At 74.3% G+C, this 57,671-nt stretch carries 48 protein-coding genes (2 of these 48 only partly in view); 23 read left to right on the plus strand and 25 right to left on the minus strand.

What is annotated here, in order from left to right:
- The 5 genes from C9F11_RS42250 to C9F11_RS42270 form a co-directional block, all read right to left on the minus strand.
- Positions 1–732, minus strand: partial view of an AGE family epimerase/isomerase gene (locus C9F11_RS42250; RefSeq protein ID WP_138957353.1) — the 5' end (the start) only. The gene continues 1,101 nt to the left of window position 1, outside the view; the window shows 732 of its 1,833 coding nt (coding positions 1–732); it begins with the start codon at positions 730–732; the stop codon falls past the left edge of the window.
- Positions 729–1,340, minus strand: a complete 612-nt coding sequence (locus C9F11_RS42255) for a DJ-1/PfpI family protein (protein WP_138957352.1) — start codon at positions 1,338–1,340, stop codon at positions 729–731. Before C9F11_RS42255 ends, C9F11_RS42250 begins: the two co-directional genes overlap by 4 nt.
- 77 nt (positions 1,341–1,417) lie before the next feature.
- Positions 1,418–1,870, minus strand: coding sequence for a nuclear transport factor 2 family protein (locus C9F11_RS42260; protein ID WP_138957351.1), 453 nt, complete (start codon positions 1,868–1,870; stop codon positions 1,418–1,420).
- A 108-nt stretch (positions 1,871–1,978) separates the two neighbouring features.
- A complete protein-coding gene (locus C9F11_RS42265) occupies positions 1,979–3,628 on the minus strand; it encodes a thiamine pyrophosphate-binding protein (protein ID WP_138957350.1) in 1,650 nt (549 codons plus the stop codon).
- A gap of 34 nt (positions 3,629–3,662) precedes the next feature.
- Positions 3,663–4,490, minus strand: a complete 828-nt coding sequence (locus C9F11_RS42270) for a type 1 glutamine amidotransferase domain-containing protein (protein WP_138957349.1) — start codon at positions 4,488–4,490, stop codon at positions 3,663–3,665.
- Positions 4,491–4,944: 454 nt separating this feature from the next.
- On the opposite strand from C9F11_RS42270, the gene C9F11_RS42275 reads away from it, so the two are divergent.
- The 4 genes from C9F11_RS42275 (at position 4,945) to C9F11_RS42290 (ending at position 9,495) form a co-directional block, all read left to right on the plus strand.
- Complete coding sequence (locus C9F11_RS42275) at positions 4,945–6,219, plus strand: acyltransferase (protein ID WP_138957348.1); 1,275 nt, start codon at positions 4,945–4,947, stop codon at positions 6,217–6,219.
- A gap of 292 nt (positions 6,220–6,511) precedes the next feature.
- Complete coding sequence (gene treS, locus C9F11_RS42280; protein WP_138965838.1) at positions 6,512–8,215, plus strand: maltose alpha-D-glucosyltransferase; 1,704 nt, start codon at positions 6,512–6,514, stop codon at positions 8,213–8,215.
- On the plus strand, positions 8,212–8,673 hold the full coding sequence (locus C9F11_RS42285; protein WP_138957347.1) for a hypothetical protein: 462 nt from the start codon (positions 8,212–8,214) through the stop codon (positions 8,671–8,673). Before treS ends, C9F11_RS42285 begins: the two co-directional genes overlap by 4 nt.
- A gap of 213 nt (positions 8,674–8,886) precedes the next feature.
- Positions 8,887–9,495, plus strand: coding sequence for a DsbA family protein (locus tag C9F11_RS42290; protein WP_138957346.1), 609 nt, complete (start codon positions 8,887–8,889; stop codon positions 9,493–9,495).
- A gap of 27 nt (positions 9,496–9,522) precedes the next feature.
- On the opposite strand, the gene C9F11_RS42295 is transcribed toward C9F11_RS42290, so the two are convergent.
- Entirely contained in the window at positions 9,523–9,996 is a 474-nt protein-coding gene (locus C9F11_RS42295; RefSeq protein WP_249401525.1) for a MarR family transcriptional regulator, read from the minus strand.
- Between the two features lie 189 nt (positions 9,997–10,185).
- Here C9F11_RS42295 and galU point away from each other — a divergent pair, with 189 nt between their 5' ends.
- From galU to C9F11_RS42340, 9 genes are all read left to right on the plus strand, one after another.
- Positions 10,186–11,100, plus strand: coding sequence for a UTP--glucose-1-phosphate uridylyltransferase GalU (galU, locus tag C9F11_RS42300; RefSeq protein WP_138957345.1), 915 nt, complete (start codon positions 10,186–10,188; stop codon positions 11,098–11,100).
- A gap of 276 nt (positions 11,101–11,376) precedes the next feature.
- Positions 11,377–12,477: a ParB/RepB/Spo0J family partition protein gene (locus tag C9F11_RS42305; RefSeq protein WP_138957344.1), complete on the plus strand. Its 1,101-nt coding sequence runs from the start codon at positions 11,377–11,379 to the stop codon at positions 12,475–12,477.
- A 228-nt stretch (positions 12,478–12,705) separates the two neighbouring features.
- Positions 12,706–13,443, plus strand: a complete 738-nt coding sequence (locus tag C9F11_RS42310) for a sigma-70 family RNA polymerase sigma factor (RefSeq protein WP_138957343.1) — start codon at positions 12,706–12,708, stop codon at positions 13,441–13,443.
- Positions 13,444–13,446: 3 nt separating this feature from the next.
- The gene (locus C9F11_RS42315) at positions 13,447–14,679 is read left to right on the plus strand and encodes an MFS transporter (RefSeq protein WP_138957342.1); all 1,233 of its coding nucleotides are present in this window, start codon (positions 13,447–13,449) and stop codon (positions 14,677–14,679) included.
- Between the two features lie 157 nt (positions 14,680–14,836).
- A complete protein-coding gene (locus C9F11_RS42320; RefSeq protein WP_138957341.1) occupies positions 14,837–16,519 on the plus strand; it encodes an FAD-binding protein in 1,683 nt (560 codons plus the stop codon).
- Positions 16,520–16,897: 378 nt separating this feature from the next.
- Positions 16,898–18,250 (plus strand): phosphomannomutase/phosphoglucomutase, encoded by a 1,353-nt coding sequence (locus tag C9F11_RS42325; RefSeq protein WP_138965834.1) that lies wholly within the window; start codon positions 16,898–16,900, stop codon positions 18,248–18,250.
- 409 nt (positions 18,251–18,659) lie between these two features.
- Positions 18,660–19,856 carry a UDP-N-acetylglucosamine 2-epimerase (non-hydrolyzing) gene (gene wecB / locus C9F11_RS42330; RefSeq protein ID WP_138957340.1) on the plus strand — a complete coding sequence of 399 codons (1,197 nt, stop codon included), beginning with the start codon at positions 18,660–18,662 and terminating at the stop codon, positions 19,854–19,856.
- Between the two features lie 50 nt (positions 19,857–19,906).
- Positions 19,907–20,647: a hypothetical protein gene (locus C9F11_RS42335; protein ID WP_138957339.1), complete on the plus strand. Its 741-nt coding sequence runs from the start codon at positions 19,907–19,909 to the stop codon at positions 20,645–20,647.
- A 59-nt stretch (positions 20,648–20,706) separates the two neighbouring features.
- Positions 20,707–21,960 carry a VCBS repeat-containing protein gene (locus C9F11_RS42340; protein WP_138957338.1) on the plus strand — a complete coding sequence of 418 codons (1,254 nt, stop codon included), beginning with the start codon at positions 20,707–20,709 and terminating at the stop codon, positions 21,958–21,960.
- A gap of 433 nt (positions 21,961–22,393) precedes the next feature.
- Here the strand turns inward: C9F11_RS42340 and C9F11_RS42345 are convergent, their stop codons facing one another.
- From C9F11_RS42345 to C9F11_RS42405, 12 genes are all read right to left on the minus strand, one after another.
- Positions 22,394–23,371, minus strand: a complete 978-nt coding sequence (locus tag C9F11_RS42345; protein ID WP_138957337.1) for an MsnO8 family LLM class oxidoreductase — start codon at positions 23,369–23,371, stop codon at positions 22,394–22,396.
- Positions 23,371–23,913, minus strand: a complete 543-nt coding sequence (locus C9F11_RS42350) for a hypothetical protein (RefSeq protein ID WP_138957336.1) — start codon at positions 23,911–23,913, stop codon at positions 23,371–23,373. Before C9F11_RS42350 ends, C9F11_RS42345 begins: the two co-directional genes overlap by 1 nt.
- 391 nt (positions 23,914–24,304) lie before the next feature.
- Complete coding sequence (locus C9F11_RS42355; protein ID WP_138957335.1) at positions 24,305–24,847, minus strand: MarR family transcriptional regulator; 543 nt, start codon at positions 24,845–24,847, stop codon at positions 24,305–24,307.
- A gap of 97 nt (positions 24,848–24,944) precedes the next feature.
- The gene (locus C9F11_RS42360; protein WP_138957334.1) at positions 24,945–26,942 is read right to left on the minus strand and encodes an FAD/NAD(P)-binding protein; all 1,998 of its coding nucleotides are present in this window, start codon (positions 26,940–26,942) and stop codon (positions 24,945–24,947) included.
- A 76-nt stretch (positions 26,943–27,018) separates the two neighbouring features.
- Positions 27,019–27,828, minus strand: a complete 810-nt coding sequence (locus C9F11_RS42365) for an aminotransferase class IV (protein WP_212767778.1) — start codon at positions 27,826–27,828, stop codon at positions 27,019–27,021.
- Positions 27,829–27,834: 6 nt separating this feature from the next.
- Positions 27,835–29,064 (minus strand): FAD-dependent oxidoreductase, encoded by a 1,230-nt coding sequence (locus tag C9F11_RS42370; protein WP_138957333.1) that lies wholly within the window; start codon positions 29,062–29,064, stop codon positions 27,835–27,837.
- Between the two features lie 61 nt (positions 29,065–29,125).
- On the minus strand, positions 29,126–30,718 hold the full coding sequence (locus C9F11_RS42375) for an AMP-binding protein (protein ID WP_138957332.1): 1,593 nt from the start codon (positions 30,716–30,718) through the stop codon (positions 29,126–29,128).
- A gap of 64 nt (positions 30,719–30,782) precedes the next feature.
- Positions 30,783–32,255, minus strand: coding sequence for an AMP-binding protein (locus C9F11_RS42380; RefSeq protein ID WP_138957331.1), 1,473 nt, complete (start codon positions 32,253–32,255; stop codon positions 30,783–30,785).
- An 88-nt stretch (positions 32,256–32,343) separates the two neighbouring features.
- Positions 32,344–34,506, minus strand: a complete 2,163-nt coding sequence (pabB, locus tag C9F11_RS42385; RefSeq protein ID WP_138957330.1) for an aminodeoxychorismate synthase component I — start codon at positions 34,504–34,506, stop codon at positions 32,344–32,346.
- A 43-nt stretch (positions 34,507–34,549) separates the two neighbouring features.
- Positions 34,550–35,896: a 3-deoxy-7-phosphoheptulonate synthase gene (locus tag C9F11_RS42390; protein WP_138957329.1), complete on the minus strand. Its 1,347-nt coding sequence runs from the start codon at positions 35,894–35,896 to the stop codon at positions 34,550–34,552.
- Positions 35,897–36,060: 164 nt separating this feature from the next.
- Positions 36,061–37,452 (minus strand): aldehyde dehydrogenase family protein, encoded by a 1,392-nt coding sequence (locus C9F11_RS42400; protein ID WP_138957327.1) that lies wholly within the window; start codon positions 37,450–37,452, stop codon positions 36,061–36,063.
- Positions 37,452–38,534, minus strand: a complete 1,083-nt coding sequence (locus C9F11_RS42405; RefSeq protein ID WP_138957326.1) for an AMP-binding protein — start codon at positions 38,532–38,534, stop codon at positions 37,452–37,454. The genes C9F11_RS42400 and C9F11_RS42405 overlap by 1 nt, the downstream gene beginning before the upstream one ends.
- A 785-nt stretch (positions 38,535–39,319) precedes the next feature.
- Between C9F11_RS42405 and C9F11_RS42410 the strand changes: the two genes are divergently transcribed.
- From C9F11_RS42410 to C9F11_RS42440, 7 genes are all read left to right on the plus strand, one after another.
- On the plus strand, positions 39,320–39,802 hold the full coding sequence (locus tag C9F11_RS42410; protein WP_138957325.1) for a carboxymuconolactone decarboxylase family protein: 483 nt from the start codon (positions 39,320–39,322) through the stop codon (positions 39,800–39,802).
- Between the two features lie 92 nt (positions 39,803–39,894).
- Positions 39,895–40,473, plus strand: coding sequence for a hypothetical protein (locus C9F11_RS42415; RefSeq protein ID WP_138957324.1), 579 nt, complete (start codon positions 39,895–39,897; stop codon positions 40,471–40,473).
- Positions 40,470–41,624, plus strand: a complete 1,155-nt coding sequence (locus C9F11_RS42420; RefSeq protein WP_138957323.1) for an FAD-dependent monooxygenase — start codon at positions 40,470–40,472, stop codon at positions 41,622–41,624. Before C9F11_RS42415 ends, C9F11_RS42420 begins: the two co-directional genes overlap by 4 nt.
- A gap of 125 nt (positions 41,625–41,749) precedes the next feature.
- A complete protein-coding gene (locus C9F11_RS42425) occupies positions 41,750–42,748 on the plus strand; it encodes an aldo/keto reductase (protein WP_138957322.1) in 999 nt (332 codons plus the stop codon).
- Positions 42,749–42,867: 119 nt separating this feature from the next.
- The gene (locus tag C9F11_RS42430; RefSeq protein WP_138957321.1) at positions 42,868–44,403 is read left to right on the plus strand and encodes an FAD-binding oxidoreductase; all 1,536 of its coding nucleotides are present in this window, start codon (positions 42,868–42,870) and stop codon (positions 44,401–44,403) included.
- Positions 44,404–44,533: 130 nt separating this feature from the next.
- A complete protein-coding gene (locus C9F11_RS42435; RefSeq protein WP_138957320.1) occupies positions 44,534–46,003 on the plus strand; it encodes a lyase family protein in 1,470 nt (489 codons plus the stop codon).
- Positions 46,004–46,177: 174 nt separating this feature from the next.
- Positions 46,178–46,963 carry an SDR family oxidoreductase gene (locus C9F11_RS42440; RefSeq protein WP_138957319.1) on the plus strand — a complete coding sequence of 262 codons (786 nt, stop codon included), beginning with the start codon at positions 46,178–46,180 and terminating at the stop codon, positions 46,961–46,963.
- Positions 46,964–46,985: 22 nt separating this feature from the next.
- Here the strand turns inward: C9F11_RS42440 and C9F11_RS42445 are convergent, their stop codons facing one another.
- The 4 genes from C9F11_RS42445 to C9F11_RS42460 all read right to left on the minus strand — a co-directional run bounded on the left by C9F11_RS42445 (position 46,986) and on the right by C9F11_RS42460 (position 52,049).
- On the minus strand, positions 46,986–47,741 hold the full coding sequence (locus tag C9F11_RS42445) for a helix-turn-helix domain-containing protein (RefSeq protein WP_138957318.1): 756 nt from the start codon (positions 47,739–47,741) through the stop codon (positions 46,986–46,988).
- 462 nt (positions 47,742–48,203) lie between these two features.
- On the minus strand, positions 48,204–48,680 hold the full coding sequence (locus C9F11_RS42450; protein ID WP_138957317.1) for a (2Fe-2S)-binding protein: 477 nt from the start codon (positions 48,678–48,680) through the stop codon (positions 48,204–48,206).
- Between the two features lie 62 nt (positions 48,681–48,742).
- Positions 48,743–51,067: a molybdopterin cofactor-binding domain-containing protein gene (locus C9F11_RS42455; RefSeq protein WP_138957316.1), complete on the minus strand. Its 2,325-nt coding sequence runs from the start codon at positions 51,065–51,067 to the stop codon at positions 48,743–48,745.
- A gap of 337 nt (positions 51,068–51,404) precedes the next feature.
- Positions 51,405–52,049, minus strand: a complete 645-nt coding sequence (locus tag C9F11_RS42460; protein ID WP_138957315.1) for a hypothetical protein — start codon at positions 52,047–52,049, stop codon at positions 51,405–51,407.
- 506 nt (positions 52,050–52,555) lie between these two features.
- Here C9F11_RS42460 and C9F11_RS42465 point away from each other — a divergent pair.
- Positions 52,556–53,095: a GNAT family N-acetyltransferase gene (locus C9F11_RS42465; protein WP_138957314.1), complete on the plus strand. Its 540-nt coding sequence runs from the start codon at positions 52,556–52,558 to the stop codon at positions 53,093–53,095.
- Between the two features lie 79 nt (positions 53,096–53,174).
- On the opposite strand, the gene C9F11_RS42470 is transcribed toward C9F11_RS42465, so the two are convergent.
- On the minus strand, positions 53,175–53,591 hold the full coding sequence (locus C9F11_RS42470; RefSeq protein ID WP_138957313.1) for a hypothetical protein: 417 nt from the start codon (positions 53,589–53,591) through the stop codon (positions 53,175–53,177).
- A 213-nt stretch (positions 53,592–53,804) separates the two neighbouring features.
- Positions 53,805–55,160: a tetratricopeptide repeat protein gene (locus C9F11_RS42475; RefSeq protein ID WP_249401524.1), complete on the minus strand. Its 1,356-nt coding sequence runs from the start codon at positions 55,158–55,160 to the stop codon at positions 53,805–53,807.
- A 124-nt stretch (positions 55,161–55,284) separates the two neighbouring features.
- Between C9F11_RS42475 and C9F11_RS42480 the strand changes: the two genes are divergently transcribed.
- Positions 55,285–55,695, plus strand: coding sequence for a hypothetical protein (locus tag C9F11_RS42480; protein WP_138957312.1), 411 nt, complete (start codon positions 55,285–55,287; stop codon positions 55,693–55,695).
- A gap of 250 nt (positions 55,696–55,945) precedes the next feature.
- Entirely contained in the window at positions 55,946–57,469 is a 1,524-nt protein-coding gene (locus tag C9F11_RS42485) for a glycosyl hydrolase family 18 protein (RefSeq protein WP_138957311.1), read from the plus strand.
- 156 nt (positions 57,470–57,625) lie between these two features.
- On the opposite strand, the gene C9F11_RS48350 is transcribed toward C9F11_RS42485, so the two are convergent.
- Positions 57,626–57,671, minus strand: the 3' end of a protein-coding gene (locus C9F11_RS48350) for a cold-shock protein (RefSeq protein WP_212767888.1). Its footprint extends 158 nt past the window's final position; the window shows 46 of its 204 coding nt (coding positions 159–204); the start codon falls outside the window, past its right edge — the gene reads right to left on this strand; the stop codon is at positions 57,626–57,628.

Here is a 57,671-nt window from a genome sequence, read left to right on the forward strand (position 1 = left end):
GGCCAGCCCGACCAGCGCGTAGATCTGCTCGTAGGCGGGGATGGCGCGGTAGTCGTCGCCGAACTCCGAGGCGAACAGCTTGCGTTCCACCGGCCCGGCCACGTCCACGCCGTGGTACCAGTACACGATGCCCTCGTCCGGGTCATGGAAGCGCAGGTGCTCGTGCAGATAGCGCGAGCCGCGCTCGGCGACGTCCAGGAAGTCCTCGTTGCCGGTGAGCAGGTAGGCGCTGGCCATGCCGTAGACCAGGCGGGAGAGGGTGTCGGTCTCCTGGACGTGCTGGGTGGTCTTGTGGCCGCTGCCGTGGATCTCGGTGCGGTACTCGGCGAAGTCGACGGCGCCCGCGCCGAACTGCGAGCGCCGGTAGAAGCAGGCCAGCTCCGTGAGCTGGCGCGTCCACCAGCCGCGCTCCTGCCAGGGCGGCACCGCGCCCGCCCCGCCGGCGATGACCACCCGGTCGGCCTGGTAGACCAGGCCGCTGCCCGCGGGGTAGATGGGCCCGTAGACGAACACGTAGGTGCCCGGGGTGAGCAGGTCGGCCAGCTGCCCGGTGACGTCCTGGTAGGGCTCGCCGAGGTTGCGCAGGCGCTGGCCGGTGGTGGCGGCGCTCAGATGGATCAGCACCTCGCGGCCGTCGGGGGTGGTGAGGGTGAAGCGGCTGCCGAGCCGGCCGGTGACGTAGCCGGTGCTCAGGTCGGAGAAGGAGAACGGCAGCACGGCGGGCGCGCTCATGCGGCCGCCCTCGCCGGGATGTCCAGGCGCTCGATGACGGTGCGGGCCAGCAGATGGCAGTGCTCGACCGTGCGCGAGGTGATCAGGTCGCGGTCCACGACCAGGTCCTGGTTGAGGTAGACCGCGCCCATGTTGCGCACATCGCCGGCCACGTTGTTGTGGCAGGTCACCGGCCGGTCACGGAGCAGCTCGGGGGCGGCCGAGAGCAGCTGCAGGCCGTGGCAGGAGAACGCCTTGAGGACACTGGGCACCCGAAAGGCGCGGCGCAGCAGCTCCAGGGCGGGCGAGATCTGCTCCACGTCCTCGCTGTAGCGCAGCCGCTCCGCGACCAGCCCGGAGGGCACGATCAGCGCCGAGTACTGCAGCAGTTCGTGGAAGTCGACCGCCTCCAGGTCGCCCTCGACGGTGAGCGGCGCCTGGTGGCCCTGGCCGGTGAAGGTGATCGACGACAGCCCCCACAGACGGGTCAGCAGCGTCACCTCGGCCCCGTCCTCGGCGAAGCGGCGCTGGTAGTAGGCGATCTCCTCCTCGACGTAGCCGCTTTCCAGCAGGATGCCCAGGCGCTTGCCGGCGAGCCGGCCGGTGGGCAGGGGCTTGACGATTCCCATGTGGACGATCCCGAAGTCATAGGTGGCGTGGCAAAGACACGGAGCGGGGCCGCAACGGCCCCAAGGGCCGGGCGCGGCTACAGCGGCGGCGAGCCGGGCATCGGGGCCAGCGCGGTGACGGTGTAGGTGCGGATGCGCCAGCGGGCGCCGTCATGGGCCACCGTCCAGCGCTGGTGGGCATCGAAGCCCAGCCAGGTGCTGCGCGCGGCGGGCGCCTGCCACACCTTGGTCTGCCAGTTCACGACGAGGTCCACCTCCGCGCAGGGGCCCGCCGCCAGGCGCACCTCCAGCGAGGCCAGGGTGTGCTCCTCGTCGAAGAAGCGGTGGGTGACGGCCTCGTACCACTGGGCCAGACCGCTGTGGCCGTGCACCGCGCCCTCGGGCAGATGCAGCACCACGTCGTCGGTGACCAGCGCGCTCAGCACCGGCAGCGGATCGTGCCGGTCCAGCGCCCGGTACCAGTCGGTGACCAGCTGGCCGATCGCCGCCGTGGCGGTGTGCTCGGCGGGAGGGGTCCGCAGGGGGGACATGGAAAGGCTCCTTGGCTCCACGAGGACTTGCCCGCCCCCGCCCCCCCCGGAAGGCCTGCGCCCACAGAGGCGGGGGCACAAAAAAGAGGGGGGCGGGGGCAGGAGGGGCTAGGCGGTGTCGAGGTCCACCAGGTAGGGACCCCGGTGGGCGAGCAGGGCGCGCACGGCGCCGGGCACCTGGCCGGGCTTGTCCACCCGCCGCCCCGGCACGCCCAGGGCGCCGGCCAGGGCGGTGAAGTCGATGTCCGGCCCGGACAGGTCGAAGGCCTCGGGGTGGGCGCGCGGAGCGATGCCCAGCTCGGCCCAGTACCGCTCGATGTTGTCGTCCAGCAGCTGGTAGCGGCGGTTGTTGCAGATCACGAACTTGGCGCCGATGCGGTAGCGGGCCGCGCTCCACAGCGCCTGGATGGTGTACATGCTCGCCCCGTCGCCGGTGAAGGCCACCACCGGCAGCTCGGGGCGGGCCAGTTTGGCGCCCAGGGCGCCGGGGATGCCCACCCCCAGCGAGCCGCCGCGGGTCTGGAAGTAGCCTCCCGCCCGCCGCGGCGGCAGATGGCGCAGCAGCGGGGCGCAGGCGGTCAGCGCCTCGTCGAACACCACCAGGCCGGGCGGGGCCTGGGCGGCCAGCTCCCGGGCGAAACACTCCATCAACGACCCCGCCCCGTCCGCCTGCCGGGCCCGCCCGCGCCCCTGGACCGGGGCGGCGGCGGTGGGCGCGTGCGCGGCCTGCGGCTCGCGTGCGCCCCCCGCCCGCCCCGGCAGCCCGGCGAGGTGCTCGGCGAGGGCGTCAAGGGCCAGCGCGGGATCGGCGGCGAGCCCCAGATCGACCGGGAAGTTCTTGGCGATCTCATAGGCGTCGGCGTCGATGTGCACGATCGCCGCGCCCTGCGCGAAGGGGCTTGCCAGCTCGGGGAAGACCTCGGGGAACACATAGGTGCCCACGATCAGGACCGCGTCCGCGCCGCCCACCACCCGCGCACTGTCGGCGCCGAACATGTGCCCGAGCAGCCCGCCGAACAGCCGATGGGTGGCATCGAAGTTCACCTCGGAGGAGTTCACCCCCCACACCGGCGCGCCCAGCGCCTCCGCGACGCGCGTCAGGGCCTGCTGGGCGCCGCTGGCCGCGACGCCGTCACCCATCAGGATCAGCGGGCGCGCCCCGCCCGCCAGCAGCGCGGCCGCCCGCGCCAGGGCGGCCGGCTCGGGCACGGCACGGGTGTGCGGGACGGAGGCGGGCACCGCCGGCTCGGCGGTGGGCTGCTCCAGCACGTCGGCGGGCAGCACCACCAGGACCGGGCCGCGCGGCGGCGTCATGGCGATCTTCACCGCCCGGCGCAGCTCCCGCAGCACCGAGGAGGCGTCCAGGACCCGGGCGGCGTACTTGGTCACCGGCTGCGCGATGGCCACCAGATCGGCGGCCATCTGCGCGTCAAGCGCCGCATAGCGCACCCCGGCCTCCCCGGCCAGGACCACCAGCGGCGAACCGCCGCGCCGGGCCTGGTACAGCATGCCGACCGCGTTGCCCAGGCCCACCGCGCTGTGCAGCTGGACGACACCGGGGCGCTGGGCGGCGCGCGCGTAGCCGTCGGCCATGGCCACCGCGACGCTCTCGTGCAGGGCCAGCACATAGCCGACCTCGCTGTCACCGGCGAGGTCCAGCAGGCCCTGCTCGACCGTGCCGGGATTGCCGAACAGATGACGCACCCCGTCGGCGGCCAGCTGCTCGAACACCGCGGCCTTGGCGGGCCTGGCGGACATGGGCCTCTCCTCCTTCACCGTCGCCCGGGAACGCTCACCAGCCGTAGCGGCGCAGGCCGCTCTCCAGGACCTCGATGAGCATCTCCCCGGCCGTCACCGAGTCCGGCGTGGAGCGCGCGGTGATGAACGGGAAGTCCACGACGACCGAGACCTCCTTGCCGACGTTGCCGTGGAAGGCGCCGCCGGGGCCGGTGGCATCGCGCAGGATGTACTCCAGCGGGTAGGGCGGCGGCCCCATGTTGAAGTCGACCCCCACGAACCCGGTGCCGTCCTTGTAGTCGTACTCCTTGGGGTGACCGGTGACGTGCTTGCCCCACAGCAGGCTGGCCCGCGCGTCCCAGTCCCGGGCGAAGGCGAGCGCGGCCACGCCGTAGCACTCGGCCAGGATCGGCTTGTCGGCCCGGGCGAAGGCCAGGATCAGCTCGTGCAGCCGCTCGTTGTTGGCCAGGTCCACGATCGGGCCGCTGCCGCCGACGATGACCAGCGCGTCGAAGCCGCCCAGCAGCTCCTGCACGGCCGCCGCCAGGTTGCTGTGGTAACTCTCCAGCTCCCGCAGGTGGTTCAGCGCGCTGTAGTACGGGCGCTCGGGGATCATCTCCGCCAGGCTCAGGGGATTGTCCAGACGGCTGGAGTCATCCAGCGCCCTCGCGCGGCGGGCCATGTCCCGCGAGGTGACCGCACGGCCCAGCGGTGGGTCGATGTACTCGGAATCGAGACTGGGCGGCAGGGCCTGCGCCCGCTTGCCGTGCGGAGTCATGAACGTGGTGCGATACCCGCGTGCGTCGAAAGCCTCGATTGGGCCCACGAGTTCCTCGCCCCAGTAGCCGTATTCGGAAAGCACGACCAGGATGCGTTTGGACACGAGGTCTCCCTGTCGTCGGATGAGATCCGTCCCCGCGAGAGAAGAAATAGCCCGGCCGATGGCCGAAATCAGGGACATTCGGAGTCAACCCGCTGTTCGCGCAAGGGGGCAATAAACGGCGGCGCGCACCGGGAGACTCGGCCAACTTGCCCCAGTCGCAACGGAGTCACCAAATCCGTACGAGGATGCGGCGAATTCACTGGTCACCTGTGAAGAGAACACCCCCTCTATTCCCGCCCCTCTCACCCGCGCCGCCCCGCGCGCCGCCCGCCCCGCGCGCCGCCAGGCCCCCCGCCCCGCCTCCCGCCGAGCCCCCTCGTGCCCGCCCGCCCTGTCGCCCGCGCCGCCCCGCGCACCGCCGCACCGCCGCACCCCGGCGGCCGGGGCCCCGCGCCCCGCCGTGCCCCGCCCCGGACCGGGGGGCGCGCGGCGTGATCGCCCAGGAGTGTTCCGCATGGCCGCCGCTGTCGCTGTCGTCCGCCCGCACCGCCTGCCCTCCCTGACCGGCATGCGCTTCGCCGCCGCCGCCTCGGTGTTCGCCTTCCACGCCTCCTTCGCGGGCGTCTTCGCCGACGCGGGCACCCAGCACCGCCTGGCCCAGGTGCTGGCCAAGGCGGGCTGGGTGGGGGTGTCGTTCTTCTTCGTGCTCAGCGGCTTCGTGCTGACCTGGTCGGCCCGGCCCGCCGAGCGCGCGCACCGCTTCTGGCGGCGCCGCCTCGCCAAGATCTACCCCAGCCACCTGGTGACCGCCCTGGCCGCCTTCGTCCTGCTCGCCGCCACCGCCGCGGCCCCCGGCCCCGGCGCGGTAGCGGTCAACGTGACGCTGCTGCAGTCCTTCTTCCCCCAGCCGCACCTGTACGTCAGCGGCAACCCGGTCAGCTGGTCGCTCTCCTGCGAGCTGCTGTTCTACCTGGCCTTCCCGCTGCTGTGGCGGGCCCTGCGCGCGCTGCCCGCCCGCGCCCTGGTGCCCGTGGCCGCGGGCCTGGCGGCGGTGGTGACGGCCCTGCCCGCCGCCGTCGCGCTGCTGCCCGCCACCCCGGCCCTGGTGCTGCCCGACGGCACCACCGGCCAGTGGCAGTACTGGCTGCTGTACGTCTTCCCGCCGGTGCGCGCGGCGGAGTTCGCGCTGGGCATGGTCGTGGCTCGGATCGTGCGCGAGGGCCGCTGGCGGGGCCCGCGCCCGCTGCCCGCGGCCCTGCTGCTGGGCGCCGGCTATGTGCTGGCCACCCAGCTGCCCTACCTGGCCGGGCTGGTGGCCGCCACCGTCGTGCCGATCGCCCTGCTGATCGGCGCCCTGGCCCACGCCGATGCCACCGGGCGCCCCACCCCCCTGGCCGGGCCCGTGTGGGTCCGCCTGGGCGAGCTGTCCTTCGCGCTGTACCTGGTGCACCGCCTGGTCCTCATCCACGGCCACCAGGCGCTGGGGCGGCGCGCGTTCAGCACCCCGGCCGCCCTGCTCGTTCTGGCCGCCGCCTTCACGGTGAGCCTGCTCCTTGCCGCGCTGCTTTACCACGCGGTGGAAAAACCCGCGATGCGCCTGCTCGCGGTGTCCGCGAAACACCGCGAGAACACCCCGGCAATTCCCGCGGAAATCCGGCGACTTGGGCAACTTGCCGGGATGAAAAGGCATTCCTTGCCCGCGCCGGAAGGCCTCAGAATGCTGAAACCCTTGCCAGGTCAACGACGACCGCCCAAGGGGGTGGACGATGAGCGGCCCCGCCGCCCCTGACCGCGCCCCTCCCGCCGGCCCCGTCGCGCACCACGCACCGGCCCCCGGCCCCCGCACCGTCCGCGCCGCCGTGGCCCCCGGCCCCCGCAAGGCCCCCGCCGTGCCGCCCCACCCCCCACCCGCCCCTCACCGCCCCGCGCACACGGGGTGACAAGACGGGGGCGGGCACGCGGCACACCCCGCTCGGCGACGCCCCCTCGAACCGCCCGGAGCACTCCGGGACCCGCATCGTCACCTGGAGGAACCCTTGAGCACCGACCAGGCCGAAGCCACCACCGCCCGGCGCGCGCCCGTGCCCGTCACCCCGTCCACCAAGGCGGTGACCGACCCTCCCGACTGGTACAAGCGGGCGGTGTTCTACGAGGTGCTGGTGCGCTCCTTCAAGGACAGCGACGGCGACGGCGTCGGCGACCTGCAGGGGCTGACCTCCCAGCTGGACTATCTGCAGTGGCTGGGCGTGGACTGCCTGTGGCTGCCGCCGTTCTTCCAGTCGCCGCTGCGCGACGGCGGCTACGACGTGTCCGACTACCGCGCGGTGCAGCCCGAGTTCGGCACCCTGGAGGACTTCCGCGCCCTGCTGGAGGCCGCCCACGCGCGCGGCCTGCGCATCATCACCGACTTCGTGATGAACCACACCAGCGACCAGCACGCCTGGTTCAAGGCCTCGCGCGCCGACCCCGAAGGCCCCTACGGCGACTACTACGTGTGGGCCGACGACGACGAGAAGTACCCCGACGCCCGCATCATCTTCGTCGACACCGAAACCTCCAACTGGACCTTCGACCCGGTGCGCAAGCAGTACTACTGGCACCGCTTCTTCTCCCACCAGCCCGATCTGAACTTCGACAACCCGGCCGTCCAGGACGAGATCATCTCCGCCCTCAGATTCTGGCTCGACCTGGGCATCGACGGCTTCCGCCTGGACGCCGTGCCCTATCTGTACGCGGCCGAGGGCACCAACTGCGAGAACCTGCCCGCCACCCACGCCTTCCTCAAGCGGGTGCGCGAGGTCATCGACACCCACTACCCCGGCCGCATCCTGCTGGCCGAGGCCAACCAGTGGCCCGAGGACGTCGTGGACTACTTCGGCGACTACGAACGCGGCGGCGACGAATGCCACATGGCCTTCCACTTCCCGCTCATGCCGCGCCTGTTCATGGCCGTGCGCAAGGAGTCGAAGTTCCCCGTCTCGGAGATCCTCGCCAAGACCCCCAAACTCCCCGCCGCCTGCCAGTGGGGCCTGTTCCTGCGCAACCACGACGAGCTGACCCTGGAGACGGTCACCGACGAGGAACGCGACTACATGTACGCGGAGTACGCCAAGGACCCGCGCATGCGCGCCAACATCGGCATCCGCCGCCGGCTCGCGCCCCTGCTGGAGAACGACCGCGACCAGATCGAGCTGTTCACCGCGCTGCTGCTCTCCCTGCCCGGCTCGCCGATCCTCTACTACGGCGACGAGATCGGCATGGGCGACAACATCTGGCTGGGCGACCGCGACGCGGTGCGCACCCCCATGCAGTGGACGCCCGACCGCAACGCCGGGTTCTCCGACGGCGACCCGGCCAGCCTGACCCTGCCCACCAACCTGGGCCCCGTCTACGGCTACCCGGCCGTCAACGTGGAGAGCCAGCGCGACAACCGCGCCTCCCTGCTGCGCTGGACGCGCCGCATGCTGGCCGCCCGGCGCCGCCACCACAAGGCCTTCGGCCTGGGCGACTTCGAGGAGATACCCACCTCCAACGCCGCGGTCCTGGCCTATGTGCGCCGCCACTTCGACGAGGACGGCCACCCCACCGAGATGCTGTGCGTCAACAACCTCTCGCGCCACCCCCAGCCGGTCGAACTCGACCTGCGCGCCTACAACGGCGTCGTCCCGGTGGAGGTCACCGGCCAGACCACCTTCCCCGCCATCGGCCCGCGCCCCTACCAGCTGAGCCTGACCGGCCACAGCTTCTACTGGTTCTGCGTGTGCCGCCACGGAGCGACCCGGTGACCTGCACCGCCCTGGCCATCCCCTTCGACCGCCTGGAACGCGCCCTGGCCGCCTGGCTGTCCGCCCGCCCGCCCGGCACCGGAGCCCGCCGGGCCCGGCCCGGCCCGGCGGGGCAGGCCCTGGAGCGCGTCAGCATCCAGGAGCTCGCCCTGGCCGCGCCCGGCCCCCGGCCCGCCGGGCAGGCCCTGGGCCTGCTCCTGGGCCTGCGCACCCACCGCGCCGACGGCACTACCGGCACCTGCCGGCTGGCCATCGCCATCCACCCCCTGAGCGACCTCACCGACCTCACCGAGGCCGCGGGCGGGGGCGGGGGCGCGGGTCCGGTGCCGCGCCTGATCGCCGTCCTCGACGACGTCGTCATCTGCCAGCCGCCCCCACCCCCACCCCCACCCCCGCCCCCGCCCCCGCCCCCGGCCCGGGCTGTCCTGCGCCCTGCCGGAGACCACCCCCTGCCCTGATATCCCACCCCCGCCCCCTGCCCCGTGCGACAACAGCCTCCCGCCACACCGCACTTCCGTCGCCCCGCCCCGCGGCCCCGGCCCCCTTCTTCCGGGTGCCGGGCCGCGGGCCCAGGCACCCGGCGCCGGCGTTCCCGCGGGCGGCACCGCAGCCCGCGGCGCCGCCCCTGAAACCGCGCCCCTCCTGCTTTTGTTTTTGTGTAAGGAGTCCTGATGTCCCTCACTATCGACGTCTGGTTCGACTATCTGTGCCCCTTCTCCGTCATGACGGGCAAAGTGATCGCCGATACCGGCCTCGCCCAGGACCACGCCGTGCGCTGGCGCCCCTACGAACTGCACCCCGGGGGCATACCGGCCGGCGGCAAGAAGGACTATCCGCAAGGCGTCTGGGAGAATTCCGTGGTGCCCATGGCCGACCGGCTCGGCGTGCCCTTCACCACCGCCCCCTCCGGGCCGCTGCCGCGCACCGACCTGGCCATGCACGGGCACACCTTCGCCTGGCGCCACGGCGCCGGACACGCCTACGACACGGCCGTCTTCGATGCCTACTTCCACCACGACCAGGACATCGCCGACCTGGACACCCTGGCCGCCCTGGCCGGCGAGAGCGGCCTGGACCGCGGCCGGTTCACCTCCTGGACCGCCTCCCCGGAGGCGGCCGAACACCACCGCGCCACCCAGGAGGAGGCCCGGGCCGCCCACCGCATCCACACCGTGCCGACCCTGGTCATCGGCTCCTGGCGCACCGAGGGCGTCCCCGACGCCGCCCGCCTGCTGCGCGCCGTGCACACCCTGCACGCCCGCAGCCGCGTACCGGCCTGAACACCCCCTGCCCCGGGGCGCTACGCGTTACTCGGGCGCCTCGAGGACCTCGGCGGCCTGGGCCAGCAGCGCCGACAGCGCGTCCACCGCGCCCGGCGGCAGCAGCGCCAGGCGGCGCTCCTGCACGGCCGCGACCCCGTCCTGGATCCGCGAGGTGATCAGCAGGCCCTCCTCGGTCAGCTGGGCCCAGGCGCTGCGCCCGTCGGCCAGATCGGCCTCGCGCACCACATAGCCCGACTCCGACATCCGGCGCAGCACATTGCTGGTGCCGCCCGAGGAGAGCCGGCAGCGCGCCGCCAGCTCGGTGGGCTTGAGCCGCAGCTCACCGCCCGCACCGCGCAGCGCGGCCAGCACGTCGTAGTCCGCCCGGGTCAGCCCGTGCTGGGCCACCCTGCTGTTGGTGGTGGCATCCAGTGCGGCACACAGCCGCGCCGCGAGCTGCGCCAGCTCCATGGAGGGCACCTGCTGCCCGCCGCGCCGCCCGGCCGTCTCAGCCCTCACGTCGTACCCGCTCCCGCACTCGGTGCCGCCCGCCCGCCGTGGGCGGCCGCCGGAATTCCCCGTCAGCAGCGCAGTCTAGACGGGAGGGGAGAACACCCACCACAACAGTGCCCCGCACAATTGCCGAAGTCGCCCTTGCGCGCCCCCTATTGCTTCCACGCCCGGTAACACGCCCCTAGCGTGAATCCCATGAATGTCGCGTCTGTCGGTATTACCAAGGCAGTTGTTCCCGTCGCGGGCCTGGGCACCCGATTCCTCCCGGCGACCAAGGCCACGCCCAAGGAAATGCTTCCGGTCGTGGACAAACCCGCTATCCAATACGTCGTCGAGGAAGCGGTGTCCGCAGGAATGTCCGACATCCTCATGGTGACCGGGCGCAACAAGCGGCCGCTGGAGGACCACTTCGACCGCAACCACGAACTGGAGGAGACCCTGCGCCGCAAGGGCGACGCCGACCGCCTGCAGCGGGTCAGCGCCCCCACGGACCTCGCCGACATCCACTACATCCGCCAGGGCGACCCGCGCGGCCTGGGCCACGCCGTGCTGTGCGCGGCCCGCCACGTGGGCGCCGAGCCCTTCGCGGTGCTCCTGGGCGATGACCTCATCGACCCGCGCGACCCGCTGCTCGCCCAGATGGCCCAGGTCCAGGCCCAGCACGGCGGCAGCGTGGTGGCCCTGATGGAGGTCGACCCCGCCCAGACCCACCTGTACGGCTGCGCCCGCCTGCGCCCGGGCGCAGGCGGCGACGTGGTGGCCATCGCCGACCTGGTGGAAAAACCGGAACCGGGCACCGCCCCCAGCAACTACGCGGTCATCGGCCGCTACGTCCTGGCCCCGGAGATCTTCCAGGCGCTGCGCACCACCGCGCCGGGCCGCGGCGGCGAGATCCAGCTCACCGACGCACTGCGCACCCTGGCCGCGACCGCGTCGGCCGGACCGGTGCACGGCGTGGTCTTCCGCGGCCGGCGCTACGACACCGGCGACCGCGCCGACTACCTGCGCGCCACCGTGCGCCTGGCCTGGGAGCGCGAGGACCTGGGCCCGGAATTCCGCTCCTGGCTGCGCGACTTCGTGGCGCAGCACTCGCTGGCCTCCGCGGCCTGACCCCGCCGCGCCAGGCCGGGCCCCCGGCCGCACACCGGGGGCCGCCCCGCCCGGGGTGTGCAACCGCGGAAACTCCCCGGTTGCACACCCCGGCCCCGCCCGGGCCGCAGGACTTGCCCAGGTCGCGCCGCGGCGCCCACGGGCGGCGGAAAAACCGAACGACAGCTATGTACGGTCGGGGGGTGCTGGACGGGGCATCCCCCGCGCCAGCGGCGGGCCGCCTCGCGCGCACCGCCGACGCCGGTTTCGACCCCCTGTGGAGGAGGTGCACCGAGCATGGGCGTCAACCCCGAAGAACACCCCGGCTTCCCGCACCGGTCAAACCTGCTGGAGCCGCCCGGCCCGCCCGGCACGGCGGCCCCCGGTGCCGAGACGGCCCGGGACGGAGCCGTGCACCAGGTGCCCATCGCCGTCCTGCGCCCGGCCGACTCACCGCGCATCGGAGAGAACCTCCAGCACGCGCGGACCCTGGGCGCCTGCGGCGCGGTGCTGCCGCCGATCCTGGTGCACCGCGAGACGATGCGGGTCATCGACGGCATGCACCGGCTGCGCGCGGCGCTGATGCAGCAGCGCGACCTGGTGGAGGTCACCTACTTCGACGGCAGCACCGAAGACGCCTTCGTCCTCGCCGTGGAGAGCAACATCGCCCACGGCATGCCGCTGACCCTGGCCGAACGCGCCGCGGCCGCCGCCCGCATCATCATCACGCACACCCAGTGGTCGGACCGGGCCATCGCCGCGGTCGCGGGCCTGGACCCCAAAACGGTCGCCGCCCTGCGCCGCCGCGGCATGCCGCCCGAGGCGGCCCCCGCGGTGCGCGTGGGCCAGGACGGCAAGTTCCGCCCCGTGGACCCGGTGGCCGGACGCCGTGCGGCCAGCCGGCTCATCAGCGCCGAACCGCAGGCCTCGCTGCGCCACATCGCGCGCCGCGCGGGCGTCTCCCCGGGCACCGTGCGCGATGTGCGCGCCCGCCTCGAACGCGGCGAGGACCCCCTGCCCCCGGCCCTGCGCACCCCCGAGGCGGCCCCCGAAGCAGCCCCCGAAGCGGCCCCCGGCCCGGTCCGCCCGGCACCCGGCGGGCACGAACGGGCCGCGCCCACACCGCGGGACCGCCCGCTGCCCGCGGCGCGCACCGCGGGCCAGGGGCCGGGCCTGGAGCGGGTCTTCACCAGCCTGTGCAAGGACCCCTCACTGCGCCAGAGCGAGACGGGACGGCTGCTGCTGCGCCTGCTGGAGATGCATCTGCCCGCCCAGTTCAGACGCATCACCGCCTCCGTGCCCTCCTACCGGGCGGGCATGGTCGCGGCCGCCGCCGCCGAATGCGCCAGAGCCTGGCAGCACTTCGCCGACACCATCGAGCACGGCCACCCCCAGTAGCAGCCCGCCCGGCCCGCCCCGCCCCGCTCCTTGCGCACCGCCCCCCCGGACGCGGGGGAGCAGCACAGCAGGGCAGTGCGCGCCGGGGCCCGCCGCGGGGACACCAGACCGGCGGTGCGTCCTGAGTCTCCCCCGCCGGGGACGCACCGCCCCTCACCTCCCCTCCGCCCCCGCCCTCTTGTTCCTCCCGCACTCGCCCCTTTGCCCCCGTACCGAAGGAAACGCCCCATGGAACCGCAGCCCGCGTCCGCCGCGGCCCGCAGCGGCACCAGCACCCTGTCCAGCCCGAGCCGCCCCGCGGGGCCGCCGGGCCCTTGGCATGCGGTGCGGGCGGCGAAGGCCCCACCCGGCCCCGGGCCCGCCGTGCCGGGGCCGGAGACGGCCGAGCAGCGCACGGCCCGCTTCGAACGCGACGCGCTGGCCCACCGGGCCCGCCTGTACGCCTACGCGCTGCGGCTGACCCGCAACCGGGCCGATGCCGAGGACCTGGTGCAGGAGACCTACACCCGCGCCTACCGCGGGTTCCACCAGTTCCGCCCCGGCACGAGCCTGGGGGCCTGGCTGTCGCGCATCCTGACCAACGCCTTCCTCACCTCCTACCGGCGCCAGAAGAGCAGGCCGCACTTCGCGCCGGTGCCCGACATCGAGGACTGGCAGCAGGCGGGCGCCGCCTCCCACACCTCCGCCGGGCTCGCCTCGGTGGAGGCCCAGGTCGTCGACCGCATCCCCGACGCGGCGATCAGCCAGGCGATGCGCTCCCTGCCCGCCGCGCTGCGCATCGTGGTCTACCTCGCCGATGTCGAGGGCCTGCGCTACGAGGAGATCGCCGCGGCCGTCGGCATCCCCTCCGGCACCGTCAACTCCCGGCTGCACCGCGGCCGCAGACGCCTGCGGGCCCTGCTCGAAGACCACCCGGGACGCGGTGTGCGCACCCCCACCTGGCACCACCACGACAAGGAGAGTTAGAAGATGCCCATCGCCCTTCTGGCGCTGGCTTTAGGCGCCTTCGGCATCGGCACCACGGAGTTCGTGATCGTGGGCCTGCTGGAGGAGGTCGCCGACGATCTCAGCGTCTCGATCCCCTCCGCCGGCCTGCTGGTGACCGGCTACGCGCTCGGTGTGGTCGTCGGGGCCCCGCTGATGACCGCCGCCGGGACCCGGCTGCCGCGCAAGACCATGCTGGCCGTGCTGATGGCCGTGTTCATCCTGGGCAACCTGCTGTGCGCGGTCGCCGGCAGCTACGCCCTGCTGATGACGGGCCGTCTGGTGGCGGCCCTGACGCACGGCGCGTTCTTCGGCATCGGCTCGGTGGTCGCCGCCAACCTGGTCGCGCCCGAACGCAAGGCCCGCGCGATCTCCCTGATGTTCATCGGCCTGACCGTCGCCAACGTCCTGGGCGTGCCGATGGGCACCTTCCTGGGCCAGCACTTCGGCTGGCGCTCCACCTTCTGGGTGGTCACCGGCCTGGGCGTGGTGGGCCTGCTCGGCATCCTGGCCCTGGTGCCGCCCCAGCCGCGCGAGGACTCCGGGGGGCTGCGCAGCGAGCTCGCCGTCTTCCGCCGCGGCCAGGTGTGGCTGGCCCTGGCGGTCACCGCGCTCGGCTTCGGCGCGGTCTTCGCCTCCTTCACCTACATCGCCCCGATGATGACCAAGGTCGCCGGGTTCTCCGACGGCGCGGTCAGCTGGCTCCTTGTCATCTTCGGAGTCGGCCTGTGCGCGGGCAACGTGCTCGGCGGCCGCCTGGCCGACCGCGCCCTGATGCGCACCCTGTCGATCGCGCTTGCCGCCCTCAGCGCCGTCCTGGTGATCTTCGTGTTCACCGCGCACGCGCAGGTGCCCGCGGCCATCACGCTGGGCCTGTTCGGCGCCGCGGGCTTCGCCACCGTGCCCGCGCTGCAGATGCGGGTGCTGCAGAAGGCCGACGGCGCCCCGGCGCTTGCCTCGGCGGCCAACATCGCCGCCTTCAACCTGGGCAACGCCGTGGGCGCCTATCTGGGCGGCTTCGCCATCGACCACGACCTGGGCTACACCGCGCCGAACTGGATCGGCGCGCTGTTGGCCGGCGGCGCGCTGGCGGTGGCCGCGTACTCGGTGCGCCTGGACCGCCGCGGCCGCGGGCCCTCCCCGGACGGCGATGCCGCCACCGCCGGTGACATCCAGCCGCAGGAGACGGGCACCGCCCCCGCCCAGGCCCCCGCCTGACCACCCCCCCTTTGTCCCTGGCCCCCTTCAACCCTCTTGTGCTGCCGCCCTCTTGGGCGAAGTGCTCCGGCCCGGCATCCGCCGGGCCGGTCCGCTCCCGGGCCCCGCCTTGTCGCGCGGGCCCGTGACGAGCTGTCGAAAGACGAGGTAGCTGACGATGAACGATGTCGATCGCCGCACGCTCATAGGGCGCGGCGCCGCGGTCGCGGGGGCCGCGGTCGCCGCCACAGCCGGTGCCCCCGCCCTGCTGAGCACCCCCGCCGCCGCGGCCCCGGCCACGCGTGCGCCGCGGGCGGCCGGGGCCCTCATCGGCCCCGACGACCCCCGCTACCCGCTGCTGACCACCGGCAACAACCAGCGGTTCGTGGCCAGACCCGACTACATCAAAATGATCACATCGGCGGCGGACGCCGAAGCGGCCCTGGAGCAGGCCGTCAAGGACGGCAAGCGGATCTCGGTGCGCAGCGGCGGCCACTGCTTCGCCGACTTCGCCGCCCACCCCGACACCCAGGTCATCCTGGACTTCTCCCCGATGACGGCCGTCGGCTACGACGAGCGGATGCGGGCCTTCACCGTCGAGCCCGGCGCCCGCCTGCTCAATGTCTACGAAACCCTCTACAAGGGCTGGGGCGTGGCCGTGCCCGGCGGCATCTGCTACAGCGTCGGCGCCGGCGGGCACATCAGCGGCGGCGGCTACGGCCTGCTCTCGCGCGCCCACGGCCTGGTCTCCGACCACCTGTACGCGGTCGAGGTCGTCGTCATCGACGCCAAGGGCAAGGCCCGCACCGTGCTGGCCACCCGCGAGAAGGACGACCCCCACCGGGAGCTGTGGTGGGCCCACACCGGGGGCGGCGGCGGCAACTTCGGCCTCATCACCCGCTACTACTTCCGCTCGCCCCAGGCCCACGGCAGCGACCCGGCCGACCAGCTGCTCAAGCCGCCCTCCACCGTCCTGGTCAGCGCCATCGACCTGCCCTGGGAGCAGCTGACCGAGACCCGCTTCACCCGGCTGCTGAAGAACTGGGGCGCCTGGCACGAGGAGCACAGCGCCCCCGACTCCCCCTACCGGCATCTGAGCAGCCTGTTCAACGTCAGCGCCAGGGCCCACGGAAGCCTGGGCATGTTCACCCAGGTCGACGCGGGCGTCGAGGGCGCCGAAGGGCTGCTGCGGTCCTTCCTGGACGCGGTCCTGGCCGGCACCGGCCTGCGCCCGGGGACCCTGGCCCGGGGCAACGGCGAACTGCCCGCCATGCCCGGCCTGCACACCCCCCGGCGCATGCCCTGGCTGCAGGCCACCCGCCTGGTCGGCACCGACAACCCCACCATCACCAACCCCACCTCGCGCGGCGCCCACAAGTCCGGCTACATGCGCAAGAACTTCACCGACCACCAGGTCGCCGCCCTGTACAAGCACATGACCCGCGCCGACTTCCACAACCCCGACACCATGCTGGTGCTGTTCTCCTTCGGCGGCCAGGTCAACGCCCTGGCCCCGGACGCCACCGCCAACGCCCAGCGCAGCTCGGTGTTCAAGATGTGCTTCCAGACCTTCTGGGCCGAGAAGAAGGACGACGACTTCTACCTGGGCTGGGTGCGCGAGCTGTACGAGGACTTCTTCGCCAGGACCGGGGGAGTGCCCGTCCTGGACGACCGCACCGACGGCTGCTACATCAACTACCCCGACCGGGACGTGGCCGACCCTAAGCGCAACACCTCCGGCGTGCCCTGGCAGCGGCTCTACTACAAGGACAACTACCCGCGTCTGCAGCAGGTCAAGAAGCGCTACGACCCCGCCGACGTCTTCCGCCACTCCCTGTCGGTGGAACTGCCCCGCCGCTAGGGACCGCCCCGCCCCCGCCCTCTGTTCGGGGCCCCTTCCCCCAAGGGGCGGGGGCCACCCGCCGCCGGGCGCGCCGCCGCACCCCCCGCGGACCGCGCGCCCGGCGTCGTGCTGCCCCCGGCGCAACCCCCGGCGCGCCCCCCGGGGGGCAACCTCCCCCCGTCCGGCCCCACTTGCCCGGCCCCCGCGCACCGCACCCCGCGCACGGGCCCCGTCCTTCCCGTTCCCCCGCATGTCCCGTTCTCCTCCCGTACGTTCCGTTCCCCTCGAACCGGAGGCACCCCCTTGTCCCTCACCTCGGACCACGCCGCGCACCAGTGCGCCGTCACTGCCGCCACCTCCGTCGCCGCCCGTGCCGCCGCGGCCGGCGGCGCCGATCTGTCGGGCCTGGTCAAGGCCTACGACATCCGCGGGATCGTCCCCGAGCAGTGGGACGCCTCCCTGGCCGAGCTCTTCGGCGCCGCCTTCGCCCGGGTGACGGGCGCGGCCGCGATCGTCGTCGGGCACGACATGCGGCCCACCTCGCCCGCCCTGGCCCTGGCCTTCTCCCAGGGCGCGGCCCTGGGCGGCTGCGCGGTCACCCAGATCGGCCTGTGCTCCACGGACCAGCTGTACTACGCCTCGGGCGCCCTGGACCTGCCGGGGGCGATGTTCACCGCCTCGCACAACCCGGCGCAGTACAACGGCATCAAGATGTGCCGCGCGGGCGCCGCCCCGGTGGGCCAGGACACCGGTCTGGCCGACATCCGCGCCCTGGTGGAGCGCTGGCTGGCCGAGGGCGCGCCGCCCTCGCTGACCGCGGCGGGCGCGCTCACCCGCCGCGACACCCTGGGGGACTACGCGGCGCACTTGCGGTCCCTGGTCGACCTGTCGGGGATCCGGCCGCTGAAGGTGGTCGTGGACGCGGGCAACGGCATGGGCGGTCACACGGTGCCCACCGTCTTCGAGGGCCTGCCCCTGACACTCGTACCGATGTACTTCGAGCTGGACGGCACCTTCCCCAACCACGAGGCCAACCCCCTGGACCCGGCGAACATCGTGGACCTCCAGCAGCGGGTGCGCGAAGAGGGCGCCGACCTGGGCATCGCCTTCGACGGCGACGCCGACCGCTGCTTCGTCGTCGACGAGAGGGGCGAGCCGGTCTCCCCCTCGGCGATCACCGCCCTGGTCGCCGCCCGCGAACTGGCCCGCAACGGCGGCTCCGGCACCGTCATCCACAACCTGATCACCTCCTGGACCGTCCCCGAAGTCGTGCGGGAGAACGGCGGCACGCCGGTCCGTACGCGCGTGGGGCACTCCTTCATCAAGGAGGAGATGGCCAAGTCGGGCGCGATCTTCGGCGGCGAGCACTCCGCGCACTACTACTTCCGCGACTTCTGGAACGCCGACACCGGCATGCTCGCCGCCCTGCACGTCCTGGCCGCCCTCGGCGGCCAGGACGGCCCCCTGTCGGGCCTGGTGGCCGCCTACGACCGCTACGCGGGCTCCGGCGAGCTCAACTCCACCGTCACCGACAGCCAGGCCCGCCTGGCGGCCCTGCACGCCGCCTACCGGGGCCGTGAGGGCGTGCGCGTGGACGAACTCGACGGGCTCACCGTCAGCGGCGCCGACTGGTGGTTCAACGTGCGCGCCTCCAACACCGAACCCGTGCTGCGCCTGAACGTCGAGGCCCGTGAACAGGCGGTGATGGCCCGCGTCCGCGACGAGGTGCTGGCCATCGTCCGCGCCTGAGCGGCCCGCGCGCCCAGCCGCGCACCGGGCGCCGCACGGCGCCCCAGAGCCCGGGAAACCCCCGTGCCCGCCTCGCGGGCACGGGGGTTTCGCATGTCCGGGCACGGGGGTTTTCGCATGTCCGCGCCCCCTTTCCCGGAAAAGAGGGGGCGCGGGTGTCCAACTCCTGTGCAACCGGCGGGAGAAAGCTCAATTGACGCGGAACTAGCTCACAGGAAAGATATCTAGTGCCAGCAGGGAAACCGGAAGGAATCCCCAAGGCGGGAAACACCGCAAGCGCCGCCCGCGGATAAAACGGGCCGCCCCTGATGAGCCCGGCGCGATGAGCACCCCGACATCCGGTGCCGCGCCTTCCGTAAAGCCCTTCATGAGCCTTCCTCTCCCTTGACACAGAAAAGGAATAAAAGCCATGCGTTCCGTAGCCGTTGTCCTTGGTACCCGCCCCGAAGCCATCAAGTTCGCCCCCGTCATCCGCGCCCTGAAGGACGACCCGCGCTTCGCCCCGACCGTCATCTCCACCGGCCAGCACCGCCAGATGCTGGACGAGACCCTGGAGGCCTTCGGCCTCAGGCCCGACATCGACCTGGAGATCATGGCGCCGCGCCAGACACTGTCCCAGGTGACCTCCCGCTCCCTGCAGGGCCTGGGCGAGGTCTTCAAGGACCTGCAGACCGAGGCCGTCCTCGTGCACGGCGACACCGCCACCACCCTGGCCGGCGCCCTGTCCGGTTTCCACCACCAGATCCCCGTCATCCACGTCGAGGCCGGCCTGCGCAGCGGCCACCTCAACTCCCCCTTCCCCGAGGAGGGCAACCGCCGCCTGGTCGCCCAGGTCTCCGCCCTGCACCTGGCCCCCACCCCCGGCAACCGCGCCAACCTGCTGCGCGAGGGCATCGCCGACGACACCATCGTCGTCACCGGCAACACCGTCATCGACGCCCTGCGCTGGGCCAGCGACCGCGCCCAGGACTACGGCTCGGACGCCATCGAGGACCTCGACAGCGACAACCGCCGCGTGGTCCTGGCCTCCGCCCACCGCCGCGAGGCCTGGCCGGACCTGCCGCAGATCGCCGAGGCCTTCGCCAGCATCGCCGACGAGCCCGACGTCCGCGTGGTCATCCCGCTGCACCGCAACCCCGTCGTGCGCGACGCGCTGCTGCCCCGCATCGGCAACCACCCCAACATCACGGTCGTCGACCCGCTGTCCTACCTGTGCTTCAGCAAGCTGATGCGCCGCGCCGACCTCATCGTCTCCGACAGCAGCGGCGCCCAGGAGGAAGGCCCCGCCCTCGGCAAGCCGACCCTGGTGCTCGGCAGCGTCACCGAGCGCTCCGAGGCCGTCGTCGCCGGCACCGCCCGCCTGGTCGGCACCAAGACGTCCGGCATCGTCCAGGCCGCCTGCGAACTCCTGCGCGACCCCGGCGCCTACGACCGCATGGCCAACGCCACCAACCCCTACGGCGACGGCCGCGCCACCGAGCGCACCGTCGACGCCATCGCCCACTACTTCGGCGACAGCCCCGCCCCCGACCAGTTCACCCCGGCCATCGCCATCGACGAGCTGTCCGCGGAGCTGGCCCGCACCGCCACCTTCGCCCGCGCCTGAGCGCCCGTCCCCACCCGGCAAGGACCGACGACCCGGCAGGAGGCACCGCCATGACCACCACCGCCAGCCGCCAGCAGACCCACACCGCCACGGAGCTCAACTTCTCCGGGCCGCACGTCAAGGCCACCCTCATCACCCACGCCCGCGACTACGCCGTCCACGGCACCGCCCTCGTCGTCAACCCCCAGCCCCGCCCCGTCACCATCAGCGAGCACCCCCGCAAGGGCATCCCGCCCCTGTCCTCCACGATCCTGCGCGACACCCGCATCCAGGAGGCCGACACCCTCATCCTGCTGCGCACCGACCTCGACGCCCCCATCGGCGCCATCACCGGCGAACCGGGCTGGCAGCACCTGGCCGACCTGCTCCCCGACGAGGCCGCCTTCCCCCGCACCACCCCCCTGTTCAAAAGCCCCCAGGACGACGCGGGCACCGCCCGCTTCGACCCCGCCCACCTGCTGGGCCAGACCCCCGCCCCCGCCCGCGCCCAGGACTTCCAGATCAAGGCCAACCTCTGGTTCGCCCCGGCCGGCACCGACTGCCACATCCACAACCGCCACGACTTCATCGAAGTCCACACCCAAGTCCACGGCCTGGGCCGCATGCAGAAGTTCACCGCCCCCGACCACACCCGCCTCTACGAAGACCTGCGCATGAGCCCCGGCTACACCACCCCCGACCCCTTCTGCACCATCGGCCCCGACGGCTCCTACCACTACCCCTGGCACCAGTACTACGCCGACACCGACTGCGTCTGGCTCGCCGTCGAATACCACCGCCTCACCCCCTGACCCCCGCCCCCTGCCTTCCTCTGGCCGCCGCGCCCCACGACACCCCAAGGAGAACCACCATGAGCGCCGACTCCCTGTCCGCCTTCCGCGCCCCGAAGTTCACCGCCGAGCTCGTCGCCGACCAGCTGCGCGACGGCTACTGGCTGGAGGCCCCGGACCTCAACAGCGACAACAAGCCCGACCTGTTCGGCTACGGCCTGCGCCTGGGCGAGATCTACTGGTACCAGAACGACGAGAAGTGGACCCGCCGCCTGGTCGCCGACAAGATCAAGATGCCGGTCGGCGCCGACTACGCCGACGTCAACGGCAACGGCCGCCCCGACATCATCCTCTGCTACGACCTCTACGGCCCCATCGGCACCATCCAGGACGCCAACACCGAGGGCGGCAAGATCGACTGGCTGGAGAACCCCGGCAGCCCCGACAAGGACGAGTCCCGCTGGAAGAGGCACTACGTGGGCCGCGCCACCGGCATGCACCGCCTGCGGGCCGGCTACTTCACCCAGACCGAGCGCCTGGAGATCATCGGCCTGCCCATCGTCGCCAAGGAAGACGTCCACGCCGTCCTGCCGGTGGTGATGTTCACCCAGCCCGACGACGCGCAGACGGCCGAGGAGTGGCCGATGACGGTCATCGACGACTGCCACTACCGGATGATCCACGGCGCGGAGAAGAAGCAGGGCCTCATCCCCGGCTCGGACCGCGAGTCCCTCCTGCTGGCCTCCGACGAGGGCGTCACCTGGATGTTCTACGACGAGAACAAGAAGGAGTGGGTCCGCAAGCTCATCGGCACCGGCGAACTGACCCAGTTCGAGCAGACCGGCTTCCGCGGCAGCGGCGACCTGAACGTCGGCCGCATGGGCGAGGACGCGATGGGCTACGTCGCCGCTGTGGAGCCCTTCCACGGCAACACCGTCGCCGTCTACACCAAGGCCACCGACGGCCGGCCCGAGGACGTCGAGTGGAACCGCGTCCTGCTGGACGTCTACGGCGACCCGAACGAGAACGGCGAGGGCCCCGGCCACCAGATCGTCACCGCCGACTTCGACGGCGACGGCGAGGACGAGTTCCTGGTCGCCCTGCGCGGCCCGTGGCCCTGGCAGGGCGTCATGTACTACAAGGCCATCGACCTGAAGAACGGCGTCTGGGCCAAGTGGCGGGTCTCCGACGAGTCCGTGGCCCGCATCGCCACCGCCGACTTCAACGGCGACGGCCGCCTGGACTTCGCCACCATCGCCTACTCGGTGCAGCACTACTACGTGGCCAAGGACGCCAAGCTCATGGTCTACCGCAACGAGATCGACGCCCAGTAACCCCCACCCCCGACCACCAGCCCCCGACCCCGGCCTGCCGGCCATCAGACCCCGACCCCGGCCACCAGCCCCCCGACCGCCTTCGACCCCGACCCCGACCCCGTCCCTTCGGCCCCTGACCCCCGCCCCTTCGACCCCGAACCTCCCCGATCCCGCCAGCGGCAGAACAACCGAAGAAGAAAGGAGGAGGCAGATGACAGCCCCCGGCGAGAGGAGCACGCGATAGCCGCACGCCGGACCAGACGCATCCACCGCAGGACAGGCCACAACAGCAGACAGGAGGACCCAGACCCCCCCGGGGGCGGCCGTATCCCAACGGCCGCCCCCTTCTTTTCGTGCGCACACCTCCTGGGGGCACAGCAGAAGCGGGAGAGCCCGGACCGGGCTCTCCCGCTTCTGTGCGCGTGTGCGGCGCCGTGCTGGCTGCGCTGTCCTAGACGGGGACGGCGTCGGGCCGGGGGGCCGTCAGCTGGAAGGCCTGGGCGAGGAGTTGGTAGGAGCGCACCCGGTCGGCGGGGTCGGCGGTGAGGGTGTTCACCAGGAGCTCGTCGGTGCCGTGGTCGGCGGCGAGCGCGCTCAGGCGGGCGTGGACCTGCTCGGGGGTGCCCGCCACCAGGGTGCGGCGCAGCACCGCGGCCCGTTCCGTCTCCAGGGAGCTCCACCGGTGGGCGCGCACGCTGGCCGGTGAGGGCAGGGGCAGGTCCTGGCCCAGGTCCTTGCGGCTGCGCCACAGCAGCACGCTCTGGGCCAGCTCCTCGGCCTTGGCCGCGGTGTCCGCGGTCACCGCGCGCACGGCCACCACCCCGCGCCGCCCGGGCTGCCCGGCGCGGGTCAGGGCGGCACGGTAGGCGTCCAGGACCGGTCCGCCCGGCTTGTGGGTCAGGAAGTAGGCGTAGGCGAAGGAGGCGCCCAGCTGCCCGGCGTGGCGGGCGGAGTTGGTGCCCGCGCCGAGCAGCCACAGCTGCGGGGGCACCGGCGCGCTCTGGTCGGTCTCCGGGCGCCGCCCGTCGATGAGGCCCAGATGCAGGCGTACCTCTTCCACCTGGGCGGGGAAGCGGTCGGCGGGTCCGCCCGCGCGCCCGATCCCGAGGTCGACCCGGCCCGGGTGCAGGGCGGCCAGGACGTTGAAGACCTCGGCGACCTTCGCCGCCCGGTAGCGGGGCAGCAGGACGCCGCCGGTGCCCACGCGCAGGTGGCGGGTGACGGCCAGGAGCTGTCCGGCCAGGATCTCGGGGGCGGTGCCGGCGAAGCCGGGGGAGTTGTGGTGTTCGGCCACCCAGTAGCGGGTGTAGCCCAGGGTGTCCACGCTCTGGGCGAGGCCGGCGGAGGCGCGCAGGGCCTCGGCGGCCGACTGGTCCTCGCCGATGGGGGACTGGTCCAGTACCGACAGGCGCAGCGGGGCCCGGTCCATCAGGCCTCCTGGTGTGCGGCGCCCGCGGGGGCGCGGTGCGGGTCGGTGATGGCGGGCACGATGCGGAAGTCGCGCTGGAAGACCAGGTTGTGCAGGTCGGCGGTGGCGATCGCGCGCAGGGTGGGCACCTCCGCGGCGGCCTGGGCGTCGCTGAAGACGTTCAGCGGCCACTCCGCGACGGTGGCGCCGCGCAGGTGCGGATGGTGAAAGCCCCGGCCGTAGTGCGCCACCAGGCTGATCGGGTCGATGCCCTCATCGCGCTGCTGGGGCCAGGTCAGCGCCCAGGTGGCCGCCAGACCGCCGTCGCGGGCCCGGGTGGCACCGCTCACGCGCACCTGGCCCGCCCCGTTGAGCAGATGGGTGTTGAACTCCTCCAAGACCTGGCGGGCATAGGGGTCCAGCAGCGCGACGGCCCGCTCGAACAGCTCCTCCTTGGCCGCGCGCGAGACGGCTCCGTCACCGTGGGTGCCGTCGCGAAGATCTCCGAAGTGCCGCAGCAGCGCCCCGATATGGGCGTCGGGGCGCGTCACGCTGGTGTTCATCCAGTGCCTCCTAGGCGGTGCGGGGCACGCCGGGCGTGCCAGGGGCGCGGCCCGGCCCCCCTGTGGGGGCCACATGGCCGCGCATCACGGGGCTGAACGCCCGGGCCGTCGCCGGCCCCTCCCGCCGTGACCCGCCCGCCGCCTACTTCGCCAAGTCCCCTGCCGGCCCGCCCTTTTGGGGCGGACCCGGCAGGGGCGGGGCAGGTGCCGAAGTCGCGCCGCGGCCTTTGCCGCCCCCCGCGGCAGCACGCCACCATGGAGGGCAGGAAGCCGGGCACCACACCGGTATGCCCCGCCGCTCACGCGCCCGGCTTCCTTCTTCTTGCCCCCTCTTCGCCCGCCCGCGGGCCCCCGCCCCCCCCTTGCGCGGCGGGCGCGGGAGAGGGGGGTTTCAGCGTCTGGGGGCGGGCCGCGGGGCCCGGACGATCCTGCGGGCCCGCCCCGGGGCCGGCACCCCGCCCGCCCCCGGGGCGGGGGCCTGTTCCAGGGCGGCGGCCACCAGGGAGATCAGCCCGGACAGGGCGTCCACCGCGCCGCCGGGCAGCACCCGCAGCAGCTCGCCGTAGACGGCGTCCGCGGCCCGGCGCACCGCGTCCACCACCCGGCGCCCCTCCTCGGTCAGCTGCGCCCACGAGCCGCGCCCGTCGTGCAGGTCGGCCTCGCGGACCACATAGCCGGACTCGGCCATCCTGCGGATGATGTTGCTGGTGCCGCCGGAGGACAGGTGGCAGCGCTCGGCGAGTTCACCGGGCCGCAGCCGGTAGCCGAGCGCCGCGCCGGCCCCGCGCAGGGCGGCCAGGACCTCGAAGTCGGCGCGGGTCAGGCCCCGCTGGGCGGCTTCGGCGTCGGTGACGGCGTCCATGGCGGCCGCCAGGCGGGTGGCCTGGGCGGCCAGGTGCGCCGGGGTGCACGGTGGCGGGGGTGTCTGGGCCATCAGTACCTCTTCCTGTGCCGGCCGCTCGGTGGCGCCAGGCGCGGCACCGAGCGGCAGCGCAGTGTAGACAATCGGGGGCGGGTCCTGGAACGCGGCGCTATTCGCGGCCGGTGGCGGCGGCCATGACCGGCGGGACGCTGTCGGTGACCGGCCGGGGTGCGCGCCCGGTGAGCGCGGCGCCGTAGCCGGGGGGCGTGCTGTGCGCGGGCAGCGCCAGCAGGCTGCGGGCGATGGCGTCGGCGTCGCCCAGGATGACGGAGTCCACTCCCGGGCGGATGCCCGCCGCGGTCGCCCAGTGCACCGCCTCGGTCGGCACGCCGTAGGCGAAGCGGCGCGGGTGGGCGCGCCCGGCGCTGTCGATGAGGTGGTAGGGGCGGGCGGTGACGGCCAGGCCGCCGGTCTCGTAGTCGCCGTGCGGGCCGGTCAGGGTGTGCAGGCGGGCCTGCCCGCTCACCAGCAGGTGGCGCAGCAGCGGGTCGGCGGTGCGGTGCAGGTCGCCGTCGGGCAGCCGGGCCTCGATGAGGGTGCGCGCGGTCACCGGCCGCCCGGGCACGGCCGCGGAGGTGGCCGCGAACACGGGCCCGTCGGGGCCCTGGGCCGGGCGGATGTCCACCTCGGGGCCGATCACGTCCAGCACGCCGGCCTCGATCAGCGCGGCCATCTCCTCGATGCGTGAGGCGGGCGGGCCGATGGACAGGTAGGCGTTGAGCGGGGTGTACCAGCGCTCGAGGTCCTCGCGGTGGGAGTCGGCGCTCAGCCCGCCGTGGTCGACGACCTGGCGGATCTCGTTGCGTAAGTCGCGCAGGACGTCCAGGGCGGCCTTGACCGGCCCGCTGAGGTTGCCCTGGCGGGCCTGGTCCACATCGCGCCGCAGATGGGCCAGGAGCCAGGCGGTGAAGTCGCCGGGGCCGGTGAAGGAGGTCTCCTTGTAGGGCTTGGCGATCTGCTCCCAGTCCCAGCGCCGGCCGGCGGCCACGTGGTGGGTGTCCAGCAGGGAGGCGCGGGCCTGGGGGGAGGGGGCGGCCAGATAGCGCTCGGCCAGGTCCCGGCCCGCGCGCGGGCGGCCTTCGGCGGCCAGCAGGGTGCGGTAGTAGACGGCCTCCACCTCGGTGGCGATCAGCGGCCACAGCTGGGCGGCGAAGTCCAGGGGCTGTTGCCGGCGCAGGCGGGCGATGCGCTCGGCGGTCAGCAGGCGGGGGGTGTGGCGGCCGAAGGCGCCCTTCTCGTTCTCGCCGCGCGCGTGGTAGGGCACGCCGCGCCGGGAGCCGGCCACCAGGTGCGGTTCGCGGCCCGAGGGCCGGTAGGCCAGGCGGCCCTGGCGGCGGTGGAAGGTGCCGCCGCGGCCGAGGGTGAACAGGGCCATGTGGTCGAAGAAGTTCAGGCCCAGGCCGCGCAGCAGCACCGTCTCGCCCGGGGCGATGGCGGACAGGTCCAGGTCGGCGGGGTTGGCGGGGGCGAGGTAGCGCAGCTGGTGGCGGGCGGCGTAGGCGGCCAGGCCGCTCTCGGTGGCCGTCGGGCGCACCGGGGTGTGGCCCTGGGCGAGGACCACCGCGTCCAGGCCGGTCAGGACGGTGCCGTCGGCCAGGCGCAGGGTCTGCGGGCCGTGCGGGTGCGGCCCGGTGTCCTCCAGGGCGGTGGCGCGGGTGGCGTGGGTGCGCACGCTGGTGTGGGCGGGGGCGCGGGAGACGATGTGGGCGAACGCCCAGCGCAGGTAGTGGCCGTAGAAGGCGCGGGTGGGGTAGGCGTCGGGGCGCAGGGTGCGGGCCTGCTCCAGCACCCAGGCGGGGTGGACGGTGCGCGAGCGCGGCAGGGAGCGCGCCCACTGGTACAGGCTCGGGCCGTGCACCAGCGGCCCCTTCATGCGCACCGAGGCGTCGGTGAAGACGGTCACCTGGGAGGCGACGGTGTTCATCAGCAGGTGGGCGGGCTGGTCGGTGCGCCACACGGCGCCCGCGCCGGGCGGGAAGGGGTCGATGACGTGCACGGTCAGCGGGCGGGTGGCCAGGGTGCGGGCGCCGGCGAGGGTCCGCTCCAGGACGGACAGGCCTCGGGGGCCGGCGCCGACGATGGCCAGGGTCAGGGGGCGGCTGTTCATGGCAGAAAGCTCTCCTTGGGCGGGCGGAAAGGGCGGCGCGGGGGCGGCACCGGGGGTGGCGGGGGCGGGTGGTGGTTCAGGGGCGGGCGGCCGGCTGCGGGGCGGGCAGGGGGCGGGCGGCGTCCTGCCAGGCCTGCTGCCAGGCGGCGGCGCGCGGGGCGGGTCCGGCCCGGTAGGGGGTGTGGGGCCAGGCGGTCACGGGCCGGATCCCGTGCAGGGCGTTGACCAGCCACACCTCGTGTCCGCTCAGGTCGGCCGGGCGGGCCGGGCGGGGGGCCAGGGGCACGCCGAGGCGGGTGGCGCGGGCGGTGATCCAGGCGGCGGTGATGCCGGGCAGGACGGGCAGGCGGGGTGCGGGCAGGCACAGTTGCTCGCCGTCCCACCACAGCAGGGTGGCGGAGGTGGCTTCGCTGCCCCAGCCGCCGGGGGCGGTCAGCAGGTAGTCGTCGGCGCCCTTCTCGCGGGCGTGGGCGCGCAGGGCGGCCAGGGCGTCCAGGTCGGGGCCCTTGCGGCGCGGGCAGGTGCGCGGGTCGGGCCCGTACCAGGGACTCAGGCGCACCTGGGTGGTGCGGGCGGGGGCGGGCCGCAGGCGCAGGCCCAGGACCGGCCGGTGGCCGCCGAGGAGTTCGATGCGCGGGAACCAGGCGCCGGTGCGCGGCAGCCGGTCCGCCGCCTGGTCCAGGAAGCCCGCCACGTCCAGGCCGGGGCCGGCGCCCGCGGCCCGGCAGGCGGCCTGGAAGCGGGCCCGGTGCCCGGCCAGGAACCGGGCCCGGCCGTCCTGGACGAGGAAGGAGTCGGCGGCCAGGAGCGGGGCGCGGGGCGCGTCGGCGGGGGCCAGGTGGGAGCCGGGCCGCCAGGCGAACCAGGCCGTGGGCTGGTGGGGCACGGCGCTTCAGTACCTTCCGTGCACGGCGGTGGCCGGTGCGGTGCGCGGCCCGTAGGGGGCGCGCTCCAGCCACTCGCCCCAGGCGGGCACCAGCGGGGCCATGCGGGCGGAGAACTGCTGCAGCAGCCGGGTCCTGCGGTGGCGCGGGCGCAGGTGGGCCAGGGCGGTGCCGGCCGCGCGGGAGTTGAACAGGGCCGCCTCGCGGCGGGCGTGGGCGAACGCGCCGACGGCGGCGGTGTGTTCGCCGCCGGCCAGGGCCTGGGCGACGGCCTCGGCGGCGGCCACCGAGTCGGCGATGCCGCTGTTCATGCCGCGGGCCCCGAACGGCGGGAACAGGTGCGAGGCCTCGCCCACCAGCATCACCCGGTGGGCGGGGTCGGTGAAGGAGTCGGCGACGACCTGCAGGAAGTGGTAGCGCGAGACCCACAGCAGGCGCTCGGCGTAGGCGGGGGGCACCACGCGGGCCACCCAGGCGCGGGCGGCCTCCTCGGTGGCCCACTGCTCGGGGTCGTCGCCGTCCTTGCACTGCAGGTCGAGCTGGAAGCCGCCGGCGAAGGGCACCCGCATCACGCTGCGGCCGTCCAGGGCGGGGTGTTCGTAGGTGAACACGCGTTCCAGGGGCAGGGGGTCGGTGGGGTCCTCGGCGACGTCGACCACGACGTGGAAGGCCTTGGAGCGGGTGCCGCTCATGGGGATGCCCAGGGCGTGGCGCACGGCGGAGCGGGCGCCGTCGGCGGCGATGACGAACCGGGCGTGGTGGACGGTGCCGTCGGCGGTGAACACCCGTACGCCCTCGGGGCCGGGTTCGGTGCCGGTGACGGGGGAGTCCCACAGGAAGCGGACGCCGGCGGCGTGGCAGGCGCGCAGCAGGTGCTTTTCGGTCTCGACCTGGCGCAGGCTGGTGAAGGGCGGCAGGCCGCCGGCGGCGGGCTTGGCGGGGTAGGTGCGGGTGAAGACGTCGCGGTCGCGGTAGACGGTGCGGCGGGTGGGCCAGATGACGCCGTGGTCGATGAGGGTCTGGTCCAGGCCGGGGCTGATGGTGGCGAGCAGGGCCAGGGTGTCGCGGTGGACGAACAGGGCGCGGCTGCCGGGCCGCCGGCGGTCGGCGGGGTCGGCTTCGATGACGGTGACGGGGATGCGGTGGTGGCGCAGGGCCAGGGCCGCGGCGAGTCCGACCGGGCCCGCGCCGACCACCAGGACGGGGTGGGGTGCGGGCTGGGGCGAGGGGGGTGCCATGGTGGGTCCTTCCACGAAACGGTGCGGGCGGGGCGGGTGCGGGAGGTGAAGGGGCGGTGTGTCAGGTGGCGTTGGCGGGGGCGGCGGGGCTCTGGCCGTCGTGGAGCATGCGGGTGATCTCCACGCGGCGGACCTTCCAGGTGGAGGTGCGCGGCACGTCGGCGAAGGGCCAGTGCAGGGGGGCGGCCAGGGCGGGCAGGCCGGCGGTGGCGGTGCGCCAGCGCTCTTCGTCCAGGGGGGCGTCGCGGCGGGTGCAGACCACGGGCACGGGGGTGTGGTCGGTGCCGGGCACGATGATGACTTCCAGGAGTTCGTCCAGGCGGGACATCAGGACGTCTTCGAGTTCGAGGTTGCTGTCGATGGTGTCGATCTGGTCGATCTCGCGGTCGATGAGGCGGAGTTTGCCGCCGCGGTGCAGGGAGCCCATGTCGCCCAGGCGCCACCAGCCGTCGTGGCGCTGCTTCTCGTAGCGTTCGTCCTCGCCGAGGTAGGTCATGATCGTGCCGCGGCCGCGCAGTTCGAGGTGGCCGGCCTGGCCGCGGGGCAGGCGGCGGCCGTTGTCGTCGACGGCCCGCAGCCGGATGAAGCCGGGCAGGACGAAGCCGACGTCGCGGCCGTCGTTCCTGGCGGCGCTCTTGCGGGTGTACCAGGCGCCGGAGATGGGGCCGGTCTCGCTCTGGCCGTAGAGCTGGACGAGCAGGGGGCGCCGGCGGCGGGAGGCGGCGAGCAGGCGCTGGATGGTGCGCGGGTGGATGGCGTCGAAGGTGCTGCTGTAGTAGCGGACGCTGGACAGGGGGGCGCCGGGGGCGTCGGCGAGGTCTTCCCACTGGATGAAGTTGTTGGGGTGGGTCTCGACCAGGCCGGGGCGGGTGCGGGTGAAGATGGGGCCGACGGTGTCGGGGTCGGGGTCGGTGAGGATGACCAGCGGGTTGCCGTAGTTCAGGAAGACGCCCAGGGAGTGGTAGAAGCGGGAGTGGACGTAGCTCATGGCCAGGGCGACGGTCTCCTTCTTGCGGATGGGCCAGGCGATGAGCTGCTGGGGCAGCAGCCGGTGGAAGAGGGCGCGGGCGTTGTGGACCATGAGCTTGTTGACGCCGGTGGTGCCGGAGCTGTGGGTGATCAGGGCGGTCTGGCGGCGGTGCAGGCGCACCGGTTCGCGGCGGGGGGCGTCGGTGATGTCGGCGAGCAGGCGAAGGGAGGCGTGGGCGGTGGTGCCGGCCAGGACGGTGTCGCGTACCAGCGCGGTGAGGTCGGTCTCCTGCAGGGGGCCGGAGAGTTTGGCGGCGTCGCTGATGAGCCACGGCTGGGCCAGGCGCTGAAGGAGCTGGGCGACGACGTCGGGGCTCAGGGCGGCGGACAGGACCACGGGCACGGCGCCGATGCGGGCGGTGGCGGCGGCCAGCAGGGCGATGTCGAAGTTGTCGTCCTTGTGGATGGCGACGCGTTCGGTGGGGCGGATGCCCACGTGCCACAGCCGGGCGGCGAGGTCGTCGACGAGGTCGGCGACGCGGCGGTAGGTCAGGTCGGTGCCGGCGTGGGGGAAGGTGGCCAGGGGCTGGTCGAGGGTGACGGGCACGTCGCCGTGCTTGTCGGCGGCCTTCTCCCACAGCAGGCCGAGGTAGAAGGCCTTTTCGGGCAGGGTGAGCCTGGGCATGAGGGGTGTCCTTTCGTGGCGGCCGCGGGCGGCCGGCCCGGGGCGCGGGTCTGGGCGGGGGTGGTCAGCGGGCGGGGGCGGTGCGGATCAGGAAGCGCTGGAGCTTGCCGGTGGCGGTGCGGGGCAGGGAGTCGACGAACTGCACGCTGCGCGGCACTTTGAAGGGGGCCAGGCGGGCGCGGGCCAGGGCGGTCAGTTCGGCTTCCAGGCCGCTGGTGTGCTCGCCGCGGTGGGGGACGACGAAGGCGCGCAGTTTGGTGGCGCCTTCGGTGTTGGGCAGGGAGGCGACGGCGACGTCGCGGACGGCGGGGTGGGCGGCCAGGACTTCTTCGACTTCGGCGGGGGAGATGGTGATGCCGCCGACCATTTCCAGATCGTCGGTGCGGCCGTGGTGGGTGTAGGTGCCGTCGGGGTTGCGCACGGCGCGGTCGCGGGTGGCCAGCCAGCCGTCGATGAGGGTGCGGGCGGTTTCCTTCGGCCGGTTCAGGTAGCGGGGCATGACGGTGGGTCCGCGGACCCACAGTTCGCCTTCGGTGCCGTCGGCCACGGGTTTCAGGTCGCGGTCGCGCAGCTGGAGTTCGAAGCCGGGGGCGGGGGTGCCGACGGTGCCGGGGGTGTGGCGGGTGAGGCTGTTGGAGGCGAAGGCGTGGCCGGCTTCGGTGGAGCCGAGCTGGTCCAGGACGGGGGCGTCCAGGTGGGCGCTGACGCGGGCGGCCAGGGCGGGGCTGAGGCGTTCGCCGGCGGAGACGGCGGCGCGCAGGGCACCGAAGGCGGCCGGGTCGCTGTGGGCACTCAGGGCGGCGTAGGCGGAGGGGACCGCGTGCAGGTGGGTGACGTGGTGGCGGGCGGCCAGGTCGGCGATGGCCGCGGGGCGGGGCGGGCCGGGCAGCAGGACGGCGGAGCCGCCGGAGTACAGGGGGAAGGCCAGGGAGTTGCCCAGGCCGTAGGCGAAGAACAGTTTGGACACCGACAGGTTGACGTCGTCCTCGCCGATGTCCAGGAGCTGGGCGCCGGCGCCGGTGTAGTAGTGGGCGGGGTCGCGGTGGCGGTGGATGACGCCTTTGGGGGCGCCGGTGGTGCCGGAGGTGTACTGGATGTAGAGGGTGTGGGCGGGGTCGTTCTCGGCGGGCGGGGCGGGGGGCTGGGCGGCGGCGCGGTGCAGGAGCTGGGCGCCGGTGAGGTGGGCCAGGGCGGTGAAGCGGGGGGCCAGGGCGGTGGGGGCCAGGGCCAGGCGGGGGCGGGCGTCGCGCACGATGTGGGCGTGGTCGCCGGCGGCCAGGTGGGGGTTGGCCAGGACGGCGACGGCGCCCAGGCGGGCGGTGGCCAGGAACGCGGTGACCCAGGCGATGCCGTCGGGCAGGGCGAGCAGGACGCGGGTGCCGGGGCGGGCGCCGGCGTCGGCCAGGACGGTGGCGGCCCGGGCGGCGAGCTGGTGGAGGCGGCCGTGGGTGAGGGTGAGGTCGTTCTCGTGGTAGGCGGGCCGGTCGAGCCATCGGTTGCGGGCGGCCCGGCGGGCGAGGTCTGCGGCCATGTTCATGGCGGGAGGGGTCCTGTTCTGCGCAAAGGGGGGTGGGGGCCAGGGCGCGCGGCGCGGGGCCGTGGCCCCCCGCGGGGGCGTGGCGGGCTCAGACCGTGGCGGGCACCTCCGCGGCCTGGGCCTCCTGGACGGCGGCGGCGGTGGCGGTGGCGGGGTGCAGGGCGCGCAGCGGGGCGGCGGCCTTCAGGAGCATTTCCTGGTACTCGTCGTCGGCGTCGGAGTCCAGGACGATGGCGCCGCCGGCGCCGATGCGCCACTGGTCGCCGATGCGCACGGCGGTGCGGATGACGATGTTCAGGTCGGCGGTGCCGTTGGTGGACAGCCAGCCGATGGAGCCGGAGTACACGCCGCGGGCCTCGGTCTCCAGGGACTCGATGATCTCCATGGTGCGGCGCTTGGGGGCGCCGGTCATGGAGCCGCCGGGGAAGCAGGCGCGCACCGCGTCGATGGCGTCGGTGTCCTCGCGCAGGGTGCCGCGGATGGTGGAGACGAGCTGGTGGACGGTGCGGTAGCTCTCGGTGGCCATCAGGCGGGGCACGTGCACGCTGCCGACCTTGCTGACCCGGCCGAGGTCGTTGCGGAGCAGGTCGACGATCATGAGGTTCTCGGCGCGGGTCTTGGCGCTGTCGGTCAGGGAGTCGCGCAGCCGCCGGTCCTCGCGCGCGTCGTCGCTGCGCGGGACGGTGCCCTTGATGGGTTTGGTCTCGATGGTGCCGGCGCGGTCGATGGTCAAGAAGCGCTCGGGGGAGGAGCCGGCGATCTCCACGTCCTCGCCCAGGCGCAGATAGGAGGCGTAGGGGGCGGGGTTGACGTGGCGCAGGGTGCGGTAGAAGTCCAGGCCGCTGCCGCCGGCGGGGGCCCAGGCGGCGTTGGTGAGGCAGACCTCGTAGCTCTCGCCGGCGCGCAGCTGCTGGTGGATGTCGGCGATGCGGGCGGCGTAGGCGTCGGCGTCGTGGACGAGCCAGGGCTCGACGGGGGCGGTGCTGGGCTCGGCGGTGGTGGCCGTGCGCGGGGGCAGGGCCAGCAGGGCGGCGGCGGTCGACTCCAGCCAGCGCACGGCGTCCTCGGCGCCGCCGGGCCCGCCCGGCTGCCCGGTGGCGCTGAGGGCGGCCAGATAGGTGGTGCCGTCGTGGTGGTCGACGGCGATGAAGCGGTCGGCGAAGAGCCAGACGGCGTCGGGGGTGGGGGCGCGGTGCTTGTTGGTGGCGCCCAGGTCGCCCTTGAGCTCGTAGCCGAAGTAGCCGACGTAGCCGCCGGTGAAGTCGAAGGGCAGGTGGGGGGCGCTGGTCTGACGGTGGCGCAGTTCGCTTTGCAGGTAGTCGAAGACGGTGCCGGGCACCTGCTCGGTGGCCCGGCCGGTGCGGGTGACCTCGACGTGGCCCTGGCCGGTGCGGTAGCGCACGGTCTCCGCCAGCGGCCCGGCGGCGTCGCCGAAGAAGGAGAACCGGGCCCGCCCGGCCTCGGCCAGGGCGCTGTCGAGCCAGAACACCGGGGCCTTCGCGGCGCCGTACAGGTGGGTGAAGGCGGTCTCGGTGTCGATCTCCTTTTCCAGGATGCGCAGGTGCAGCTGGTAGGGCGCCGGGGCGGGGGCGGCGGTCCGGGGGGCGGGCGCGGCGGCCTCGGGGCGCGGCGCGGGGGCGGGGCGGGCGGCGGCCTCGGGGTGGCGGGCCTGGTGGGCCAGGGTCAGGTCGCGGAAGTTGGCGAGCATCTGGTGGCCGTACTGGGTGGAGACCGACTCGGGGTGGAACTGCACGCCCCACAGCGGCCGTTCGCGGTGCCGCACGGCCATGATCACGCCGTCCTCGGCCCAGGCGGTGGCCTCCAGGGCGGCGGGCAGGGGCTCGGCGATGGCCAGGGAGTGGTAGCGCACGGCGGTGAAGTCCTGCGGCAGGTCGGCGAACACCTCCTGCGCGGTGTGGGTGATGCGGCTGAGGTAGCCGTGGCGGGCCTGGGGGGCGCGGGCGATGACCGCGCCCGCGGCGGCGGCGATGCCCTGGTGGCCCAGGCACACGCCGAGCACGGGGATGGCCGCGCGTTCGATGATGCGGGCGCTGGCGCCGAAGTCCTCGGCGCGGCCGGGGTGGCCGGGGCCGGGGGAGATCACGACGTTGTCGTAGGCGCTGAGGTCGAGGTCGGCGGCGCCGGGGGCGTCGTTGGTGACCACGTCGGGCTCCTCGCCGTTGACCTCGGCGATGAGCTGGAAGAGGTTGTAGGTGTACGAGTCGTAGTTGTCGATCAGGAGGGTCTTCATCACGGCTCCGTCGGGCGCGGGCTGGCAGAGGGGCGGGGGCGGGTCAGCCGCGGGCGATCAGGTCGGCGGCGGTCTGGGCCAGCAGGCGGGCCTGGTCGTCGTTCAGGCGCGGGTCGCACAGGGTGCGGTAGGCGCGGGCCAGGCCCTGCTCGTTGCGCGGGCCGCCGGCGCCCAGGCACTCGGTGACGCGGTCGCCCGCGACCTCCAGGTGCAGGCCGCCGGGCCACTGGCCGGCGCGGTGCAGGATCTCGATGAACGCGCTCGTCTCGGCGACGATGTCGTCCATGTGCCGGGTCTTGTGGCCGGTGGCGGCGGTGAAGGTGTTGCCGTGCATGGGGTCGCACGCCCACACCACCTGGTGGCCGGCCTCGGCGACGGTACGGATCATCTCCGGCAGCAGCCGGCGCACGTCGGCCGCGCCCAGGCGGGCGATGAGGGTCAGGCGGCCGGGGCGGCGGTGCGGGTCGAGCCGGTGGCACAGGGCGATCAGGTCGCCGCGGCTGATGCCGGGGCCGATCTTGACGGCGACGGGGTTGGCGATGTGGGCCAGCAGCGCGATGTGGGCGCCGTCCACCTGGCGGGTGCGGTCGCCCACCCAGGGCAGGTGGGTGGAGAGCAGGTAGTCCTCGCCGGTGCGCGCGTCCCGGCGCACGAAGGGCTCCTCGTAGTCGAGCAGCAGGGCCTCGTGGCTGGTCCACAGGCCGGTGCGGCGCCAGCCCTCCTCGGTGCGGTGGGTGCGGCCGTAGTCGTCCAGGACGGCGCGCAGGGTGCCGTCCCAGGAGCGCGGGCGGCGGGTGCTGATGCTGGCGGCCGACAGCGGGGTGAGGTCGGAGGCGGCGCGGTGGGCGATGATGTGCAGCTCGCTGAGCAGGGCGCGGGCGCTGTGGTAGCCGGCCAGCAGGCGCCGCGGGTCGGGGATGCGGGCGGTCGGGTCGGCGTCGGGGGCGTTGACGTTCAGGCCGCGGAAGACGGGCAGGGCGCGGCCGCCGACGATCTCCTCGGGCTTGGAGCGCGGCTTGGCGTACTGCCCGGCGATGCGGCCCACCGTCATGGTGGGCACGTCCAGGCGGTTGCTGATGATCTCGCCCATCTCGCCCAGGACGCGGTGCTTGCCCTGCAGGGCGGCCACGCCCATGGCGCCGGTGGGCTCGGCGCAGTCACCGGCCTGCAGCAGGAAGGCCTGGTGTGCGCTGACGTCGGCGAGCGCCGCGCCGACCTGGCGCACGTCGGCGGCGGCGGTCAGTGCGGGAAGGCGGGCCAGCTCCCCGGCGACGTCGGCGACGGCGGCCGGGTCGGGCCACGGCGGCTGCTGGGCGGCGGGCAGGCCGCGCCAGGGCGGCGCGGTCAGGGTGGCGGTGCGGGCCGGGGGAGCGGGTGCGGCCAGGGGCATGGCGAATCTCTTTCGAAGGCGGGGCGGGCACCGGGGTGCGCCGCGAAACGGCGGGCGGGCGGGGCGGGCGGGCGGGGCGGTGGTGCTGGGGTGGGGGCCGGTGCGCCCCCGGGCGGGGCGGGCGCACCGGCCGGTGCGGACAAGGACTCGGGCGGGGCAGGGGGTCAGGCGGGGCGGATGAGGGCTTTGGGTTCCAGGAGGAATCCGGCGAGGCTGCCGTCGTGGGGCAGTTCGGGGCGCGAGAGCCAGGGCCGGACGTCCCCGGTGGTGACCTTGCGGACGCTCGGCTCGTGCAGGAGCTGCTCGGCCAGGTGGGTGTGGCGGCCGGTCAGGCTGACCACCAGGGAGTTGCGCAGGGGGGCGGTGCCGTGCGTCTCGTCCCAGGGGGCGACGACGACGAAGGGGAAGGGCAGTTCGGTGCCGACCAGGGGGTGGTGCGGGTCGTCCACGGAGATCACCAGCGGGCGCATCACGACGCTGGTGTCGTCCAGGGCGGTCAGCGGCCCCTGCGGGTAGCGGGCGCTGGAGTGGTCGGTGCCCTGGGCGGCGAGCCCGGCCAGATAGGGGCCAAGGGCCTCGGCGTTGGCCCGGGTGGTGGCGGGCAGCAGGGCGTGTGCCGAGGTGACGGGCAGCGGCGCCGGCGCGGCCAGGCGCTCGGCCAGGGCGTCCGCGAGGGCGCTGACGTCACCGCTGGTCAGGACGGCGGAGATGTTGTTGCAGCGCACGCCGCCGTCGTCGGCGATCCACGAGGTGAGGCTCGCGGGCAGGGCGGCGGCGCTGTCGGCGTCCACCAGGGCCTTGCTGCGGCCGGGGCCGCGCACCAGGATGTCGCGCCGGTTGCCGTAGCGGGCGGCCGCGTCCGGGCCGCCGTAGACGATGCCCAGGTCGGCCTGGTCCAGCAGGTGGTCGCCCAGGTCGTGGCCGCCGGGCAGGAAGGCGAGCCGGTGCGCGGGCAGCCCGGCCTTCAGCAGTGCCGCGGTCAGCCGGCGGGGGGTGAAGGGGTCCTTGCTGCCGGGGCGCAGCAGCACGCTGTAGCCCAGGGAGAGGGCGCGCACCCAGGTGACGTTGGGCTCGGGGTGGTTGTTGGGCACGATGACGGCCAGGACCCGGCCGCGCGGCACCCAGTGGCGGGCGAAGGCGCCCTCGGCGAAGGGGGCGGGCAGTTCGGCGGCGTTGAGCTCCTCGATGCGGGCCAGGGCCGAGCGGATGCCGGCGGTGGCGCGCTCGACGGTGCCGCGCGGGGAGCCGGTGGCCAGCGCCACCCGCCGCTGGTACTCCTGGGGGCTCTCGCCGTCCAGGGAGGCGGTGGCGAACAGCTCCCCGGCGGCGGCGAACACCTCGGCCCCGGGCGCGCCGGCTCCTGCGTGGGCGCGCAGCTCGTGCACGGCGGCCTGGGCCAGCAGCCGGGGGGCGAGGCCGATCTCGGCGACCACCTGGCCGTCCACGCCCGTCAGTTCGGCCCGGTCGCGGCTGTCGACCTCCCGTCCGGCGATGACCGGGTTGAGCCGCACGGCAGGGGCGAGCTCCTCGACGGCGGCGGGGGCGGGGGCGTGCATCAGTAGACCCCCTCGATGACGCGGGCGCCGCCCTGGGAGGGCAGCGGGGCGATGTCGGCGAGCCCGTCGACGCTGTCGCCGGGCGCGGGGCGCACCCGGATCGCGGTGTCGCGCTCCAGCACGTTGGGCAGGAACATGTCGCGGCTGAGCAGGTGCACGCGCACCTGGCCGCGCTCGCCGTAGGCCACCGGCGCGCCGTGGCCGTCGACGAGCTCGACCACGGACTGGGGGAAGAAGGGGCGGAAGACGGCCGGGTGCATATCGCCGTCCAGGCGCGGGCGCTGCGGGGCGATGCCCATCAGGGTGTTGCCGTAGATCGCGGCGATCCGCGCCCGCGGGAAGAACGTCTCCTCGATCTGGCGCAGCGACTCCGCGCTGATGCTCGTGCCCGCCCACACGATGCCCTCCAGGCCCGCGGCCAGGCGTTCGTACAGATCACGGCGGCCCACCAGCGCCTCCAGGACCGGCGGGGTGATGAACAAGACCTTGATGTCCTGGGACTGCACGATCAGTTCGACCTGGTCCAGCAGGTACGCGCGGTACTCGCCGGCCAGGTCGGTGCGGCCCGAGCCCAGCAGGCGCTTGACCCAGCGCGGGTCGAAGTCGACGGTGAAGGCCACCCCGCCGCGGCGCTGCGCCAGATGGCGGATGGTGCGCCCGACCACGTGCGGCCCGGTGGGGCCCACGTGCAGCCAGTTGCCGGTGGCGGGGAAGCCGTGGGCGTCAAGGACGGTGCTGACCCAGTCGACGTTCAGGCCGCGCGAGACGCTGTCGACGACGCGCTTGGGCGCGCCCAGGGTGCCGCCGGACTCGAAGACCTCGAAGGGCGCCCCGGTGTGCCCGGCCGGGATCAGGTCCTCCACGGCCACGGTGCGCAGCTGGTCGCTGACGTCGGGGAAGCGGTGCAGGTCGGACAGGCCCTGGATGTCACGGACCGGGTCGAAGTCCAGCGTGGGGGCGATGCGCAGCCAGAACGGCGAGCCGGTCGCGGCACCGAAGTGCCAGCGCAGCGTCCGGCGCAGATGGGCGTCGGCATCGGTGTCCAGGGGGACCAGGGGGGCGTGCGGGAGCAGTTCGGTCATGGTGTGTCAGCCCAATTCGTCAGGGTGGGGTGGAAACGGGGCAGGCCTGAGCCGGTGGCGCGCTCAGGCCTGGGCGGGCATCGCGGGCAGGGAGGTACCGGGCGGGGGGAGCACCCATAAATAGCTTTCAGAAAAGCTTTCTTGATGTCAAGAGTCAGCCGCGATGCGCAGCGAATTGGGCATCAGTGAATCCCCAACAACCCCTACAAATACGGTGATTCAGCAACGCGAGACCGGCGAAGGGCGGGTGGACTCCACGGGTCTGGCTTCTTTCGGAAAAGCTTCTTGGGGTAGGCGGGCGGGGGCGGAGGCCCCGGAGTGGGGCGGGGTGGTGGGGAGGTGCCCGTCGCCTGATGGACCGTCAGTGGCAGCCCGGCGGCCTCACCATGACGGCCCGTCGGCAGCGGCCCGGCGGAACGGCCGCACAGCCGTCGAAGCCCGGCGATGACAGCCCCCGGCGGCGACCGGTGCCACGCGGGCAGAGAGGCGACCCGATGACGACGAAGCCCCGGCGGCAGCCCGGCCACCGCCCGGCTACGGCGAGGCCTCCCGGTGCCAGCGCGCCAGCACCCCGGGGGCGAGGAGGTCACACCCCGGCAACGCCGGCACACCAGCCCGGCGGCAGCACGGCCGCACCCCGGCGGCGGGGCAGGGGACCCGGCACGGGCGCGGAGCCCGGCGGCGGCGCGGCCGCACCCCCGGCCCCGGGCCGCCCCCGGCCAATGGCTGCGACAGTGGGAAGTCGCGCTTCCCCCGCCACCGGAACCCTTCCTACCGTGCAGGGCATGACCACTGCCGAGTCCTTCCCCCGCCTGAAGCTGTCCGAGCTGGCCCCCCAGGTCTACTCCGCCATGGGACGCCTGCACGCCACCGCGGAGAAAGCCGCCCAGGAAGCGGGACTCGAGCACTCCCTGCTCGAACTCGTCAAGATCCGCGCCTCGCAGATCAACGGCTGCGCCTTCTGCATCGACATGCACACCCTGGACGCCCGCGCCGCAGGCGAGCGCGAACAGCGCCTGTACGCCCTCAGCGCCTGGGAGGAGACCCCCTTCTTCACCGCCCGCGAACGCGCCGCCCTGGCCCTGACCGAAGCCGTGACCGTCATCCACACCGACCACGTGCCCGAGCACGTCTACCAGGCGGCCCTCAAGGAGTTCAGCGAGGCCGAAGTCGCCCAGCTCATCTGGGCCGCCGCGGTGATCAACGCCTACAACCGCATCGCCATCTCCACCCGCATGGTGCCCGGCAACTACACCCCCAAGGCGTGACACCCCTGACCGCGCACTCCCACCGTGCCGCCGGCGCTCCCGGCCCCGGCCCCGGCCGCGCCGGGCGGCACCCGCGCTGAAAAGGGCCGCAGATGACCCGCCGCACCCCCTGCCACCCCGCCGAACAGCCCGCCCTGCTGCGCGCCCAGCAGTTCGCCGACCCCTTCACCCGGCGCCTGCTCACCCACCGCGGCTCCACCACCGCGCTGCTCGAACACCACCTGGGCGCGCCGCTGGCCCTGCGCCTGGTGGCCCAGCGGGTGCGGCGCACCGGCATGGAAGCCGCCCACCTGCTGCCCCTGCTGGGCCTGCGCGCCGACGAGCCCTGGCTGGTGCGCCGCACCGAACTGCGCCACCACGCCCACGCGGCCGTCTCCCGCAACCTCGTCATGGGCCCCGTGCCCCGCCGCGCCGACCTGTGCACCATCCTCACCAGCACCACCGTCCCGCTGGGGCGGGCCCTGGCCGAGCACCGCCTGCCCCAGTGCCGCCGCCTGCTGCGCGTGGGCTGCTCCCCGTGGCGCCCCCTGGCCACCACCGCCGCCTGGCGCGGCTACGTCGTACACGTCGACGACGAACAGCCCTTCTACGTGGAGGAGTTGTTCCACCCCGCCATCGCCCCGGCCCGCCTGCGCCCCGCCGCGCACCTCGAGCCCGCGGCGGCCTCATGAGCGAGGTCACCGTCGTCGGCGCCGGCCCGGTGGGCCTGGCCGCGGCCCTGGCCGCCCGCCACCACCGCCTGCCCGTCACCGTCCTGGAAGCCCACCCCGAACACCGCCCGCGCCCCGGCAGCCGCGCCATCTTCGTGCACCGCGCCACCCTGGACCTGCTCGATGCGATCGACCCCGGCCTGGGCCGCACCATCGCCCACGAGGGCCTGGTCTGGCGCACCCGGCGCACCCTGTGGCGCGGCCGGCCCGTCCACACCCGCACCTACCACGGCCCCGCCGACCGCATCCCCTTCACCAGCCTGCCCCAGACGGTGGTGGAGGACCTGCTGCGCACCGCCTGCCACCGGGCGGGCGCCGAGATCTGCTGGGACCAGCCCGTCACCGACATCCGCACCACCCCGCGCGCCGCGGAACTCATCACCGCGGGCGGCTACTGCCACCGCACCCGCTACGTCATCGCCGCCGACGGCGCCCGCTCCACCCTGCGCACCCGCCTGGGCATCCCCCTGAAAGGCACGACAGCTCCCACCGGCTTCGCCGTGGCCGACCTGACCGGCGAGGCCGGTGGCCTCACCCCCGCCCGCGTCTTCCACTACCGCCACCCCGCCGCCGGCGGCCGCAACGTGCTGCTCGTGCCCTTCGCCGGCGGCTGGCGCGTCGACGTCCAGTGCCGCGACGGCCAGGAAGCCGCCACCTGGGCCGCCACCGCCGCCCGCTGGCTGCCCGACCTGCTGCCCGGCGCCCGCCCCGACGACCTGTCCTGGTCCTCCGCCTACCGCTTCCACCAGAAAGTCGCCGCCCGCTTCACCGACCCCCACCACCGCGTGCTCCTGGCCGGCGAGGCGGCCCACCTGCTGCCCCCCTTCGGCGCGCGCGGCATGAACTCCGGCATCGCCGACGCCGTCGCCGCCGCCCGCGCCATCGCCGAAGCCACCCCCCAGGCCCTGGCCGGCTGCGCCCGCGCCCGGCGCGCCGCGGCCCACGCCAACGTCCGCGCCGCCGCGAGCGCCCTGGCCCACCTCCAGGCCGCCCGGCCCCTGCGGCGCACCACCCAGCACGCCGCCGCCCTGCTCGCCCCCCGCGTCGCCCGCGCGGGCCGCTGGCTGGACCGCGCCCCCTTCGGCCCGCCCCTGCACACCGTCCACTACTGACGCCCCCTCACCACCCGGCCCCCACAGCCGAGTTGAGCGACTTGCCACAGTAACCCCCTGCGTGTTGCCCCCCACCCGCGAGCACACCACGCTGTGCCGCAACCGACCCGCCAAGGAGAACCCCCGTGCTCCACCGCGCTCTTGGCACCACCGGCCCCCAGGTGTCCGCCCTGGGCCTGGGCTGCATGGGCATGTCCGCCCTGTACGGCCCCGCCGACCGCGACGAGTCCCTGGCCACCGTCCACGCCGCCCTCGAAGCGGGCATCACCCTCCTGGACACCGGCGACTTCTACGGCATGGGCCACAACGAACTGCTCATCCGCGACGCCCTGCGCCACCACCGCCGCGACGAGGTCCAGCTGAGCGTGAAGTTCGGCGCCCTGCGCCGCCCCGACGGCACCTTCCTGGGCTACGACGGCCGCCCGGAGGCCGTCCACACCTCCCTGGCCTACTCCCTGCAGCGCCTGGACACCGACCACATCGACGTCTACCGCATCGCCCGCTGCGACCCCCAGGTCCCCATCGAGGAGACCGTCGGCGCCATCAGCGAAGCCGTGAGCGCCGGATACGTGCGCCACATCGGCCTGTCCGAAGCCGGCTGCGACAGCATCCGCCGGGCCGCGGCCACCGCCCCCATCGCCGACCTGCAGATCGAGTACTCCCTGCTGGGCCGCGGCATCGAGGCCCACATCCTGCCGGTCTGCCGCGAACTGGGCATCGCCACCACCGCCTACGGCGTCCTGGCCCGCGGCCTGATCAGCGACAACTGGCCCCGGGGCCGCGCCTTCACCCCCGACGACGTCCGCGGCCACACCCCCCGCTACACCGGCGCCAACGCCGAGTACAACCTCGACCTCGTCGAGACCGTGCGCGCCCTGGCCAAGGAGCGCGGCACCACCGTCGCCCAGACCGCCATCGCCTGGGCCCTGGCCAAGGGCCCCGACATCGTGCCCCTGATCGGCGCCCGCACCCGCGAGCGCCTGGCCGAGGCCCTCGGCGCCCTGGACACCCCCCTCAGCCCCGAGGAGCTCACCCGCATCGAGGAGGCCATCCCTCCCGACGCGGCCCGCGGCGACCGCTACCCGGCCGACCAGATGCGCTACCTCGCCCCCCACACCCCCTGACCACCCGCCACGCCACGCCCCGTACCCCGTACGCCACGCCACGATCCGTACCCCGTACGCAACGCCCGTACGGGCCCGCCACCTCAAGCACCCCGCACACCGTCACGAAAGGGAACACCATGCCCACCAGAAGGGCCCTCCTGGGCGCCGGCGCGGGTATCGCCCTCGCCTCCTCCAGCACACTCCTGGTCGGCTCACCCCTGGCCCAGGCACGGCCCCGGCCGCCGCGCGGGCCCCGCACCAACTGGGGACAGCTGTGCGCGGCCCTCCAGGGCGACCTCGTCCTGCCCGGCGACAGCCGCTACGACCGCGCCCGGCAGCTGGCCTCCGCCCAGTTCGACCACCTGCGCCCGCAGGCCGTCGCCTACTGCGAGAACGCCACCGACGTGGCCACCTGCATCCGCTTCGCCCAGGACAACGACATCCACACCGCGATCCGCAGCGGCGGCCACAGCTTCACCGGCTGGTCCACCACCCAGGGCCTGGTCATCAACCTCACCCGCCTCAACTCGGTGCGCACCAGCGGCTCCACCGTCCACGTCGGGCCCGCCACCCAGATGGTCGACGTCGTCGCCCAGCTGGCCGCCCACGGCCTGGCCGTGCCCGGCGGCTTCTGCCCCACGGTGTGCCCCGGCGGCTTCGTGAGCGGCGGCGGCCACGGCTGGCAGCACCGCAAGTACGGGCCCGCCAGCGACCGCCTGGTCGGCGCCCAGGTCGTCCTGGCCGACGGCCGCGTCGTCACCACGTCCGCCAAGCAGAACCCCGACCTGCTGTGGGCGCTGCGCGGGGGCGGCGGCGGCAACTTCGGCGTCATCACCGACCTCGAACTGGCCCCCACCCAGGTGCCCGTGGCCACCACCTTCACCCTCACCTGGGACTGGGCCAAGGCCCAGGACATGCTGGTGGGCTACCAGCAGTGGGCCCGCAACGCCGCCCCCGAAGTGGCCCCCGACGCCGTCCTGCTGCTGCCCGACGCCCGCCCCGGCGCCGTGCCCACCGCCATGGTCACCGGCGCCTACCTGGGCACCGCCGGCCCCCTGAAGACCTCCCTGGACCAGCTGGTCTCCCTGGTCGGCAGCGCGCCCGCCTCCCGCGTCAGCGAGGAACTGCCCTACGACAAGGCGATGATGCAGCGCTTCGGCTGCGCCACCCTCACCACCCCCCAGTGCCACACCAGCGGCACCGGCGCGAGCCTGCCGCGCACCACCTACACCAAGAACCGCGGCCGCATGTTCAGCCGCCCGCTGCCCGCCGGCGGCCTGGGCGATCTGCTGAGCGCCTTCGAAGCGGCCCGCAGCGCCGGGCAGACCCGCGTCATCAGCCTGATGGCCCTGGGCGGCAACGCCAACCACGTCGCCTCCGACGCCACCGCCTACGTCCACCGCGACGCGGAGTTCACCTGCGTGTGCGGCATCGACCTGAGCACACCGCAGCCCACCGCGGCACAGGAGAAGGCCGCACAGGACTGGGTCGACGGCTGTTTCGCCGCCGTCGACCCGCACTCCAACGGCCGCGCCTACGTCAACTACCCCGACCCCAAGCTCGCCGACTTCGCCCAGGCCTACTACGGCACCAACCTGCCGCGCCTCACCCAGGTCAAGCGCCGCTACGACCCGCACGGCTTCTTCCGCTTCCCCCAGGCCATCACCCCCTGACCCCGCCCCTCCCGCCGCCCCGGCCCGCCGGGCGGCGGGACCCGCCGGACGCCCGCCCCCCCCGCCGCCGGGGGCGGGCCCCGGCCCCCTACCGCCGCCCTGTGCCCGTCCCGCCCAGCGAGGTGCTCCCATGCCCGAACCCAGCGGGCCCGCCCCGGCCCCCGCCCCGCCCCTGCCCGGCAGCGGCCACCCCGCACCCGGCACCGGCACCGGTGCGGGCGCGCCCGCCCAGGACACCGGCCTGCTGGCCCCCGTCCGCGCGGGCGTCCCGGCCGAGGAAGCCGTCACCGACCAGGCCTGGCTGCACGCGATGCTGGCGGCCGAGGCCGCCCTGGCCCGCGCCCAGGCGAGCCTGGGCACCATCCCCGCCCCGGCGGCCGCCGTCATCACCCGGGCCGCCGCCACCACCCGCATCGAGGCGCGCCTGCTGGCCCTGGCCGCACGCGAGAGCGCCAACCCGGTCGTGCCGCTGGTCAAGGAGTTCACCCGCGAGGTCGCCGCCCTGGACCCCGCGGCCGCCGAACACGTCCACCGCGGCTCCACCAGCCAGGACATCCTCGACACCGCCACCATGCTGGTCACCGCGCACGCGCTGCGCCTGATCCGCGCCGACCTGCACCGCACCGCCCAGGCCCTGGCCCGCCTGGCCCGCACCCACCGCGACACCCTGGCCACCGCCCGCACCCTGGCCCTGCACGCCCTGCCCACCACCTTCGGCCTGAAGGCCGCCAGCTGGCGCCAGCTCGTCCAGGACGCCCTCACCCGCCTGGACCGCCTCCTCGACGGCGGCCTGCCCGTCTCCCTGGGCGGCGCCGCGGGCACCCTGGCCGGCTACCTCGAACACGCCACCGCCGCCGCCGACCCCGCCTCCTACACCGAGGACCTCACCCTGGCCTTCGCCACCGAGACCGGCCTGGCCACCCCCGACCTGCCCTGGCACAGCCTGCGCACCCCCATCGCGGACACCGCCGCCGTCCTGGCCTTCACCGCGGGCGCGCTGGGCAAGTTCGCCATCGACGTCCAGACCCTCACCCGCACCGAGATCGGCGAGGTCACCGAACCCACCCGGCCCGGCCGCGGCAGCTCCTCGGCGATGCCCCACAAACGCAACCCCGTGCTGTCCACCCTGATCCGCAGCACCGCCCTGCAGGTGCCCGCCCTGGCCGCCACCCTCTTCCACTGCCTGCTCTCGGAGGACGAGCGCTCGGCCGGGGCCTGGCACGCCGAATGGCAGCCGCTGCGCGAGGCGCTGCGCCTGGTCGGCGGCGCCGCCCACACCGCGGCGGCCCTCGCCGAGGGCCTGCGCACCGACCCCGAGCGGATGCGCCACAACACCGGCCTGACCCAGGGCCGCATGCTGGCCGAACGCCTCGCCGCCGCCCTGAGCGCGCCGCTGGGCCGCGCCCGCGCCAAGGCGCTGCTGTCCCAGGCCTCCGACGAGGCCGCCCGCACCGGGCGCCCGCTGGCCGAGGTCCTGGCCGCCCGGCCCGAACTGGCCGCCCACCGCGCCCTGATCGCCCCGCTGCTGGACCCCGCCCACTACACCGGCGCCGCCGCCCCGCTGGTGGACCGGGCACTGCCCCGGCGGGCGGACACCTGAACGACCGACAGGTGATCCACCCACACCCGATCGAGCGCAGTCACCCCCCACGGGCCCCGCGCCCGCCCCGCCCGGCCCTAGCCTGAGGTCTCCGCACCGCGCCCGCCCCCCGATCCGCCGGGGACGCGCGCGGTGGCCCCCCCTTTTTACGTCAAGGAACCGGACACCTCTGTCGTGGAACTGCACCTGAAGGACAAGGTCTTCCTGGTCACCGGAGCCTCCGCCGGGATCGGCGAGGCCACCGCCCGGCTGCTGGCCGCCGAGGGCGCACAGGTCGTCACCGTCGCCCGCACCCCCCACACGATCACCGCCCCGGGCCCGGCCGTCGACTGCCTGGCCGCCGACGTCACCGACCCCGACGCCCCCGCCCGCCTCCTGGAGGCCGTCCTGGAGCGCCACCGGCACCTGGACGGCCTGGTGAACAACGTCGGCGGCCTCACCTCGCGCACCGGCTTCCTGGACGTGAGCGACGAGCAGTGGCTGCACAGCTTCGCGCTGAACTTCCACTCCGCGGTGCGCATGAGCCGGGCCGCCCTGCCCGCCCTGCTGGAGCGCGGGGCGGGCAGCATCGTCCACGTCGCCAGCGAGGCCGCCCGCTTCCCCGACGCCCCCGTCGTCGACTACGCCGCCGCCAAGACCGCGCTGCTGTCGGTCTCCATGACCCTGGCCGCGGAGTTCGGCCCCCGCGGGGTGCGCTCCAACGTCGTCTCGCCCGGCCCCACCCGCACCGCCCTGTTCGACGCCCCCGGCGGCTTCGCCGACCAGCTCGCCGCCCGCTTCCAGCGCCCCCGCGAGGAAGCCGTCGACCACTTCGTGCGCGAGGTGCGCCGCCTGCCCACCGGCCGCATCGGCACCCCCGACGACGTCGCCCGCGTCATCGCCTATCTGCTCTCGCCCCTGGCCGGGCAGGTCACCGGCGCCGAATGGGCGGTGGACGGCGGCGCCCTGCGCCAGCTGTGAACCACCCCGCCGCGGCGCGCTGTTACTCCTGCTCCACCGCGGCGGCGGGGGAGGGGACGGGGGCGGTCAGGTCCCGCCACTGCCGCATCGAGCGGATGATGCTCTGGCTGACGTGGTCCAGCAGCAGGCCCATCCCCCGCAGCCGCGCCCCCGCGGGCGTGTCGGCGCCCAGGATGCCCGCGCCCTCGTACGCGGTCTGCGCCAGGGCGGCGTTGCGCCGCAGGTTGCCCAGGATCGCGCGGTGCATCACGTCGCCGTCGATCAGGTACCGGTCGTGGCGGCGGCCCGCGTCGCGCTCGCGGCGCACGATCTCCTGCTGCTCCAGCTGGCTGATGGCCTTGGAGACCGAGGCCGGGCTGACGTGCAGGCGTCGCGCGAGGTCGGCGGCGGTGACGCTGCCGGAGTCGGTGACGCAGATGCAGGCGAGCACCCGCGAGACCATCCCCTGCAGGCCGATGCCGACCAGGAGCCGCACGAGCTGCTGCTCGAAGTCGCGCACCGCCTGGGCGTCACGGCCGTAGCCGTGGGCCTGGGCATCGGGCACCGAGGGCTGCGCCGCGCCCGCGGCGGGGGGCCTGCCGCGCCGGGCCCGGCGCCCGGCCGCGTGGTGGGCGCGGTCGGCCCGGTACTCGCGGGGGCCGCCGTTGCGCATCACCTCCCGGGTGACGGTCGACGTCGGCCGCCGCAGGCGTTTGGCGATCTCGGTGTACGAAAGCCCGTCGGCCATCCCCGCCGCGATGAGCCGGCGGTCCTGCTGCGTCAGTCTGTTTCCTGGCATGGATGGTCACCTCGTGCGCTGGGTGTGCGGTGGCCAGTGTGCGTACAGATACAGCTCGTTGCAAAGCATGAATCAGCCACTCATTGCATTAACCAGCAGGCCCTTTGCAAGAGTTTCCCCCTGCTGAACTGGGCACCCACCCCATACGGGCCACCTCATTCGTTGACCCGAAAATGAACGCAACATAGCGTTTTCCGTACGTTGAAGGCCCCGTGACACACCGCCGCAGCCCCCGGCCCCGCCCGGGAACGGCGAAGGCCCCCTCCGGGCGGAGGGGGCCTTCGTGTGGAGCGCCCGGCAGGCCTTGCACCTGCATTTCCCATCGGATGATGGACGTCTTTCCTTGGACCACAGACGCGTGACTCCCGTGCCCTGCACCGGAGTTACGTGAAGATCATACACCGGCCGCGGGCCCGCCGGTGCCACCGCGCCCGGCACGCCCCGCAGGCCCGCGGGGATGCTTCACATCCGCTCGGCGCCGGCCCGGATCGCCTCGCGGATGCGGGGGTACGTACCGCAGCGGCAGATGTTGCGGATGCCGTCCAGGTCGGCGTCGGTGACGGCGCGGCCCTCCTGGGCGAGGCGGCGCACCAGGGCCACGGCGGCCATGATCTGGCCGGGCTGGCAGTAGCCGCACTGGGCCACGTCCTGCTCCAGCCAGGCCTGCTGCATCGGGTGCAGCTCGGCGTCCACGGTGGCGGCCAGGCCCTCGATGGTGGTGACCTCGTCGTCGGGGGCGAGGTCCTTGACCGGGATGGCGCAGGGGTTGGCCGCCTTGCCGTTGAGGTGGCTGGTGCAGGCCTTGCAGACGTTGATGCCGCAGCCGTACTTCGGCCCGGTCACGCCCAGCAGGTCGCGCAGCACCCACAACAGCCGCTCGTCATCGGCGGCTTCGACGGTGACCTGCTCGCCGTTGAGACGGAACGTGTGCTCGGGCACGGCAACTCCTCGGTGTGGGGCGGCCCTTGACGGGCAGGGGGCGGGGGTGGGGGCGGGGCGGTTCAGCGGACGTGGTCCAGGCCGTCGGTGGGCGAGGCGGGCACGGGCGGCACGGTCGGCTTGGGCGTGAAGGAGAGCGTGCCGTGGTTGACCGGGAAGCGGGTGGGCATGGTGCCCGTCGCCCGCCCGTAGGCGCAGGCGACGGCGGCCATGGAGGCGGCCACGCCCAGTTCCCCGGCGCCGCCGGGCTCGCCGCCGGCGGAGGGCATGAGCAGGACCTTCAGCTCCAGGGGGGTGTTCCACTGCCGGGTGTAGAAGTAGTTGTCCCAGCTCGCCTCGAGGAAGTGTCCCTCGCGCAGGTGCAGGCTGGAGGTCAGCACCTGGGCGATGCCGTCCATGACGGCGCCCGTCATCTGCGCCTCCAGGCCGCGCGGGTTGACGGCCAGGCCGACGTCCACGGCGACGACGGCCTTGGTGACGCGCGGCCCGCTCACCCCGTCCCGCACCGGCCTGTTCACCGTTTCGGGACGGCAGTCGATCTCGACCAGGACGGCGCTGGCCGACCGGTACTCGCCGTGGAAGGCGATGCCCTGCGCGGTCCCGGCCGGCATCGGCCGCCCCCAGCCGCCGGCTTCGGCCGCCTTGTCCAGGACGGCCCGGAAGCGCTTCTCGCGCAGCAGACCGCGCCGCAGGGCCAGGGGGTCCTGGCGCGTCTTCGCGGCGAGCTCATCGATGATGAGCTCGCGCGCGCACACGACGTCGGGGGAGTAGACCCCGCGCATGCTGCCGGTGTTGAAGCCCTTGTTGGTCTCGCTCAGCAGCCGGCTGTGCACGGCGATGTCGTAGGGCATGGACTGGGTGAGGTGGAAGAAGGTCTGGGAGAACGCGGCGTCGCCCACCGGCAGCTTCGCGGCCAGGGCGGTGAAGACCTCGCCGAGCCCGTGGCCGAAGTCGGTGGCCACGCTGGTGTGCCGCTGCTTGTAGCTGAGCACCGTGCCGCCGGCGTAGGCGGCCCGCACCCGGGAGGTGGCCATGGGGTGGGCGCGGCCCTGGCGCGCGTCGTCCGCCCGGTGCCACATGAGCTTGACCGGCTTGCCGAACGTCTGGGAGATCTCGGCGGCTTCCAGCGCGGCGTCGAGGAACAGCTTGCGCCCGAAGGAGCCGCCGCCCTCGGTGACGTGCACGGTCACGGCGCCCGGGGCGAGCCCCAGGCGGGCCGCGATGGCCTGCTTGGCGACGATCGGCGCCTTCAGGCCCGACCAGATCTCCGCCCGGTCCGCCCGCACGTCGGCGATCGCGCAGTTGGGCTCAAGGGCGCTGTTGCCGCGGAAGTGGAAGGTGAAGCGGGCCTCCACCGACGGCGTCAGCGCGGGCAGCCCCAGCGGCAGTTCCGCCTCCTTGAGCTCCTGGAGCACCGACTCGTCCGAGGCCCCGTCCGCGCTGCCGGGCCGCCACGCCACCCGCAGCGCGCGCACGGCCTCGATGCACTGCCCGAAGGTCCGCGCGCGCACCGCGACCCCGGTGGAGACCACGCCGACATCGGTGACGCCCGCCATGGCACGCACCTCATCGAGGTTGGCCACCGAACCCACCCGGCCGTTGATGGTCGGCGCCCGGCACACCATGGTCGGCCGCGCGCCGGGCACGTCGAGGTCCATCGCGAACTTCTTGCGGCCCGTCACCGCGGCGAGCGCGTCGATGCGGTTGTGCGGCCGGCCGATGACGGTGAAGTCCGCGCGGTCCTTGAGGTCCACCCAGGCGCGCCGCACCGTGACGCTCGCCGCCTTGGCGGCGAGCGCACCGATGCCGATGGCGGTGCCCGCGCCGTCGGTGACGGTGCCCGCCCGCAGCGTGAGACCGGCGAGCGGGGCGCGCAGTTCGGCGGCCGCGGCCCGCAGCAGCCGCTCCCGGGCGACGGCGGCGGCCACCCGGATGGGCAGATAGGTGGAGATGGTGGTGTTGGAGGCGCCGGTGAGCTGGTTGAACACCAGCTCCGGCCGGGCATCGGCCAGGGTGACGCGCACCCGCTCCAGGGGCACGTCCAGCTCCTCGGCGATCAGCATGGCCGTCGACGTGGTGATGCCCTGGCCGACCTCGGCCCGCGGCAGCGCGAAGGAGACCGTGCCGTCGGCGTGCACCTCGACCGTGATCAGGTTCGACGTCGGCAGCGCCGCGGTGGTCATCACGTCGTTGAGGTCCACCAGTTCGGTGATGTCCGCCTCGGCCGCGGGCGCCGCCCCCAGCTCGGCGGCCGTCACCAGGGTGGGAGCGGCCAGCACGAACCCGAGGAACCGCCGCCGCCCCACCCCCTCCCCGCCCGGCCCCGCCGCGCCCTGCGGCTCAACTCCCGCCCCGGCCGCGCCCGTTGCCCTGCTGCGTGAACGCATCCCACATTCCCTCCCGGCACCCGCACGCACTCGTACGGTCACCGCCCGCGCCCCTCGGAAAAGATCAGGACGAACTCTACGTCGCCCACTCGGTCACCGAGCGTGCCCCCACGGCTCACCGAGAACAAGAGCCGCGGCAGCCACTGTTGCGCACGGGCGCCCCGCGCTGCCGCCGCGCCCGGCGGCAGCGCGGCCGGGCGCGGAAAGCCACCAGGGGGACACGCAGGGCAGCCGCATGCTCACCGCTTGACGTCCTGATCCCCACCTGGGACCTTGCCCGCGCCACCGGCGGCGACGAGCGCCTGGACCCCCGACGGCACGGCACACCGGGGCGAACTCACCCCAGGCACTCCTGGGCGAGCTCGCCGGCGAACACCTGGCGCGCGTGGGCCCGCATCCGCGGCCCGTACGCCGGGTCGTCGGCCAGCGCGGAATAGCCGTGCCCCGCACGGGTGACGAGCCCGGCCGTGTCCGCCAGGTACACATCCAGGCCCGGGTACATCAGCTCGATGCAGGGGAGGTCGTCGATGTCGAGGGCGAACACCGGGTACTCGCCGTACTCGTCGACGGCGCCGGTGGCCAGGACCCGGCGGGAGTCGGATCCGCCCGGCAGCAGGAAGCACTCGTCGAAGCGCGCCGACAGCGGCTCGTAACACGCCCCCCACCCGTCGCCGAACTCCTCCCGCGCGAGCTGTCCGAGCGTGCGCGGCGTGAACCCGTACGCGGGCCCGAACCAGCCGAAGCGGCACAGCAGTTCACTGTCGAAGGCAAGCCAGCGCCGCAGGCTCGGCGGCAGCGGGCGGCCGCTGGGGAACACGGCGCCGTCCAGCACGCCGGCGGGCAGCGGCGAGGACGGGGCGGACCTCCAGGGCCCGGCCCACGGGGCGTAGTCCAGGACCGGCCGGGAAGGGTCGGCCTCGACGCGGGCGATGACGCGTTCGGTCAGAGCGACGCCGTGAACGGCGGAAGCCGGCAGAGCCATGCGTGGCGATCCTCTTCGTCGAGCCCGTGGAGCCCGTAGAGACCGGTGGATACCTCGGGCCACCCGAAGGTAGTCCCTGCCACTGACACGCACCGCCTGGACGGCCACCGCCTGGACGGCCACCGGGTGACGCATGCCGCCGGGCAGGCCGCCGAGTTGCCCGCCGGGCCGGGCGCGCCGAGGACACCCGGTGGCCGTGCGGCATGGCGCCGTCCTGGCCGCGGTGCCTGCGGGATGGCCGGTACGGATCGACCCGGCGAGCCCGGACACGGCGCACACCACCCACAAGGCGACCGGCCCCGCGGACCCCGCCCACCCGCGCGATCAGCGGGGCCTCACGAGCGGGCCCCGCCCGGGCGAGGCAGCGGATGTGCGCCGCCACGACAACCGGCGGCGCGCACCGGCACACCCGCCGCACCCGCCCTGGCGCGAAGTCACCCCGGGCGGTGTGCCGGAGCCCCGGAGCACGGCGGGCGATGTCAGTGGGCCCTGCCAGACTCCGCGCCATGACCACCGACTCCTTCCACCTGCATCAAGTCGCCTCGGCCCGGGACATCGACGCGCATGTGCGCCAAGCCCTGCTCGAGTGCTGGGTCGATGTCACCAACGACGGCGGCGCCGCGGGCTTCCCCTTACCGCCCATCGGCACCCAGCAGGCCGCGCCCGCCCTCGACACCATCATCGAGGGCCTCGCCCCGCACACGTCCCGCCTGCTGACCGCCTGGGACGGCAGCGAACTGGTGGGCTGGCTGCACCTGCGCCGCGATTCCTCGCCCCTGACCGCCCACTGGGGGACCGTGCACCACGTGCAGACCCACCCCAGCATGCGCGGCCGGGGCATCGGCGCCGCCCTGACCGCACACGCCCACCACGTCGCGGCCCACGAGATGGGCCTGGAGCAACTGCACCTGGCCGCGCGCGCCGGAGCGGGCCTGGAGACCTTCTACGCCCGCCTGGGCTGGCGGGAGATCGGCCGCTGGCCGGGCGCCCTGCGCCTGGCCCCCGGAGACGACCGCGACGAAATCCTCATGCTCCTGCACCTGTAACCCCCGCCGGGCGGCCGGCCCGCCGTCCCCGTACGGCGACGCGGGCAGCGCGGGCGCAGGGCCCGGGCGGGCCCTGCGGTCAGGCGGCGTCGAGGGCATCGGTGATCTTGCGGGCCATGGCGGCCAGGGCGGGACCGGGCTCGGCCCGGTGGGCGCGGGCGGCCGCCTGCACGGCGGTGGTCACGGTGGCGCGGAAGTTGGCGGCCTCGGCGGGGGAGTGGCGCTGGAGCAGCTGCATCGCCGCGGTCAGGGCGGGCAGGACGTGCTCGGCGAGCGCGGCCGTGGTGGTGCCCTTGAGGTTCTTGAGGGGGGTCTTCTCGGCGAGGACGTGTCCGACCTGGCCGGTGGCGGAGGTCAGGGCGATGGTGCCCTGGGTGGCGGTCTTGTGGGGCTTTCCGGCGGCGTCGGCGGCGGCCATCAGCGAGACGGCGCCGTAGGCGGCGGTGCGCAGGGTGTTCTTGTCCTGGTCGGTGAGGGCGATGAGGGCCAGAGACATGGGGTGCTCCTTGAGCGGTTCGGCCGGTGGTGAGAGCCACCGGGTCGGTGCTTGATGTCTCTACGATCTCCGCCGCTGCTGTCAGCGCCCTGACACCCCGCTGACACCGCCCCTGACACCGACACCCACCGCCAGCACCCCCCCCCGCGGCAGGGCGCTACACAGCCGGGCACCCGCCCGCCGGGCCGGGGCGCCCGCGGGCCGCCCCGTCGCTCACCCGGACCCCGGCCGCCGCCCGGCCGTCAGGCGCGCCCACGCCCGCTGGTTGTAGGGGCAGCGGGAGCGCAGGCTGATGCGTTCGCTCAGCAGCGCGCGGCCCAGGTCGTACCGGCCCGCGTGCAAGGCGGCCTCGACGAGGGTCTTCTGCAGGGCGTCCCGCTGGGCGTGGCTGCCGCCGAACTCCTGGAAGCGGTAGCGCAGCGGAAGCAGCAGGTCCACCACCTCGGCGTAGCGCCGCTGCCCGTAGGCCACCAGCGCCCGGCACACCGGAAGGCCGATCTCGGCGGTCATCGAGACGTTGGACGGCCCCGCACCGGCCTCGCGCAGCCACCTCTCCCGCTCACGGATCAGGCGCTGGGCGTCGCCGGTGCGGGCGGCCCCGACGTAGGCCATGACGGCGTGGACGTCGTTGAAGGCGTAGTGGGGCCCGTCGCCCCGGCGCGCCCACGCGTCGGCCAGCACGGGCCAGCGGCCGCCGGTGTCGGCGCCCGCCAGGTACAGGCGCCACAGCAGCGCGGCGGCGTCCAGGAGCTCCATCGCCGCCCCGGCCGAACCGTCGTGGTGCAGGGCCGCGTCGTAGACGGCCAGGACCTTGTCGGTGCGCCCCGTCTCCAGCAGGTACAGGGCGTAGTGCCACCAGTTGTGGACGTTCAGGTAGTTGCCGGCCGACCAGGCCTCGGTGCGGGCGTCGAGGTAGGCGATGCCGTCCTCGTGCCGTCCTTGCATCTCCAGGGCGTGGACGACGGCGTGGATGCCCCAGACGTCGCGGGCGTTGCGTTCGACGGCTTCCAGGCCGACCTGTTCGGCCAGGGTGTAGTGCCCGGCCTCCTCCAGGCCGAAGGCGTACATGCCCCGCAGCAGGCCGTAGTGCGGATCCTCGCGGTCCCAGGCGGCCAGCGCGCCGCCGATGCGGTCGCGCAGGAGGACGGCGTTGCCGGTGAAGAAGTCGATCTGATGGCCGACGGCCAGGGCGAGGACGTCCTTGGGGTGGGCCACCACGAGGTCGCCCAGGAGCCGGCCGGCCCGGTGCAGGTCGCCCGCCAGCCAGCAGGAGGCGGCCTCGGTGTGCAGGCGCTCGCGCACGCTCAGCCCGCCCGCGTCAATGCCCTGGCGGAACGCGGTGAACGCTGCGGCCGCTTCGGCCGCGTCCTTCTCCTCCGTGCCGAGCAGTCCGAGGTAGGCGCGGAAGACGTGGCCCATGGCGGAGCGGGGCGAGGCCTCGAGCACGGCCCCGACCTGCCCGGACACCTCTCCGCGGAAGAAGAGGAGGTCCTCCAGGGCCTGCTCGTAGTGCCGCACCGCTGCGGCGCCGGTGTCCGTCATCACCTGGCCGTGCCGGTCCACGCTCACCCTGCCCGCCTCCCGAAGCCCGCCCGCGAGAACCCTGTCTCGCCGCGGGAACCCTGCCCCGTCGCGGGGACGCGGACACCCCGGCACGCGGCGGCCGTTCACCCGTGCGGGGTAGCGTTGCGGCATGACCCTGGCGCCGCCCCGGTTCCCGCCGTACCCGGTCCGCGGCGTGTGCGTGCTGCACCAGCGCCAGAACTGCGCGCCGCACTTCGCGGGGGTCACCGTGGACTTCGAGCCCGCCGCCGAGGGCTTCGTCTTCGAGACGGCCCCGGGGCTGACGGTGGAGTACGAGCCCGCCGGGGACCTGCCGCGCTTCTTCGCGGCCGCGGCCGCGGGGATCGAGGAGCAGCTGCGCCTGCCCGGGCACGGCATCGTGGTGGCCGTCCGGGCGGTGCTGCGCGCTGCCCGCGCCGATGCGTTCGGCTCCCACGAGCTGGCGTTCCGGGTCGCGGGCTATCTCGCCGCCCGCCAGGCCCTGGAGCGTACGCGGGCGGCGCGCACGGGGGCGGGTCCCGCCGGGCCCGGAGGTTGTTGAAATTACGGTCAAGCGGTACGGACGGGCGCCCCGGACGGCCGCCCGCGGCCCGGGGCGGGACGGCCGTCTGACCAGCGGCCCCCGCCGCGCGGCCCCGCCCGCGGCCGCCGTCGGCACGGAACGCCCCGGAATTGGCCTAGTCCTTGCTTGGTCCATACCATTGACATGCCTATGACCACATGGCTACCTCGTGGGGCAACAGCCCTGCGTCAGACCCTCCCTGACGCCCCTTCACCCCTTTGGGATGGCCATGAGACGTCTGCGTTCCCTCCCTGCCGCTCTCGCCGCGGCGGCCACCGCGGTGGCCGCTCTGGGCCTGACCGCGCTCTCCAGCACCCCCGCCCAGGCCGCCACCCCGCTGCCCGCCCACGTCTTCGCCCCCTACTTCGAGTCCTGGACGGGCGAGAGCCCCGCCGCCCTCAGCGCCCAGTCCGGCGCCAAGCACCTGACGATGGCCTTCCTCCAGACGGCGACGAAGGGCTCCTGCACCGCCTACTGGAACGGCGACACCTCACTGCCCGTCGACACCAAGTCCTTCGGCGCCGACATCAAGACGATCCAGGGCCGCGGCGGAGACGTCATCCCCTCCTTCGGCGGCTACACGGCGGACACCACCGGAACCGAGATCGCCGACAGCTGCACCGACGTCGACCAGATCGCCGCCGTCTACCAGAAGGTCATCACGACCTACGACGTCCCCCGGCTCGACATGGACATCGAGGTCGACGCCCTGGACAACACCGCGGGCATCGACCGCCGCAACAAGGCGATCAAAAAGGTCCAGGACTGGGCCGCCTCCACGGGCCGCAAGCTGGAGATCTCCTACACCCTGCCGACGACCACCCGGGGCCTGGCGGCCAGCGGCCTGGCCCTGCTCAGGAACGCGGTCACCAACGGCGCGCGCGTCGACGTCGCCAACATCATGACGTTCGACTACTACGACAACGCCCAGCACGACATGGCCCAGGACACCAAGACCGCCGCCCAGGGCCTGTACGACCAGCTCGCCAAGCTCTACCCCGCCAAGACCCCCGCCCAGCTCTGGGGCATGATCGGCGTCACCGAGATGCCGGGCGTCGACGACTTCGGCCCCGCCGAGACCTTCACCCTGCCCAACGCCACAACGGTCTACGACTGGGCGACCGCCAAGGGAATCAACACGCTCAGCTTCTGGGCCCTGCAGCGCGACAACGGAAAGTGCCCCGGCGGCGGAGCCAGGGACGACTGCTCCGGCATCGAACAGGGCACCTGGGACTTCTCCCGCGTCTTCGCGCCCTTCACCGGCGGCAACACCCCGCCCAGCGACGACTTCTCCCTGGCCCTCTCCCCGCCCGCCGCCACCCTCAAGGCAGGCACCTCCGCCACCAGCACCCTGAAGACCGCGGTCACCGCGGGCGGCGCCCGCACCCTGGACCTGAGCGTCAGCGGCGCACCCGCCGGGGTCACCGCCTCCCTCAGCCCCGCCTCGGTCACGGCCGGCGACACCTCGACCCTCACCGTCTCCACCACCCAGGCGGCCGTCAACGGCACCTACAGCCTCGTCGTCACCGCCACGAGCCCCTCGGCCGCCCACTCCACGACCTACTCCCTGACCATCACCGGCGGCAGCGGCAACCAGTGCACCGCGGCCCCCTGGGCCTCCGGCACGGTCTACACCGCGGGCCAGCAGGTCTCCCACAAGGGCCACACCTGGAAGGCCAAGTGGTGGACGACCGGCGAGGAACCCGGCACCACCGGCCAGTGGGGCGTCTGGCAGGACCTCGGAGCCTGCTGACCCCCGTCCGGCCCCCGGCCCGCCCGGCCCCTCACGCGCCCCCGCCCCGCCCCGCGGCACCGCCCGCCGGGCGGGGCGGGGGTGCGTGACGCCGCAGGCCGCCGGGCCCCGCACCCGCACCGGGCCGTGAGCGCCGCCGGCCCGGGTGACGCACGCTCACAGAGGGACGACGTTCACGGCCTGCGGGCCCTTGGGTCCCTCC

Source organism: Streptomyces sp. YIM 121038, from assembly GCF_006088715.1.
In the GTDB taxonomy this organism is placed as follows: domain Bacteria; phylum Actinomycetota; class Actinomycetes; order Streptomycetales; family Streptomycetaceae; genus Streptomyces.

Coding starts and splice junctions, on each gene's coding strand:
- galU (WP_138957345.1), top strand. CDS start 10,186: ATGAATGTCGCGTCTGTCGGTATTACCAAGGCAGTTGTTCCCGTCGCG.
- C9F11_RS42435 (WP_138957320.1), top strand. CDS start 44,534: ATGCCCGAACCCAGCGGGCCCGCCCCGGCCCCCGCCCCGCCCCTGCCC.
- C9F11_RS42255 (WP_138957352.1), bottom strand. CDS start 1,340: ATGGGAATCGTCAAGCCCCTGCCCACCGGCCGGCTCGCCGGCAAGCGC.
- C9F11_RS42290 (WP_138957346.1), top strand. CDS start 8,887: ATGTCCCTCACTATCGACGTCTGGTTCGACTATCTGTGCCCCTTCTCC.
- C9F11_RS42375 (WP_138957332.1), bottom strand. CDS start 30,718: ATGCCCAGGCTCACCCTGCCCGAAAAGGCCTTCTACCTCGGCCTGCTG.
- C9F11_RS42305 (WP_138957344.1), top strand. CDS start 11,377: ATGGGCGTCAACCCCGAAGAACACCCCGGCTTCCCGCACCGGTCAAAC.
- C9F11_RS42380 (WP_138957331.1), bottom strand. CDS start 32,255: ATGAACATGGCCGCAGACCTCGCCCGCCGGGCCGCCCGCAACCGATGG.
- C9F11_RS42410 (WP_138957325.1), top strand. CDS start 39,320: ATGACCACTGCCGAGTCCTTCCCCCGCCTGAAGCTGTCCGAGCTGGCC.
- C9F11_RS42350 (WP_138957336.1), bottom strand. CDS start 23,913: ATGAACACCAGCGTGACGCGCCCCGACGCCCATATCGGGGCGCTGCTG.
- C9F11_RS42340 (WP_138957338.1), top strand. CDS start 20,707: ATGAGCGCCGACTCCCTGTCCGCCTTCCGCGCCCCGAAGTTCACCGCC.
- C9F11_RS42355 (WP_138957335.1), bottom strand. CDS start 24,847: ATGGCCCAGACACCCCCGCCACCGTGCACCCCGGCGCACCTGGCCGCC.
- C9F11_RS42400 (WP_138957327.1), bottom strand. CDS start 37,452: ATGCACGCCCCCGCCCCCGCCGCCGTCGAGGAGCTCGCCCCTGCCGTG.
- C9F11_RS42405 (WP_138957326.1), bottom strand. CDS start 38,534: ATGACCGAACTGCTCCCGCACGCCCCCCTGGTCCCCCTGGACACCGAT.
- C9F11_RS42345 (WP_138957337.1), bottom strand. CDS start 23,371: ATGGACCGGGCCCCGCTGCGCCTGTCGGTACTGGACCAGTCCCCCATC.
- pabB (WP_138957330.1), bottom strand. CDS start 34,506: ATGAAGACCCTCCTGATCGACAACTACGACTCGTACACCTACAACCTC.
- C9F11_RS42470 (WP_138957313.1), bottom strand. CDS start 53,591: ATGTCTCTGGCCCTCATCGCCCTCACCGACCAGGACAAGAACACCCTG.
- C9F11_RS42485 (WP_138957311.1), top strand. CDS start 55,946: ATGAGACGTCTGCGTTCCCTCCCTGCCGCTCTCGCCGCGGCGGCCACC.
- C9F11_RS42420 (WP_138957323.1), top strand. CDS start 40,470: ATGAGCGAGGTCACCGTCGTCGGCGCCGGCCCGGTGGGCCTGGCCGCG.
- C9F11_RS42455 (WP_138957316.1), bottom strand. CDS start 51,067: ATGCGTTCACGCAGCAGGGCAACGGGCGCGGCCGGGGCGGGAGTTGAG.
- C9F11_RS42465 (WP_138957314.1), top strand. CDS start 52,556: ATGACCACCGACTCCTTCCACCTGCATCAAGTCGCCTCGGCCCGGGAC.
- C9F11_RS42315 (WP_138957342.1), top strand. CDS start 13,447: ATGCCCATCGCCCTTCTGGCGCTGGCTTTAGGCGCCTTCGGCATCGGC.
- wecB (WP_138957340.1), top strand. CDS start 18,660: ATGCGTTCCGTAGCCGTTGTCCTTGGTACCCGCCCCGAAGCCATCAAG.
- C9F11_RS42265 (WP_138957350.1), bottom strand. CDS start 3,628: ATGTCCGCCAGGCCCGCCAAGGCCGCGGTGTTCGAGCAGCTGGCCGCC.
- C9F11_RS42370 (WP_138957333.1), bottom strand. CDS start 29,064: ATGGCACCCCCCTCGCCCCAGCCCGCACCCCACCCCGTCCTGGTGGTC.
- C9F11_RS42460 (WP_138957315.1), bottom strand. CDS start 52,049: ATGGCTCTGCCGGCTTCCGCCGTTCACGGCGTCGCTCTGACCGAACGC.
- C9F11_RS42430 (WP_138957321.1), top strand. CDS start 42,868: ATGCCCACCAGAAGGGCCCTCCTGGGCGCCGGCGCGGGTATCGCCCTC.
- C9F11_RS42260 (WP_138957351.1), bottom strand. CDS start 1,870: ATGTCCCCCCTGCGGACCCCTCCCGCCGAGCACACCGCCACGGCGGCG.
- C9F11_RS42310 (WP_138957343.1), top strand. CDS start 12,706: ATGGAACCGCAGCCCGCGTCCGCCGCGGCCCGCAGCGGCACCAGCACC.
- C9F11_RS42415 (WP_138957324.1), top strand. CDS start 39,895: ATGACCCGCCGCACCCCCTGCCACCCCGCCGAACAGCCCGCCCTGCTG.
- C9F11_RS42480 (WP_138957312.1), top strand. CDS start 55,285: ATGACCCTGGCGCCGCCCCGGTTCCCGCCGTACCCGGTCCGCGGCGTG.
- C9F11_RS42275 (WP_138957348.1), top strand. CDS start 4,945: ATGGCCGCCGCTGTCGCTGTCGTCCGCCCGCACCGCCTGCCCTCCCTG.
- C9F11_RS42320 (WP_138957341.1), top strand. CDS start 14,837: ATGAACGATGTCGATCGCCGCACGCTCATAGGGCGCGGCGCCGCGGTC.
- C9F11_RS42445 (WP_138957318.1), bottom strand. CDS start 47,741: ATGCCAGGAAACAGACTGACGCAGCAGGACCGCCGGCTCATCGCGGCG.
- C9F11_RS42390 (WP_138957329.1), bottom strand. CDS start 35,896: ATGCCCCTGGCCGCACCCGCTCCCCCGGCCCGCACCGCCACCCTGACC.
- C9F11_RS42335 (WP_138957339.1), top strand. CDS start 19,907: ATGACCACCACCGCCAGCCGCCAGCAGACCCACACCGCCACGGAGCTC.
- C9F11_RS42360 (WP_138957334.1), bottom strand. CDS start 26,942: ATGAACAGCCGCCCCCTGACCCTGGCCATCGTCGGCGCCGGCCCCCGA.